The sequence below is a fragment of the Pseudomonas sp. LB3P25 genome (assembly GCF_054897985.1).
Window position 1 is genome coordinate 806785 of record NZ_CM142711.1, and the last position, 57495, is coordinate 864279.

Here is a 57495-nt window from a genome sequence, read left to right on the forward strand (position 1 = left end):
AGGGATTCTCATAAGATTTTTGAACGCCAGAAACGCAAAAACCCGCTTTCGCGGGTTTTTGTGAAATTTCAGATCGACTCTGAAATTTGAATTGGTGCCCAGAAGAAGACTCGAACTTCCACGACCTTGCGGTCACCAGCACCTGAAGCTGGCGTGTCTACCAATTTCACCATCTGGGCATTATCGCAAGCGTTGCCGCTGTTGATGTGGCGCACTATACGGAGAGCTTTTTGATCTGTAAACCCCTGATTTAATTTTAATAAATCAGGGGCTTAGAATGCAAAAAACCCGCTTTCGCGGGTTTTTGTGTGAGCCTTGAAATTGATCTAATCTCAAGCTCGAAATTGGTGCCCAGAAGAAGACTCGAACTTCCACGACCTTGCGGTCACCAGCACCTGAAGCTGGCGTGTCTACCAATTTCACCATCTGGGCATTATCGACAATGCGTCTGCGTCGTCGATGGCGCGCACTATACGGAGCGTCTTTTTAACTGTAAACCCCCGACATCAAAAAAACCTGGAAAATTTTACCAGTGGCATTTAATTCAGCTTCGCGGTGTCGATAAAGGGCTTTAGATGGGCTGTCATAGCCTGAAATTTCCCGTTTCATTACGCCTATGCCAAACTAACCCGCATATAGACAAGGTGAAAACTCTCTAATGGCCGATTGGCAGTCCCTCGATCCCGAGGCCGCTCGTGAAGCGGAAAAATATGAAAACCCTATTCCTAGCCGCGAACTGATCCTTCAGCACCTTGCTGATCGGGGTTCGCCTGCTAACCGCGAGCAACTGGTCGAAGAGTTTGGTCTGACCACAGAAGACCAGGTCGAAGCCCTGCGCCGCCGCCTGCGCGCCATGGAGCGCGACGCTCAACTCATCTATACCCGTCGCGGCACCTACGCGCCGGTGGACAAGCTCGACCTGATCCTGGGTCGCATCAGCGGTCACCGTGACGGCTTCGGCTTCCTGGTCCCGGATGACGGCAGTGACGACCTGTTCATGAGCCCGGCGCAAATGCGTCTGGTGTTCGATGGCGACCGTGCCCTGGCCCGTGTTTCCGGCCTCGACCGCCGCGGTCGCCGCGAAGGCATGATCGTCGAAGTGGTCTCCCGTGCTCATGAGACCATCGTTGGCCGTTACTTCGAAGAGGGCGGTATTGGTTTCGTCGTTGCGGACAATCCGAAGATCCAGCAAGAAGTGCTGGTCACGCCGGGCCGTAACGCCAACGCCCAGATCGGTCAGTTCGTCGAAGTGAAGATCACTCACTGGCCGACACCACGCTTCCAGCCGCAAGGCGATGTGGTTGAAGTCGTGGGTAACTACATGGCGCCGGGCATGGAAATCGACGTTGCCCTGCGCACCTACGATATTCCACACGTCTGGCCTGAGGCTGTGCTGAAAGAAGCCGCCAAGCTCAAGCCAGAAGTCGAAGAGAAAGACAAAGAAAAGCGCATCGACCTGCGTCATCTGCCGTTCGTAACCATCGACGGCGAAGATGCTCGCGACTTCGATGACGCGGTCTACTGCGAAGCGAAGCCGGGCAAGCTGCGCCTGTTCTCCGGCGGCTGGAAGTTGTACGTGGCGATTGCCGACGTTTCCAGCTACGTGAAGATCGGTTCGGCTCTGGACAACGAGTCTCAGGTTCGCGGCAACTCGGTGTATTTCCCCGAGCGCGTCGTGCCGATGCTGCCTGAGCAGCTGTCCAACGGCCTGTGCTCGCTGAATCCTCACGTCGATCGCCTGGCCATGGTTTGCGAGATGACCATCTCCAAATCCGGCGAGATGACCGACTACTGCTTCTACGAAGCGGTGATTCACTCCCATGCTCGCCTGACCTACAACAAAGTCAGCGCCATGCTGGAAACGCCGAAAGTCACTGAAGCCCGTCAGCTTCGTGGTGAATACAACGACGTTCTGCCGCATCTCAAGCAGCTTTACGCACTGTACAAAGTGCTGCTGGCCGCTCGTCACGTGCGTGGCGCGATCGATTTCGAAACGCAGGAAACCCGGATCATCTTCGGGACCGAGCGCAAGATTGCCGAAATCCGTCCGACCGTTCGCAATGATGCCCACAAGCTGATCGAGGAATGCATGCTGGCGGCCAACGTGGCCACTGCTGAATTCCTGAAGAAGCACGAAATCCCTGCGCTGTATCGCGTCCACGATGGCCCGCCACCGGAGCGTCTGGAAAAGCTGCGCGCTTTCCTTGGCGAGCTCGGTCTGTCCCTGCACAAAGGCAAGGACGGCCCGTCGCCGAAGGATTACCAGGCATTGCTGGCCAGCATCAAAGACCGTCCGGATTTCCATCTGATCCAGACCGTCATGCTGCGCTCGTTGAGTCAGGCGGTGTATAGCGCCGATAACCAGGGCCACTTCGGCCTGAATTACGAAGCCTATACCCACTTCACCTCGCCGATCCGCCGCTACCCGGACTTGCTCACGCACCGGGCGATTCGCAGCGTCATCCATTCGAAAATGGACACCCCGCACGTTCGCCGTGCTGGCGCGATGACCATTCCGAAAGCGCGCATCTATCCGTACGACGAAGCGATTCTGGAGCAGCTTGGCGAGCAGTGTTCGATGAGCGAACGCCGTGCCGACGAAGCCACTCGTGACGTGGTGAACTGGCTCAAGTGCGAGTTCATGAAAGACCGTGTGGGCGAATCGTTCCCGGGTGTAATCACTGCCGTGACCGGTTTTGGTCTGTTCGTCGAGCTGACCGATATCTACGTCGAAGGCCTGGTGCACGTCACCGCGCTGCCGGGCGATTACTACCACTTCGATCCTGTGCACCACCGCCTGGCCGGTGAGCGTACCGGTCGCAGCTTCCGTCTTGGCGATACCGTAGAAGTGCGCGTCATGCGCGTCGACCTCGACGAGCGCAAGATCGACTTCGAGATGGCTGAAAAGACCATCAGCGCGCCGATCGGTCGCAAGAAGCGCGGGACTGAAACGGCTGCACCTGCTTCTAAAACCGCTGCAGAGCCGGCCCCGGCGAAAACCGGTCGTCGTCCTGCCAAAGAAAAGGCTGTCGAAGCCTATCGCCCGAGCGATGCGGCGGCGAAAAATGCCGAGCTGCGCAAAAGTCGTGAGATGAAGCAGGCGTTGCTGTCTGAAGCGAAAAGCGGCGGTAAAGCGGCGTCTGGGGGAAAGACCGGACGGTCGGCGCCTGACAAGGCCCCCGGCGGCAAGCCAGCCAAACCGAGCAAACACCGTAAAGGCCCGCCAAAAGCGGGTTCTGCTCCAGCCGCCAAAAGCGGCGGGGCGCGTAAACCGAAGGCCAAGTCATGAGTCAGTTGGAAAAGATCTACGGCGTGCACGCTGTAGAAGCGTTGTTGCGTCACCACCCAAAACGCGTCAAGCAGATCTGGCTGGCCGAAGGCCGCAGTGATCCGCGGGTCCAGACCCTGATCGAGCTGGCGAACGAAAATCGCGTGGCCGTCGGCAACGCCGAGCGTCGCGAGCTGGATGCCTGGGTCGAAGGCGTGCACCAGGGCGTGGTGGCGGAGGTGAGTCCGAGCCAGGTCTGGGGCGAGGCGATGCTCGACGAGCTGCTCGATCGCACCGAAGGTGCACCGCTATTGCTGGTGCTCGACGGCGTGACCGATCCGCACAACCTCGGTGCTTGCCTGCGTTCTGCCGATGCGGCGGGCGCGCTGGCTGTGATCGTTCCGAAGGACAAGTCAGCCACGCTGACCCCGACGGTCCGTAAAGTCGCCTGTGGCGCGGCGGAAGTGATTCCGTTGGTCGCCGTAACCAACCTGGCGCGCACCCTGGAAAAACTCAAGCAGCGTGGCTTGTGGGTCGTCGGTACGGCGGGCGAGGCTGAGCAGAGTCTGTATCAGCATGACATGACCGGCCCGACCATCCTGATCATGGGCGCGGAAGGCAGTGGCATGCGTCGCCTGACCCGTGATCTGTGCGATTACCTGGTGCACCTGCCGATGGCGGGCAGTGTCAGCAGTCTCAATGTTTCCGTGGCTACTGGCGTGTGTCTGTTCGAGGCCTTGCGTCAGCGCGGCGTAAAAGCTGCCGGAACCACCAAAAAGTCCTGATATGCTGCAAACCCCCTGTGGGAGCGAGCTTGCTCGCGATAGCGGCGTAATATTCAGCGTCAATGTTGAATGTTATGTCCCCATCGCGAGCAAGCTCGCTCCCACAGTGGTTTGTGGTGAGGCGAAAATAGGTGATTGAACGAACTGTTCAAATAATCACCAATTGCCTTGCGCCTCTTCTGTCCCTTCTCTACAATTGCGCCCCTTGCTGTGACGGCAGGCACGCATGTGTCTATCGCAAGCAAGTCCATAAGTGTCATTCACTCCTTGTCTGACCGCTTTTGAGCGGCAGGCTACAACCCGTAAGGAGCATTCATGCGTCATTACGAAATCATCTTTTTGGTCCACCCGGATCAAAGCGAGCAAGTCGGCGGCATGGTTGAGCGTTACACCAAGCTGATCGAAGAAGACGGCGGCAAAATCCACCGTCTGGAAGATTGGGGCCGTCGTCAACTGGCCTACGCAATCAACAATGTTCACAAGGCTCACTACGTGATGCTGAACGTTGAGTGCACTGGCAAGGCCCTGGCCGAGCTGGAAGACAACTTCCGCTACAACGATGCAGTGATCCGTAACCTGGTCATCCGTCGCGAAGAAGCCGTTACTGGCCAATCCGAGATGCTCAAGGCTGAAGAAAACCGCAGTGAGCGCCGTGAGCGTCGCGACCGTCCTGAGCACGAAGGCGCTGAAAGCGTTGACAGTGATGACAGCGACAACAGCGATAACGCTGACGAGTAATCCACGGACCTTTTGAGGAGCCTATTACATGGCACGTTTCTTCCGTCGTCGTAAATTCTGCCGCTTCACCGCTGAAGACGTGAAAGAGATCGATTACAAAGATCTCAACACTCTGAAAGCTTATGTATCCGAGACCGGCAAAATCGTTCCAAGCCGCATCACCGGTACCAAAGCACGTTATCAGCGTCAGCTGGCCACCGCTATCAAGCGCGCCCGCTTCCTGGCCCTGCTGGCCTACACCGACAGCCACGGCCGCTGAGACCGGGCAGTCGACACGTAGCAAAGGATTGAATGCATGCGCGCCTTAGCTGAGTTCATCATGCGCGGCCGTATGCAGGCCACTCTGGTAGTGGCCGGATGCGCAACATTGCCGTTGTTGTATTGGTTGGGTGCTGCCGCTGGATGCCTTGTGCTCTTGCGGCGCGGATTGAAGGACGCCGTTGGCGTACTTGCTCTGGGACTGCTGCCGGCGTTGATCTGGTGGTTTTACTCCGACGACCCACGGGCACTTCTGGTGCTGCTGGGGTCTTCGAGCCTTGCGTTGGTTTTGCGCGCAAGCGAGTCCTGGAACCGCGTGCTGCTGGTCAGCATAGCGATGGGAGTGGTGTTTTCAGTGGTGCTGGGGACGGCTTTTGGTCCTCAAATCGAGATGCTGGCGCAGGCTTTGATAAAAGTCATGCCGTCGCTACTCGGTGATGTCTACCAGAAGTTGTCGGTAGACGAGCAAGCGCATTTTGCGTCCCTGATTGCACCGGTCTTGACCGGCCTGATTGCGGCCTTGTTGCAAATCGTCAGTGTGCTGAGCCTGCTTGTCGGGCGCTACTGGCAGGCGTTGTTGTACAACCCGGGTGGTTTTGGTCGCGAGTTTCGCGCCGTCCGATTCCCGCTTTTGCCGGCGATGTTGCTGCTGGCGTGCATGCTTCTGGGGCCGAACATCGGTCCGCAGATGGCCATGTTGACGCCGTTGTGCAGCGTACCGCTGGTGTTCGCCGGGCTGGCCCTGATTCACGGGCTGGTGGCGCAAAAGCGACTGGCCAGATTCTGGCTGGTGGGGTTGTACGTCACGCTGTTGCTGTTCATGCAGCTGATCTATCCGTTGCTGGTGGTCTTGGCCATCGTCGACAGCCTGATTGATTTTCGCGGTCGTTCGACGCCGAAAGACGTCGATAGCGCGAACGGTGAAGGTTAAAAGTTAAGAGGATTTTCACATGCAACTGATCCTTCTGGAAAAAGTCACCAACCTGGGCAACCTGGGTGACAAAGTGAACGTTAAGGCTGGTTACGGTCGTAACTACCTGCTGCCTTACGGCAAAGCTACCGCTGCGACCGCTGCCAACCTGGCTGCGTTCGAAGAGCGTCGCGCTGAGCTGGAAAAAGCCGCAGCAGATCGTAAAACTTCGGCTGAAAGCCGCGCTGCCCAACTGGCTGAGCTGGAAGTGACTATCACTGCCACCGCTGGCGACGAAGGCAAGCTGTTCGGTTCGATCGGTACTCACGACATCGCTGATGCACTGACCGCCTCTGGCGTTGAAGTTGCAAAAAGCGAAGTTCGTCTGCCGAACGGCACTATCCGCAACGTAGGCGAATTCGACGTAGCCGTGCACCTGCACGCCGAAGTTGAAGCCACCGTACGCGTTGTCGTGGTAGCAGCTTAAGCAGCACTTGTCGGCTGGCACCCTCGGGTGCTTGCCGGTAACATCGGGCACGATCCTGTTTACAGGTCGTGCCCTTTGTCTTTCTGCAGTTCCTGATTTTCACAACTATTCAAGTGGCCATGAACGATATCTCCGCTCCCGAGCAATACGATCTGCAAACCGCTGCCCTGAAGGTGCCGCCGCATTCCATCGAGGCCGAACAGGCCGTGCTCGGTGGTTTGATGCTGGACAACAACGCCTGGGAACGCGTGCTGGATCAGGTTTCGGACGGCGATTTCTATCGACATGACCACCGCCTGATCTTCCGTGCGATCGCCAAGCTCGCCGACCAGAACTCGCCGATCGACGTCGTGACCCTTGCCGAGCAATTGGACAAGGAAGGTCAGACCTCGCAAGTCGGCGGCCTCGGATACCTTGGCGAACTGGCAAAAAACACGCCGTCCGTCGCCAACATCAAGGCTTATGCCCAGATCGTCCGCGCGCGGGCGACCTTGCGCCAACTGATCGGCATTGCCTCCGAGATTGCTGATAGCGCCTTCAACCCGGAAGGCCGCTCGGCTGAAGAGATTCTCGACGAAGCCGAACGCCAAATCTTCCAGATCGCCGAGGCCCGGCCAAAAACCGGCGGCCCGGTGAGCGTGAATGACCTGTTGACCAAGGCCATCGACCGCATCGACACCTTGTTCAACACCGACAACGCCATTACCGGCCTGTCCACCGGTTACACCGACCTCGACGGAATGACCAGTGGCCTGCAACCGTCTGACCTGATCATCGTCGCCGGCCGTCCATCCATGGGTAAAACCACCTTTGCGATGAACCTGGTGGAAAACGCCGTGCTGCGCAGCGATAAATGCGTATTGGTTTACTCGCTGGAGATGCCAGGCGAATCGCTGATCATGCGTATGTTGTCGTCCCTTGGCCGGATCGACCAGACCAAAGTCCGTGCCGGTCGCCTGGACGACGACGATTGGCCGCGCCTGACCTCGGCGGTCAACTTGCTCAACGATCGCAAGCTGTTCATCGACGATACGGCCGGTATCAGCCCGTCGGAAATGCGCGCGCGGACTCGGCGTCTGGTGCGTGAGCACGGCGATGTCGCCCTGATCATGATCGACTACCTGCAACTGATGCAGATTCCAGGTTCTGGCGGTGACAACCGGACCAACGAGATTTCCGAGATCTCCCGTTCCTTGAAGGCCCTCGCCAAGGAATTCAACTGCCCGGTGGTGGCGCTGTCCCAGCTCAACCGCTCCCTGGAGCAACGGCCGAACAAACGTCCGATCAACTCCGACCTCCGGGAATCCGGAGCGATCGAGCAGGATGCTGACGTGATCATGTTCGTGTACCGGGACGAGGTTTATCACCCGGAAACCGAGCACAAAGGCATCGCCGAAATTATCATCGGCAAGCAGCGGAACGGCCCGATCGGTACGTCACGACTGGCGTTCATCGGTAAGTACACCCGCTTCGAAAACCTGGCGCCGGGCAGCTACAACTTCGACGACGAGTAACCCTGTGGGAGCGAGCCTGCTCGCGAAAGCGGTGTGCCAGACAACATTAATGTCGACTGACACATCGCTTTCGCGAGCAGGCTCGCTCCCACATGGGTTGCGCGCAATTTCCGACCATAGCCGTCGGAATTGGTTATTTTTTGTGCTATATTCCGCGCCCGCGATTTTTCATCTCAACACCGGTCATCGTCATGCAAACAGCCAAGCCGTTATTTGACTATCCCAAGTACTGGGCCGAATGCTTCGGTCCAGCGCCATTCCTGCCGATGAGCAGGGAGGAGATGGATCAGCTTGGCTGGGATTCATGCGACATCATCATCGTCACCGGTGATGCGTACGTTGACCATCCGTCGTTCGGCATGGCAATCATCGGCCGGCTGCTGGAGTCGCAAGGCTTCCGCGTCGGGATCATTGCCCAGCCAAACTGGCAGTCCAAAGACGACTTCATGAAGCTCGGTGAGCCGAACCTGTTCTTCGGCGTCGCGGCCGGCAACATGGACTCGATGATCAACCGCTACACCGCCGACAAGAAAATCCGTTCCGATGACGCCTACACCCCCGGTGGCCTGGCGGGCAAACGTCCGGATCGCGCGAGCCTGGTTTACAGCCAGCGCTGCAAGGAAGCCTACAAGAACGTGCCGATCGTTCTCGGTGGCATCGAAGCTTCCCTGCGCCGCATCGCCCATTACGATTACTGGCAGGACCGGGTGCGCAACTCGATCCTGATCGACGCCTGCGCCGACATCCTGCTCTACGGCAACGCCGAACGTGCGATCGTCGAAGTCGCCCAGCGTCTGTCCTACGGTCACAAGATCGAAGACATCACCGACGTGCGCGGCACCGCGTTTATCCGTCGCGACACGCCGAAAGACTGGTACGAAGTCGATTCCACGCGCATTGACCGTCCGGGCAAGATCGACAAGATCATCAACCCGTACGTCAACACCCAGGACACCCAGGCCTGTGCCATCGAGCAGGAAAAGGGTCCGGCTGAAGACCCGAGCGAAGCCAAGGTCGTGCAGATCTTGGCGAGCCCGAAGATGACCCGCGACAAAACCGTGATTCGTCTGCCATCGGTTGAGAAAGTCCGCGGTGACGCGGTTCTTTATGCTCACGCCAACCGCGTGCTGCACCTGGAAACCAACCCAGGCAACGCCCGTGCACTGGTGCAGAAGCACGGCGAAGTCGATGTCTGGTTCAACCCGCCTCCGATTCCGATGACCACCGAAGAAATGGACTACGTGTTCGGCATGCCGTATGCGCGCATTCCGCACCCGGCGTACGGCAAGGAAAAGATCCCTGCCTACGACATGATCCGCTTCTCGGTGAACATCATGCGTGGCTGCTTCGGCGGCTGCACCTTCTGCTCGATCACCGAGCACGAAGGCCGGATCATTCAGAACCGTTCCGAAGAGTCGATCATTCGCGAAATCGAAGAGATCCGTGACAAGGTGCCAGGTTTCACCGGCGTCATTTCCGACCTCGGCGGCCCGACCGCGAACATGTACCGCATCGCCTGCAAGACCCCGGAAATCGAATCCGCGTGCCGCAAGCCGTCGTGCGTGTTCCCGGGCATTTGCCCGAACCTGAACACCGATCACTCGTCGCTGATTCAGCTGTACCGCAGCGCCCGTGCCTTGCCGGGTGTGAAGAAGATCCTGATTGCTTCCGGTTTGCGCTACGACCTCGCAGTCGAGTCGCCGGAGTACGTCAAAGAGCTGGTGACCCACCACGTCGGTGGTTACCTGAAGATCGCCCCGGAACACACTGAGGAAGGTCCGCTCAATCAGATGATGAAACCGGGCATCGGCAGCTATGACAAGTTCAAGCGCATGTTCGAGAAGTACTCCAAGGAAGCCGGGAAAGAGCAGTACCTGATTCCGTACTTCATCGCCGCTCACCCGGGCACCACCGACGAAGACATGATGAACCTGGCCCTGTGGCTCAAAGGCAACGGCTTCCGTGCCGACCAGGTGCAAGCGTTCTACCCGTCGCCGATGGCCACCGCTACCGCGATGTACCACTCGGGCAAGAACCCGCTGCGCAAAGTCACTTATAAGAGTGACGCCGTGACCATCGTCAAGAGCGAAGAGCAGCGTCGTCTGCACAAGGCGTTCCTGCGTTATCACGACCCGAAAGGCTGGCCGATGCTGCGTGAAGCGCTGACCCGCATGGGCCGCGCCGACCTGATCGGGCCGGGCAAGAACCAGTTGATCCCGCTGCATCAGCCAGCGACCGACAGCTACCAGAGTGCCCGTCGCAAGAACTCGACGCCGGCCGGTAGCCACAAAGTCGCGGGTGAGAAGACCACCAAGATCCTGACCCAACACACCGGCCTGCCACCGCGCGCCAGTGATGGCGGCAACCCGTGGGACAAGCGTGAACAGGCCAAGGCTGCGGCGTTCGCCCGCAACCAGCAGGCGGCCAAAGAGCGCAAGGACGCGGCCAAAGGCAAGGGGCCGAAGCCTGCGCGTAAGCCGGTTGTACCGCGCTAAACGCTGACCGCTGATAACAGAACGCCAACCTTCGGGTTGGCGTTTTTGTGTGCGGGAAGCAAGCGGACGTTTTCAGAGCCAGATAATTGGGTGTGGCTACTGGCCCTTTCGCGAGCAGGCTTGCTCCCACAGTGGAAGTGTGTTTTCCAGGGTGATTGCCATTCGCCGCAGATCCCCTGTGGGAGCGAGCCTGCTCGCGAAGAGGCCGGTACAGCCGATGCAAAATCTGGCAGAAGGCCCCGGCCGCAACATTTCCGTGCAACTCCCCCTAACCAATTTCCCGCATCGCCCGATTTTGGTGCTGTACTGCCTCAAGCAACCGGAGAAAGCGCCAGCGCTGCTGGATGGCATAAGTCTTGCGCGCTTTCGATAACGCTTAAGGCTCGCAGGAGGCACGCCGTGTCGATTCATGTCGCATTGCATCACGTCACGCATTACCGCTACGACCGCGCCGTCGAGCTCGGTCCGCAAATCGTTCGCCTGCGCCCGGCCGCCCACAGTCGCACGCGGATACTCTCCTACGCGCTGAAAGTCTCGCCCGAGCAGCACTTCATCAACTGGCAGCAAGACCCCCAGGGCAATTACCTGGCGCGGTTGGTGTTCCCGGAGAAAACCGATGAGCTACGGATCGAAGTTGATCTGCTGGCGGAGATGGCGGTCTTCAATCCGTTCGACTTCTTCCTTGAACCCTACGCGGAAAAGATTCCGTTCGCCTACGCCGCGGATGAGCGCAAGGAGCTGGCGCCGTACCTGGAAACCTTGCCCCTGACACCGAAGTTCAAGGCGTACCTGGATGGCATCGACCGCACGCCGCTGCCTAGCGTCGATTTCCTCGTCGCACTCAATCAGCGCCTGAGTGAAGACATCGGCTACCTGATCCGCATGGAGCCGGGCGTGCAAACGCCCGAACACACTCTGGAACATGCCTCCGGTTCCTGCCGCGACTCCGCATGGTTGCTGGTGCAACTGTTGCGCAACCTCGGTCTGGCGGCGCGTTTCGTCTCCGGTTACCTGATTCAACTGACTGCCGACGTCAAAAGCCTCGACGGCCCGTCGGGCACTGACGTGGACTTCACCGACCTGCACGCCTGGTGTGAGGTCTATTTGCCCGGTGCCGGCTGGATCGGCCTGGACGCGACGTCAGGGCTGTTTGCCGGTGAAGGACACATTCCGTTGGCCTGTAGCCCCGATCCGGGCTCTGCGGCACCGATCAGTGGCTTGGTTGAACCGTGCGAGTGCGAATTCACCCACGAAATGTCCGTGGAGCGGATTTGGGAAGCGCCACGGGTAACGAAGCCCTACACCGAAGACCAATGGCTGGCGATTCAGGCGTTGGGACGGCAGATCGATGCCGACCTGCTGGAGGGTGACGTACGCCTGACCATGGGCGGCGAACCGACGTTTGTTTCCATCGATGATCCGGACGGTGCCGAGTGGAATACTGCGGCACTGGGGCCAGACAAGCGGCGTCTGTCCGCCGAACTGTTCCAGCGCATGCGTAAGCACTATGCCCCCAAAGGCCTGGTGCATTTCGGTCAGGGCAAGTGGTACCCCGGCGAGCAATTGCCGCGCTGGTCGCTGAACTGCTACTGGCGCCGCGACAATGTGCCGATCTGGCACAACAGCGCGCTGATTGCCGATGAGCAGGAAGACTACGGGGCCAATGGCGAATTGGCCGGGCGTTTTCTGGCGAGTGTCGCCGAGCGCCTGAAAATTCCGACACGTTTTGTGTTTCCAGCCTACGAAGACAATTTCTATTACCTCTGGCGAGAAGGCACTTTGCCGCAGAACGTCAGCGCCGAAGACTCACGTCTTGAAGAACCGTTGGAGCGTGCACGCCTGCGCAAAGCCTTCAGCCAAGGCCTGGATAAGGTCATCGGTCAGATCCTGCCGCTGGCGCGTACCGCCAAGGGCGATCAATGGCAGAGCGGTCGCTGGTATCTGCGCGATGAGCATTGCCGACTGGTGCCGGGGGATTCGCCGTTGGGCTATCGCTTGCCGCTCGGCTCGCAGCCTTGGGTGAAAGCGGCGGAGTACCCGTTCATTCACCCTGTGGACCCGAATCAGGATTTCCCTGCACTGCCCGACACTGCACAACTTCAGAGCCAAGGCGAGCCTGCGGTTGCTGATGAACGCACGCCAAAGATCGACGAATCCGCCGACTGGCTGACCCGCACGGCGTTTTGCGCCGAAGCCCGGGAAGGCCGGCTGTACCTGTTCATGCCGCCGCTGGAGCGGGTCGAGGATTATCTGGAACTGGTCAGCGCCATCGAAGCGACCGCCGAGGAACTGCATTGCCCGGTGTTGCTGGAAGGCTATGAACCGCCGAGCGATCCGCGCCTGAGCAACTTCCGCATCACGCCCGATCCGGGTGTGATCGAGGTCAACGTGCAACCGTCTGCCACGTGGGACGAGCTGGTCGAACGCACCGAGTTTCTTTACGAAGAGGCTCGCCAGACCCGACTGACCACCGAGAAATTCATGATCGACGGCCGACACACCGGCACCGGCGGCGGTAACCATTTCGTACTGGGTGGCGCGACACCGGCTGACTCACCGTTTCTACGCCGTCCGGATTTGCTGCGCAGCCTGATCAGCTACTGGCATAACCACCCGTCCTTGTCCTACCTGTTTTCCGGATTGTTCATCGGCCCGACGTCTCAGGCGCCACGGGTTGATGAAGCGCGCAATGATGCGTTGTATGAACTGGAAATCGCCTTTGCCCAGATGCCTGAGCCGGGCGAGGAGTGCGCGCCGTGGCTGGTGGATCGGCTGCTGCGCAACCTGCTGATCGACGTGACCGGCAACACCCATCGTGCCGAGTTTTGCATCGACAAACTGTATTCACCGGACGGTGCTACCGGTCGCCTTGGATTGCTCGAACTGCGTGCATTTGAAATGCCGCCCCATGCGCGCATGAGCCTGGCTCAGCAGTTGTTGTTGCGAGCGCTGGTGGCTCGCTTCTGGCGCGAGCCTTATGCGACGCCGAAACTGGCTCGCTGGGGCACAGAGCTGCATGATCGGTTCTTGTTGCCGCACTTTATCGAGCAGGACTTCGCCGACGTCATCGTCGACCTTAATGCCGCCGGTTATCCCATGCGCGCCGAGTGGTTCGCGGCGCATCGGGAGTTCCGTTTTCCCAAGGTCGGCGATTACGCCGTCAGCGGGATAGAGCTGGAATTACGTCAAGCGCTGGAGCCCTGGCATGTGCTGGGCGAGGAGGGCGCAGTCGGCGGCACGGTGCGTTATGTGGATTCGTCGCTGGAACGCTTGCAGGTCAAACTCACGGGCCTGTCGCCGCAGCGTTATCTTCTGACCTGCAATGGCATCCCGGTGCCATTGCAACCCACCGGGCGGGTCGGCGAATTTGTGGCCGGCGTGCGTTTCCGCGCCTGGCAACCGGCCAACTGCCTGCAGCCGACCATCCCGGTCCACGCGCCGTTGGTGTTCGACCTGCTCGACACCTGGATGCAGCGCTCGCTGGGTGGTTGTCAGTACCACGTCGCCCATCCGGGCGGGCGCAACTACGACAGCTTGCCGGTGAACGCCAATGAGGCGGAGAGCCGGCGAATGGCGCGTTTCTTCCGCATCGGACACAGCCCTGGGAAACTTCCTATACCGAATGTGGAAGTGAACGACGAGCTGCCGATGACTCTCGATTTGCGACGTTTCTAAACCGTACGCGACGCTCGGATTTTTCGTATATCCGGGCGTCATGAGCCTGCGTTAGTCTGACCGTTCTTTGTTGTCTGCCGAGCTTTCCATGCCTGACCTGCTTGACCGCTACCCGCTGACGGCGGGCACTTATCATGAACTGCTCGACGACAGTGGCGCTGTGCGTCCGCACTGGCGGAGGTTGTTCGACCAATTGCAACGCAGCACGCCAACGCAATTGGTGCAGCGTCAGGCGCTGCTGACCCGGCAGATCCAGGAAAACGGCGTGACTTACAACGTCTACGCCGACCCCAAGGGTGCCGATCGGCCGTGGGAACTCGATCTGCTACCGCACGTGATTGCTGCTGATGAATGGCAGCAGTTATCGGCCGGGATCGCCCAGCGGGCACGCTTGCTCAATGCTGTGCTGGCAGATTTGTACGGCCCGCAACGGCTGATCGCTGAGGGGCTGCTGCCTGCTGAACTGGTTTTCGGCCACAACAACTTCCTCTGGCCCTGTCAGGGCATCACGCCGCCCGACGGGGCTTTTCTGCATCTGTACGCCGTGGATCTGGCCCGTACGCCCGACGGTCGCTGGTGGGTGACGGCGGACCGGACTCAAGCGCCATCAGGTGCTGGTTATGCGCTGGAAAACCGCACCATCGTGTCCCGGGCCTTTCCCGAGCTGTACCGCGATTTGAAAGTGCAGCATCTGGCCGGGTTCTTCCGCACGCTTCAGGAAACCCTGGCCCGTCAGGCGCCGAGTGATGACGAAGCGCCGCTGATCGTGCTGCTCACACCGGGACGTTTCAACGAAAGCTATTTCGAACATCTGTATCTGGCGCGCCAGCTCGGTTATCCGCTGGTGGAGGGCGGCGACCTGACCGTCCGGGATGCCACGGTTTACCTGAAAACCCTGAGCGGACTGCGCCGGGTCCACGCGATCATGCGGCGGCTCGACGATGACTTCTGCGATCCGCTGGAGCTGCGCACTGACTCGGCCCTTGGCGTGCCGGGATTGCTGGAAGCGGTACGCCAAGGGCGAGTGCTGGTGGCCAACGCCCTCGGCAGCGGTGTGCTGGAGTCGCCGGGATTGTTGGGCTTCCTGCCGAGGATCAATCAATTTCTATTCGGCGAAGAACTGATTCTGCCCTCCATCGCGACCTGGTGGTGCGGTGAAGCACCGGTGCTGGCTCAGGCCCTGGAAAAATTGCCGGAGTTGTTGATCAAACCGGCTTTCCCGTCACAGAGCTTCACGCCAGTATTTGGTCGCGATTTGAGTGAAAAACAGCGCCAGGCACTGGCCGAGCGCATGCAGGCCCGGCCTTACGCCTATGTCGCGCAAGAATTGGCTCAGCTCTCTCAAGCCCCGATCTGGCAGGCTGAAGAGGGTCATCTGCAACCTCGGGCTATTGGCATGCGCGTGTATGCAGTGGCCAGTCGTGAGGGCTATCGGGTTCTACCCGGCGGCCTTACCCGGGTTGCCGCCGAGGCTGACGCCGAAGTGGTGTCGATGCAGCGCGGTGGCGCGAGCAAAGACACATGGGTGTTGGGCGATCGCCCGCCGAGCGGTGAGCAATGGAAAACCCAGCGCACAATCGGCGTACACGATCTGGTGCGACGGGATCCGTATCTGCCTTCACGAGTGGTGGAAAATCTGTTCTGGTTCGGGCGTTACTGCGAGCGCTGCGATGACAGCGCGCGGCTGCTGCGGATCATGCTGGCGCGGTATGTCGATGGCGATGACCCGCAAGCCCTGGAGGCGGCGGTCGATCTGGGCGAACGGTTGATGTTGTTACCCGATGAAGGCGAGTTGCCGGAGCGTTTGCTGGCGGCATTGCTCGGCGATGACTGGTCGTTCAGTTTGCGCTCCAACCTGCAACGTTTGCAGTGGGCAGCCTCGCAGGTGCGCGGCAAGCTCTCGCGGGAAAACTGGCAAGCGCTGGTGGAGCTGCAGCGCGAGGCCATGGAGCTGGAAGCCGAAGAGCCTGATTTCGGCGAATTGCTGGATTTCCTCAACCGTCTGGTGATGTCCCTGGCGGCATTATCCGGTTTCGCCCTCGACGACATGACCCGGGACGAAGGCTGGCGCTTCCTGATGATCGGCCGCCGGATCGAACGCCTGCAATTTCTCAGCGCCAGCCTGGCGGCATTTCTGCGCGGTGCGGGTGCTTTCGATCAGGCCGGACTGGAATGGCTGCTGGAGCTGGGCAACAGCAGCATCACTTACCGTTCGCGGTATCTGGCGGTGGCGCAACTGATCCCGGTGCTTGACCTGTTGCTGCTCGACGAGCAGAACCCCCACGCCGTGCTGTTTCAGCTGAAACTGGTGACTCGTACCTTGAAGCGCTTGAATGACGACTTCGGCGTGCCTCGCGAAGCAGGGTTGCCGCAGTTGGTGGAACGCTTGGCGCAGTTCGATCTGGGATGCCTGGAGAACTCGCTGTTCGGCGAAGCCAGCGTTCGGGCGGCTATTGAGGGGCTGGCCGACCTGCTGCAAGAGATCGCCGACGCCAGCGGGCAAGTGTCGGATCGTCTGGCCTTGCGCCATTTCGCTCATGTCGATGACATCAGCCAGCGCACGGTGTCCGTCTGATGAGCGGCCATTACCAGATTCTTCACGACACCCATTATCACTACGACAGTCCAGTCTCTCTGGCCCAGCAGCTCGCGCACCTGTGGCCGCGGGCATGTGCCTGGCAACGCTGCACCGAGCAGCAATTGCAGATCAGTCCCGCCCCGACATCACGCCGGGACGAACTGGATGTGTTCGGCAATCCGCTGACCCGGTTGGCGTTCGAGCGGCCGCACGATGAATTGCTGGTCAATGCCCGGCTCACTGTTGAGGTGCTGCCCCGACCTGCGCTAGATTTCTATCAATCCCCCGCGTGGGAAGAAACCCGTAACGCGCTAACCTACAGCAGTCAGCCGCTTTCCCCCGGATTGCTGGAAGCGTGTCGTTACCGGTTCGAATCGCCTTACGTGCATTTGAAGCGCAACTTCGTCGAGTTTTCCGAAAGCTGCTTTCCACCGGGGCGGCCACTGTTGCTGGGTGTTCAGGCGCTGATGGAGAAGATTTTCAGCGAGTTCACCTTCGATGCCGAGGCGACCCAAGTGGCGACGCCGCTGGTGGAAGTGCTGGAGCGCCGGCGCGGTGTTTGTCAGGACTTCGCGCATCTCATGCTTGCTTGCGTGCGCTCCCGTGGGTTGGCGGCGCGGTACATCAGCGGCTACCTGCTGACCCAGCCACCGCCGGGCCAGCCGCGACTGATCGGCGCCGATGCGTCCCATGCCTGGGTTTCAGTGTTTTGTCCGGTGCTCGGTTGGGTCGATTTTGACCCGACCAACAACGTACAACCGGCACTCGAACACATAACCCTGGCCTGGGGCCGGGATTTCTCCGATGTTTCGCCGTTGCGTGGGGTGATTTTGGGAGGGGGTAATCATGACCCGGAAGTCCGCGTCACTGTGATGCCACTGGAGTGACCAGGATCCACTGTGGGAGCGAGCCTGCTCGCGAAAGCGATCTTTCAGCCACCAAGAAGTTGAATGTGCCAACGCTTGCGCGAGCAGGCTCGCTCCCACAGGGGATGCGCAATTAGTTTCTGGACTGGGGGGATTTTCAGATGGGACTGTGAGGGTCAGCAAAGTGACTGCTGACCCTGGACACAGATCCGGTGGGCCTGATCAGATCATCGGGCCCTGAGGGTCTCAGGCGTCGGGCGCCTGATCTTTCGGTGCTTCAACATCGTTATCGAAGGCCACTTCACCTTCTGCATCCGGGTTCAGTGCGGCGGCTTCTTCTTCAGCTGTAGCTTTCTTGCGCTGAAGCTTTTCCTCTTTCTTCTGCTCCTTGGCCAAGTCTCTCTGACGTTTGGCGAAGGAATAATTGGGTTTAGCCATGGGCGATCCTCTGGGGTCGAAGGTGAGGTTGAGCGGCGCGTATTCTGCCCTGTATCGATGCCCAGCCGTTAGCTGGGTTTTTGCTCGAGCCACTTTGGCACCACTGTCGGCTGCCAGGCGTCCAGTGCATCGAGCAGGGTTTGCGGCGATTCGCTCACTTGCAGCATGTCACGGTGCGGTTCGCGAACGAAGCCTTCGCCGACGATATGATCGAGAAAAGACGTCAATTTGCTGTAGAAACCGTTCACTTCCAGCAGCCCCAGCGGTTTGCCGTGGTAGCCGAGCTGGCCCCAGGTCCAGACTTCGAACAGTTCTTCCAGCGTGCCCAGGCCGCCGGGCAGGGCGATAAAGGCGTCACTGAGCTCGGCCATCCGCGCCTTGCGCGCATGCATGCCGTCGACCACTTCCAGGCGAGTCAGGCCGCTATGGCCGATTTCTTTGTCTTTGAGGCTTTGCGGGATGATCCCGATCACTTCACCGCCGGCCGCCAGCGCAGCATCGGCGACGACTCCCATCAGCCCGACGGCACCGCCGCCATAGACCAGGGTCAGCTTACGCTCGGCCAATGCTCGCCCCAGGGCGACAGCCGCTTCACGATAAGCCGGGTTGGTACCAGTGCTGGCACCGCAAAATACACAAACGGACGCTAAAGACATGCCTTACTCCATGGTCAGGATGGCCACAGAGTAAAGGCAGGCACGCTGCGTTCCAAGGTCTACACTTCGCGTTTAGGTGTTTCATAGGTACCGCTGGCGCCACAAGCGTAGGCGGCGAGCAAACTGCACAACAGGCTGTTGATGGACATGACTGACGCTCCAGATGAGTGATGACGGCTTGATGATAGGGCCGCCCTAGACGTCTGGCTGGTAGATTGTTTCGATAGGTGTCATAGCCCGAAAGTTGTATACAATTTGTGACTCAGGTCATAGGAACTTGCGAAGTTTTCAGGCAGTCTTCTGTCCATTCGCACTTTTGTTAACCCTGCCTTGGAGATTCACCATGTTTGCCAAACTTGTTGCGGTATCCCTGCTGACACTGGCCAGCAGCCAATTGATGGCTGCCGAGTGCAAAGTCACCGTTGACTCCACTGACCAGATGACTTTCGGCACGAAGGCCATTGAAATCGACAAGAGCTGCAAGACGTTCACCGTTGAGCTGACGCACTCCGGCAGCCTGCCGAAAACCGTCATGGGCCATAACTGGGTGCTGAGCAAAGAGGCTGACATGCAGCCGATCGCCACCGATGGTCTGAGTGCAGGTATCGAGAAGAACTACCTGAAAGAAGGTGACGCCCGCATCATTGCTCACACCAAAGTCATCGGCGCCAAGGAAACCGACTCGGTGACCTTCGACGTGTCGAAGCTCGATGCTGCAGAGAAATACGGTTTCTTCTGCTCGTTCCCAGGCCACATCTCGATGATGAAAGGCACTGTTACCCTGAAGTAAAATAGCGCTATGGCAACACTAAAAACGCCGCTGCGAGGCTATCACAGCGGCGTTTTTGCGTCTGGGATATTTATTTTGTGCTGAGGTGTGGGGCTAGCAATCTCACTCTGCACGTTCGGTCCATTGGTCGGGAATTCGCGATACCTGTTATTTCTGTCAGTAGACGCAGATTTTGATCACGAGTCTGATGGCATGGCGCTCACATCGCTTTGCGCATCCATTCTGAAAAAGGAGTTTTCATATGACCGAACAAGTGCACTTACCTGAGCTGCGTTCTTTGGTTCAGTCTCCGAGTAAAAATACTCAGGAGAGTCGGACCGAGATTCTGGCCGTTACTAATGGCGATGGTGAACTGATCGAAAACGGCGGCACCAGCAAAAATGGCGAATTAAGCTTTGTAGGCTCTGCTGAGCCTAATCAAACGGCAGAGGTGCTCGATTGGGGCATTCCCGTACATGATCCTGTTAACGTCGATAGCTTTGGTCACTACAGTGCCTTCTTGCCGAATCAGAGATGGGGTGAGCGCGAGTACAGCGTACGAACATCCGATGGGCAGGAATCAGCTTTGTGGCGCATTTTTTTGGACGTGCCTGTACTTGCAGAAATCCAGTGGGTAACGGGTCCTGACGGCGTTCCCATCGAAAGTGGTGGAAGCACTGTGCATAGCGCTCTGAGTTTTGTCGGCCAAGGGGTGGCTTTCCAGACAGTTGATCTCCTGGACAACGGGGAGTTGCTTCAAACACTCAACGTCGATGGAAACAATCATTGGAACGCCCTCGTTGAGAACGTGAGCGAAGGCGACCATGACTACACTATTCGTGGGAAAGGCGGTGAGGTATCGGCACCTTGGAGGATTCGGGTCACAAAGCCGGCTGAACTCACTGTCCAGTTTGTGATTGGAGCCAGTTTCCAGCTCATCGGGAATCACGAGCCGACGACTGATAAAAAGTTAACGCTTGTAGGCACGGCAAACCCCGGTGAAAGTGGGTTTATCGTTGACTATGAGAGAGAGCTGGTTCCATTCGTGGCTGATCAGAACGGTGTCTATACAGCAACTATTGAAGGCTTGGCAGAAAAGGTACATACCTTCAGAGCGAAATCTAACCAAGGTCGAGTCTCGATGCCATGGGCCATCAGGGTTGTTGCGTCGAAAGCAAGGCGCGCCGGTTCCTGAGTCACTGTCTAGTCCTTAAATAGGTTTACACCTATTTCACCCTAACGCTCGATGCACCGCATCGGGCGTTTGTATTTGGCGCGAGACTTTGAACCGCTACCTCTGGTCAGAAACATCGTTGTGCCTGTTATTTCTGACAGTAGACGGGGGGAGTTTATGGGGTGTCAGATGTGCGTGAAGTCGCACATTGGTGTGTGACAACGGCAGAAAAAAGGAGTTTTCCATGAGCGCAAATCCAACCGGTTTCGAAAATCATGTATCAGATAAACCGGCAATTAGAGAAGTCAGTGGCAATTAGGTAGTTATCGAAAACGGAGATACCACGTCTGCAAGACAACTGTACTTCTTCCTATCAGGGCTGGCCAACAAAGCGCTAAGGCTTCTTGAAGATGAAAAATTAAAGGAGCTAGTTATCCCCAGCGATCAGGGGGACATAGGCGTTTGGACTCGGGTAACGGATGGCGAGCATCTATACAGATTGTTAGCGTTCGATGACCAATCGTCAGATCCGTTTAAAATCATCGTCAATAGTAGGGTCACTATTGAGTCCGTGACTGATTCCACGGGGCCTGTTCAGAACGGCGACATCACTAAAGACAACAATCTAGGCATAAAGGGAAAGGCGCCCAGCGGCACTGGGGAAATTCGCGATGGCGAGGATGTGCTCGCAAAATTCAACTCGAATGGTGTAATTCCATGGAGTGCAGAACTCGTCGATTTACCGGACAAGAAGTATGAATTGATTGCCATGTTGTTCGGTGACACAGAACCGTCAAATAAATTTGTCGTTACGGTGAAGACGCAGGACAAGCTCACTATCAGTTCTGTCAAGGGAGGCGACATCCCCATCGACAACGGGGGGGGAACTACTCACAAGAAGTTAACGCTGAAAGGTCAAGGAAACTCCGGTGAGGACGGGTACATCGTTAATGGCTTGGAGGATGATGCGAAACTTGTCCCTTTCCAGGTTATAGGCGATACGTGGGAAGCCGAGATCCCCAACTTGGAGCCTCGCACATATCAATTCATTGCTGAATCCAGGACGCGAAAGTCAGATCCTTATATCGTCACGGTAATCGGTCCCAAGTAATAACCTTTAGTACCGCAGCAAAGACCAATAAAACTGAAAGCCCACCGAGGATGAATCTTCGGTGGGCTTTCTGCTGTTCTGATATCACTCAAGGCGCAAACGGCATCACCCGCTTGTGATGAGTCTTCTTATACGTGTCACAAATAATCTTGAATGCCTCCTCACGCACCGGCTCGCCATGCAAAAACGCGTCGATCTCGGCGTAGGTCACACCGTGGGACGCTTCGTCCGGCTTGCCGGGCGACAGGTCTTCAAGGTCGGCCGTCGGGATTTTTTCCACCAGCGATTCCGGTGCGCCGAAGCTGCGGGCGATGTTCCGGACCTGGTTTTTCACCAGACCGCTCAGCGGTGCCAGGTCGCAGGCGCCATCACCGAACTTGGTGAAGAAACCCATCACCGCTTCCGCCGCGTGGTCGGTGCCGATCACCAGGCCCTGGGCTGCGCCGGCGATGGTGTACTGGGCGACCATGCGCATCCGCGCCTTGGTGTTGCCGAGCACGAAATCCACCGAGACCGCGTGCTTGCCTTCAAAGGCCGCTACTTCACTGGCCAGGGATTTGACGGCCGGGCCGATGTTCACCGTGTGACGTTCGTCCGGGGCGATGAAGTCCACCGAGGCTTGGGCGTCGTGTTCGTCGAACTGGGTTTCGTACGGCAGGCGCACGGCGATGAACTTGTAGCTGTTGTCGCCAGTGCGGGTGCGCAGTTCGCGCATCGCACGCTGGGCCAGCAGGCCGGCGGTCAGGGAATCGACGCCGCCGCTGATGCCGAGTACCAGGGTCTTGAGCCCGGAATTGACCAGGCAGTCCTGGATGAAGGTAATCCGCCGGGCGACTTCAGCCTCGAGGGCGGCCTGGTCGGCGAACGGCGGCTGGACCTTGAGCTGTTCAGCAATCTCACGCTGTTCGGCTTGCATGAATTCACTCCTTGCTAGATGTGCTTGATGTGCTGGAAAGGGCGGCAGGTACTTTGAAAACGTGTCGCAAATAGGCGACGAAATTCGGGTCTTTGCAGTGAGTTTTGCCTGGCTCATCGGAAATCTTTGCCACGGGCTGGCCGTTGCAGGCGGCCATTTTAAGCACGATGCTCATCGGTTCGACACCCGGAATATCGCACGTCAGGTTGGTGCCGATACCAAAGCTGACATTGATCCGACCGCGCAACGCCCGAAAAATCTCCAGGGACTTGGGCAGCGTCAGGCTGTCGGAGAACACCAGCGTCTTGCTCATCGGGTCGATGCCCAGCTTGTGATAGTGAGCGATGGCCTTTTCCGCCCAGAGCACCGGGTCACCGGAGTCATGGCGTAAACCGTCAAACAGTTTGGCGAAGTACAGGTCGAAATCGCTGAGAAAAGCATCCGTGGTAATGCAGTCGGTGAGGGCGATCCCCAACAGGCCACGGTACTCGCGGACCCAGCAATCGAGGGCGGCAATCTGACTGTCGATCAGCCGTGGGCCGAGTTGTTGGTGGGCCATGATCCATTCGTGGGCCATGGTGCCCAACGGCTTCATGTCCAGCTCCCGTGAAAGGTGCACGTTGCTGGTGCCGACAAAACGGCCGGGGAAATCGTGCTTGAGCACGTTCACCACTTCCTCCTGCACGCGGTACGAGAAGCGACGGCGAGTGCCGAAATCGGCGACCTGCAATTCGGACAATTCGTCTGCGCTGGCGTTGGCGGTGAGCCAGTCGAACTTGCGATAGAGCTGCTCGCGCGCCTGTTCCAGGACGATCTCACGGTAGCGATAGCGGTTGCGCACTTCGCTGACGATCGCCAGCAGCGGCACTTCGAACAGGATCACGTGCAGCCATGGCCCGCGCAGGCGGATGAACAGCTCGCCGTTTTCGATACCGGTGTGGACGTAGCGCAGATTGAAGCGGAACAGCCCGAGAAAGCGCAGGAAATCTGGCTTCATGAAGCTGATGCGCTCCATGAAACTCAACTGGTCGGCGCTCAGGCTCAATTCGGCAAGGCGCTCGATCTGGAAGCGGATTTCCGCCAGGTACGGGCGCAAATCTTCACTGTTACGGCAACGAAACTCCCATTCGACTTCCACGTTCGGGTAGTTGTGCAGCACCGCCTGCATCATCGTCAGTTTGTAGAAGTCGGTGTCGAGCAGGTTCTGCACGATGCGATCGCCAAACACGCTCTCGCTCATAACGGGGTTCTCCAGGCTGGCCGCGGCCTGCGGCGGCGACGTTGCAGCTGTTTCAATGAATGGGGGTAGTGGCGCATATCAGCGGTGAGGATTGCCAGTGATTTTTTAGACCGCAGCAGATTCCTGTGGGAGCGAGCCTGCTCGCGAAGGCGGTGGGTCAGTCAACATTGATGTTGAATGGGCCGGCCTTTCGCGAGCAGGCTCGCTCCCACAGGGATTGTGTGAAGCTTCAAATTTGCGGTGCGTTCGGGCTGTCGATCTGCTCCAGCATCCACTTCACAAAATCCCTTACTTTTGGCACTTCCGCCGAATGCTCCGGGTACGCCAGGTAATAGGCATCGGTGCTCGGCATCGCGTGCTGCCAGGGTATGACCAGTTTTCCGTCGGCCAATTCCTCTTCCACCAGAAACCGCGGCAACAGCGCCACACCGCAGCCGACCTGGGCTGCGCGGATGCACATGTAAAAGGTTTCAAAACGCGGGCCGTGGTAGCTGTGTTCGGTGTGGTAGCCCTGACTGTCGAACCAGTCGTGCCAGGCCTGGGGCCGCGAGGCGTTTTGCAGCAGGACCAGGTCGGTGAGTTGCGTGGGGTCGGTGAACGGCGTGTCCGGCAGACTGCCCGGTGCGCAGACCGGCACCAGCTCTTCGCCGAACAGCTTCAGGCATTCAGTGCCGGGGCGTGAACCCTGGCCGAAGTAGAACGCCAGGTCGCTGCGACCTTGCAGCAGATCGTCGGCTTCCTGCTCGCTGCACAGGTCCAGATGGATCGAGGGGTGGCGCAGGCGCCAGCCTTTCAAGCGTGGCACTAGCCAGCGCGCGCCGAAGGTCGGAGGCGTCGAGACGCGAAGGACTTCAGTTTCACCGCCGTAGGAGCGCAAGTAGTGAGTCGACATCTCGACCTGCGTGAGGATTTTTCGTACCTCCACCAGGTACAAATCACCGGCAGGGGTCATTTGCAGGCGACGGCGTACCCGGCGGAACAACAGGTGCTGCAGCAATTCTTCGAGTTGCGCGACCTGTTTACTGACGGCGCTCTGGGTCAGGTTCAGCTCTTCGGCGGCCCGGGTGAAGCTCAAATGCCGGGTCACAGCCTCAAAACACTGCAGCGCGGTGATCGACGGCAAGTAGCGTTTATTCAGCATGGGTTGTCCTTTTTCTTGTTTCTTTCTTACCAGCAATTCGCAGCATGAATAAACGGAATGATATCTCTCTTAAAGGTCGTTTGTTGGGTAACGTCGGGAGCGCTAAAACTACAGGCCTCACCAGCCGAATTAATCCGGCTGCACGTTTTCTGTTTTTCGCTTGAGGAGTGACCCATGGTTGCCGCATTGCTTGATCGTCTTGGTGTGAACCCGGCCCTGTACCAGAACGGCAAAGTGCCGGTGCATTCGCCGATCGATGGCAGCCAGATCGCCGCCGTGAACTGGGAAGGCGCCGCTGAAGTCGAGCAGCACATCAGTCGTGCAGATCATGCGTTCGAATTGTGGCGCAAGGTCCCGGCCCCGCGCCGTGGCGAACTGGTCCGCCAACTGGGCGATATCCTGCGCGAATACAAGGCCGATCTCGGCGAGCTGGTGTCCTGGGAAGCCGGCAAGATCACTCAGGAAGGTCTGGGTGAAGTTCAGGAAATGATCGACATCTGCGATTTCGCCGTCGGCCTGTCCCGTCAGCTGTACGGTTTGACCATCGCTTCCGAGCGTCCTGGCCACCACATGCGCGAAACCTGGCACCCGCTGGGCGTCGTTGGCGTCATCAGCGCGTTCAACTTCCCGGTCGCGGTCTGGGCCTGGAACACCGCGCTGGCGCTGGTCTGCGGCAACCCGGTGATCTGGAAGCCGTCGGAAAAAACCCCACTGACCGCACTGGCCTGCCAGGCGCTGTTCGACCGCGTACTGAAGAACTTCAGCGACGCGCCGCCGCACCTGAGCCAAGTCATCATCGGCGGTCGCGATGCCGGTGAAGCCTTGGTCGATGACCCACGTGTCGCGCTGATCAGCGCCACCGGCAGCACCCGCATGGGCCGCGAAGTGGCACCGAAAATCGCCGCACGTTTCGCTCGCAGTATTCTGGAACTGGGCGGCAACAACGCAATGATCCTCGGCCCAAGCGCCGACCTGGACATGGCCGTACGGGCCATCCTGTTCAGCGCCGTCGGCACTGCCGGTCAGCGTTGCACCACGCTGCGCCGTCTGATTGCCCATGAATCGGTGAAAGAAGAAATCGTCAGCCGCCTGAAAGCCGCTTACTCCAAAGTGCGCATCGGCAATCCACTGGAAGGCAACCTGATCGGTCCGCTGATCGACAAACACAGCTTCGAAAACATGCAGGATGCGCTTGAGCAGGCCTTGAGCGAAGGCGGCCGGGTGTTCGGCGGCAAGCGCCAATTGGAAGACCAATTCCCTAACGCTTATTACGTCTCGCCGGCCATCGTTGAAATGCCGGAGCAGAGCGATGTGGTCTGCAACGAAACCTTCGCGCCGATTCTGTACGTGATCGGTTACAAAGATTTCGACGAAGCGCTGCGCCTGAACAACGCCGTGCCTCAAGGCCTGTCCTCGTGCATCTTCACCACTGACGTGCGTGAAGCCGAGCAGTTCATGTCGGCGGTGGGCAGCGACTGCGGCATCGCCAACGTCAACATCGGCCCGAGCGGCGCGGAAATCGGCGGGGCGTTTGGCGGTGAGAAAGAAACGGGCGGTGGTCGTGAATCCGGTTCCGATGCATGGCGCGGCTACATGCGTCGTCAGACCAACACCGTGAACTATTCGCTGGAGTTGCCGTTGGCTCAGGGCATTACGTTCGACTAAACCTCAAGTCGAATAGTGATCCCCCTGTGGGAGCGAGCCTGCTCGCGAAGACGGCGGCACATCCAACATTGATGTGACTGACAGACCGCATTCGCGAGCAGGCTCGCTCCCACATATGAATTGTGTATCTGTTAGGTTTCTGTTGGAGTCTGGCAATGCCGTTACGCGAAGAGTGTCTGTGGGAAAAACTGACGCCGCAAAGGCCTGACAACGCGGCGCTCAAAGGCGAAGTGAAGGTTGACGTCTGCGTCATCGGCGCCGGTTTCACCGGTCTGTCGGCAGCGGTGCATCTGCTGGAAAAAGGCAAAACTGTTTGTGTGTTGGAAGCCCATCGCGCCGGTCATGGCGGATCGGGGCGCAACGTCGGGCTGGTCAATGCCGGGATGTGGATTCCACCGGATGAGATCGAAGCCGGGTTTGGCGAGGCGGTCGGCAGTCAGCTCAACCGCATGCTCGGTGCGGCGCCGTCCCTGGTGTTCAGCCTTGTGGATAAGTACAACATCGATTGCCAGTTACGCCGTGAAGGCACGTTGCACATGGCGCACAACGCCCGTGGCGAAGCGGACTTGCGCAGTCGTGAAGAACAATGGAAGCGTCGCGGTGCGCCGGTGGAACTGCTGACCGGTCAAGCCTGCGAACAAGCTACTGGCACCAAAAAGATTGCCGCTGCGCTGCTCGATCGACGTGCGGGCACGATCAACCCAATGGCTTACACGACGGGGCTGGCCAAAGCGGCCATCGGTCTTGGCGGTCAGTTGTTTGATCATTCCCCTGTGACCCGGCTCGAACGTCAGGGCCAACGCTGGTCGGTACAAACCGCTCAGGGTTCGGTGCTTGCCGAGCAAGTCGTGATTGCCTCTAACGCCTATACCGAAGGTGACTGGACGGAATTGCGGCGCAACTTCTTCCCTGGTTATTACTATCAAGTGGCGTCGGTCCCGCTGACCGAAGAGGCTGCGCAGCAAATTCTCCCGGGTGGCCAGGGCTCCTGGGACACCCGCCAGGTCCTCAGCAGTGTTCGTCGCGATAAGGATGGCCGTCTGTTGCTCGGCAGTCTCGGTAATGGCAATCAGAAACCGACCTGGTTCCTCAAAGCCTGGGCCGACCGGGTTCAGCAGCACTATTTTCCTTATCTCAAACCGGTGGAATGGGAATGCACCTGGACCGGTTGCATCGCCTTCACCCCCGATCATTTGATGCGTTTGTTCGAGCCGGCGCCCGGTTTAGTGGCAGTCACCGGTTACAACGGCCGGGGCGTCACTACTGGCACTGTCGTCGGCAAAGCCTTTGCCGATTATCTGTGTAACGGAAATCCTCAAGCGCTGCCGATTCCCTTTGCGCCTATGCAGCCGTTGGCGGGTGTGGGATTGCGCAGCTGTCTGTACGAGGCCGGATTCTCGCTGTATCACGCAGGCCAGTGCCTGCGGATCGTTATTTGATTGTTGAAATTTGTTGCTGAAAGCGGCGCTTTTTCGCGCAGCGACTAGCCTGTAAAAGGTGCGGGTTGTAGCAGTTCCGCACCAGCAGTGTGCACTTCGGTGACGCACGTTGTTACAGGCTGGTTGCACGTCGTTTGGCGCCGCGGTTGCAATGATGGCGCGCTCGGGTTGCGCCTTTAAAAATAAATGGTTTCACCTCCCGCGGTTTAGACGGTTGCACGCCCAATGAAAATGGGATCGAAACAGTCGAAATAACAATAAAGCAGCGACTTTTTTCAGAATAAAAAACCGATGGCACGGCCCTTGCTCTGAGCATTCAGGAAGTCGCAGTGCCAACTAAAAAAAAACCTTGGAGCACCACCTCATGTCCCAGACGTTTTACAAAAAAGGCTTTTTGGCCCTCGCAGTGGCAACTGCGTTGGGTGTTTCTGCGTTTGCACAGGCTGATGTGAAAATCGGTGTGGCGGGGCCGATGACAGGCGCCAACGCGGCATTTGGCGAGCAGTACATGAAGGGTGCACAGGCTGCGGCCGATGCGGTCAACGCGGCAGGCGGCGTCAACGGGGAAAAAATCGTACTGGTGAAGGGCGATGACGCCTGCGAACCGAAACAGGCTGTGACGGTCGCTAAGGACCTGACCGAAAAGAAAGTCGTTGGTGTGGTAGGTCACTTCTGCTCCTCGTCGACCATCCCTGCCTCCGAGATCTACGACGAAGCCGGCATCATCACGATCACCCCAGGTTCCACCAACCCCAAGGTGACCGAGCGCGGCCTGAGTGCCATGTTCCGCATGTGCGGGCGTGACGACCAGCAAGGTATCGTGGCTGGCGACTATGTCGTCGACGTGCTCAAGGGCAAGAAAGTCGCCGTACTGCACGACAAAGACACCTACGGCCAAGGCCTGGCGGACGCCACCAAGGCGCAACTGGTCAAGCGCGGCGTAACGCCGGTGCTGTACGAAGGCCTGACCCGCGGCGAGAAAGACTTCAGCGCCGTGGTGACCAAGATCCGTGCGGCCGGTGCCGACGTGGTCTACTTCGGCGGCTTGCACCCGGAAGCCGGTCCACTGGTTCGCCAACTGCGTGAACAGGGCCTCAAAGACGTCAAGTTCATGTCCGATGACGGCATCGTGACTGACGAACTGGTGACCACCGCCGGTGGCCCACAGAATGTTGATGGCGTACTGATGACCTTCGGCGCCGACCCACGCCTGCTGCCAGACAGCAAGACCGTGGTAGACGCCTTCCGCAAGGCCGGCACCGAACCTGAAGGCTACACCCTGTACGCCTACGCTTCGGTCCAGACCCTGGCCGCTGCGTTCAATGGCGCCAAGTCCAACAAGGGCGAAGACGCTGCCAAATGGCTGAAAGCCAACAAGGTCCAAACCGTCATGGGCGAGAAGACCTGGGACAGCAAGGGCGACCTGAAAGTCTCCGACTACGTGGTTTACCAGTGGGACAAGGACGGCAAATACCACCAGCTGGAAAAACAGAAGTGATATGAACTGCTGATTGCCCGGCGTCTTGTGCATCGGGCAATCAATCAACATGTCCGTGCAGTACCTGTCTTTTCTCGTAGAGCTGCACACAACCGGTTGCGCCGGCGGCTGAACCCCGGTCCGTCGTACCCGGTTTATGTGCAGTCTCTCAAATGCGTGAGATTGCGTTATGGATGGTATTTTCCTGCAGCAACTGGTCAACGGCCTGACCCTCGGGTCGGTCTATGGCCTGATCGCCATCGGCTACACAATGGTCTATGGCATCATCGGCATGATCAACTTCGCCCACGGCGAGGTTTACATGATTTCCGCTTACCTCGCGGCGATCAGTCTGGCTCTGCTGGCTTACTTCGGTATTGAATCCTTCCCTCTGCTGATGCTCGGCACACTGGTCTTCACCATCATCGTCACGGCGGTGTATGGCTGGGTCATCGAGCGCGTCGCCTACAAACCGTTGCGCAACTCCACACGACTGGCACCGCTGATCAGCGCCATCGGTATTTCGCTGATCCTGCAAAACTATGCACAGATCGCCCAAGGCGCCCGTCAACAAGGCGTACCCACACTGCTGACCGGTGCATGGCGAGTTGAAGTCGGGAGCGGCTTCGTTCAGCTCACCTACACCAAGATCTTCATTCTGATCGCCGCATTTGTCGGGATGGCCCTGCTGACCTACGTCATCAAGTACACCAAGCTCGGCCGCATGTGCCGCGCCACCCAGCAAGACCGCAAGATGGCTTCGATCCTGGGGATCAATACCGACCGGGTGATTTCCTATGTGTTCATCATCGGTGCGGCGATGGCGGCCCTGGCCGGCGTGCTGATCACCATGAACTACGGCACGTTCGACTTCTACGCCGGGTTTGTCATCGGGATCAAAGCGTTCACTGCCGCGGTACTCGGCGGGATCGGTTCGCTGCCTGGCGCCATGCTTGGCGGGATTATTCTGGGGATCTCCGAATCACTGTTCTCAGGTTTGGTGAACTCGGACTACAAAGACGTTTTCAGCTTCTCGCTGCTCGTTCTTGTTCTGGTCTTTCGGCCTCAAGGCCTGCTCGGCCGTCCTCTTGTGTCGAAGGTGTAAGCGATGTCTTCAACCACTAAAAAAACAATTGATCTCAAAAGAAGCCTGGTTGACGCGATTCTTGCCGGCCTGGTGGCCCTGATTGTGTTCGGCCCGATTGTCGGCATCGTCCTCGACGGCTACGGCTTCAACCTGGAAACGACCCGGGTGGCGTGGATTGTCGCCATTGTCATGGCCGGCCGCTTTGCCTTGAGCCTGTTCCTGCAAACCTCCAAGGGCCTGAAAATTCTTGAAGGCTTTGAAAGCACCGGCTCCGGGGTTCATGTACTGCCGCCTGATTACAAAACCCGGTTGCGCTGGATCATTCCGGTGTTGATTGTCATTGCCGTGGTGTTCCCGTTTTTCTCCAACTCCTACTTGCTGGGCGTGGTCATCCTCGGGCTGATCTACGTATTGCTGGGCCTGGGGCTGAACATTGTGGTCGGCCTGGCCGGCCTGCTCGACCTGGGTTACGTGGCGTTCTACGCCATCGGTGCCTATGGGTTGGCGCTCGGTTACCAATACCTCGGTCTGGGCTTCTGGACGGTGCTGCCGCTGGCGGCGATCACCGCCGGCCTTGCCGGTTGCATCCTCGGTTTCCCGGTGCTGCGCCTGCACGGTGACTACCTGGCGATCGTGACCCTGGGCTTCGGTGAAATCATCCGGTTGATCCTCAATAACTGGCTGTCCCTGACCGGCGGCCCGAATGGCATGGCCGCCCCATTGCCAACCTTCTTCGGCATCGAGTTCGGCAAGAGGGCAAAAGAGGGCGGGGTGCCGTTCCATGAGTTCTTTGGCATCGCCTACAACCCGGACGTGAAGTATTACTTCATCTACGCGGTGTTGTTCCTGGTGGTATTGGCCGTATTGCACATCAAGCACCGCTTGACCCGCATGCCGGTCGGTCGCGCCTGGGAAGCCTTGCGTGAAGACGAAATCGCTTGCCGCTCCATGGGCCTGAACCACGTACTGGTCAAACTCTCGGCGTTCACCATCGGTGCATCGACGGCCGGTCTGGCCGGCGTGTTCTTCGCCACCTACCAAGGCTTCGTCAACCCGACCTCGTTCACCTTTTTCGAATCGGCATTGATTCTTGCCATCGTGGTACTCGGCGGCATGGGCTCGACCATCGGCGTGGTGATTGCGGCCTTCGTGCTGACCGTCGCCCCGGAACTGCTGCGGGGTTTCGCGGAGTATCGCGTGCTGCTGTTCGGCATTCTGATGGTGTTGATGATGATCTGGCGACCGCGCGGCCTGATTCGGATCAGCCGTACCGGTGTGACCCCGCGTAAAGGAGTAGCGCCATGAGCGAAGTCGTACTCTCGGTCGAGAAGCTGATGATGCACTTCGGCGGCATCAAGGCGTTGAACGATGTCAGCCTGAAGGTCAAACGCAACTCGATCTTCGCCCTGATCGGCCCCAATGGCGCCGGCAAAACCACCGTGTTCAACTGCCTGACCGGGTTCTACAAGGCCTCGGGCGGCAAGATCGAACTCAATGTGCGCGGCGAGCAAACCAACGTTATCAAGCTGCTGGGCGAATCGTTCAAACCCACCGATTTCGTTTCGCCGAAAGCGTTTGCCAGTCGGATGTTCTACAAGATGTTCGGCGGCACCCACCTGGTGAACCGGGCCGGCCTGGCGCGGACATTCCAGAACATTCGCCTGTTCAAGGAAATGTCGGTGCTGGAAAACCTGCTGGTGGCCCAACACATGTGGGTCAACCGCAACATGCTGGCCGGTATCCTCAACACCAAGGGTTATCGCAAAGCCGAAAGCGATGCGCTGGACCACGCGTTCTACTGGCTGGAAGTGGTGGACCTGGTGGACTGCGCCAACCGTCTGGCCGGTGAGCTGTCTTACGGTCAGCAGCGCCGTCTGGAAATCGCCCGGGCCATGTGCACCCGGCCGCAGATCATCTGCCTCGACGAACCGGCCGCCGGCCTCAACCCTCAGGAAACCGAAGCGCTGAGCGCGATGATCCGGCTGCTGCGCGATGAGCACGATCTGACCGTGGTGCTGATCGAACACGACATGGGCATGGTAATGAGCATTTCCGACCACATCGTGGTGCTGGACCACGGCATCGTCATCGCCGAGGGCGGACCTGATGCGATTCGTCACGATCCGAAAGTGATTGCGGCCTACTTGGGCGCCGATGAAGAGGAAGTGGTGCTATGAGTAAACCCATCCTCGAACTCAAGGAGCTGGACGTGTTTTACGGGCCGATTCAGGCCCTGAAGAAAGTCTCGCTGCACATCAATGAAGGTGAAACCGTCAGCCTGATCGGCTCCAACGGCGCCGGTAAATCGACTCTGCTGATGTCGATTTTCGGTCAGCCGCGTGCGGCGGACGGGGAGATCATCTATCAGGGTGTGGATATCACTCACAAATCATCCCACTACATCGCGTCCAACGGCATCGCTCAATCGCCGGAAGGCCGGCGGGTGTTCCCTGACATGACCGTCGAGGAAAACCTGCTGATGGGCACCATTCCTATCGGTGACAAGTACGCCAAGGAAGACATGCAACGCATGTTCGAGTTGTTTCCGCGACTCGAAGAACGGCGCACCCAGCGGGCCATGACCATGTCCGGCGGCGAGCAGCAAATGCTCGCCATCGCCCGTGCACTGATGAGCCGACCGAAACTGCTGTTGCTCGATGAGCCGAGCCTGGGGTTGGCGCCGATCGTGGTGAAACAGATCTTCGCGACCCTGCGGGAACTGGCGAAAACCGGCATGACCATCTTCCTGGTGGAGCAGAACGCCAACCACGCCCTCAAACTGTCGGACCGGGCGTATGTGATGGTCAACGGCGAGATCCGCCTCACGGGCACCGGCAAGGAGCTGCTGGTTAACGAGGAAGTGCGTAACGCCTATCTCGGCGGGCACTGATAAGTCGATGTTATGCAAAAGCCCCGGCGAGCAATCGCCGGGGCTTTTTTACATGTGCGCCAGGCATGGCGCGTTGCGCGCAAGCGCAACCAGCTTGGCTGTGGTGGCCTCGCTGGTGACTTGGAGGTGAAAGTCCTCTACACACCCGGCAAGGGGAAGTGTTAGCCAGAGGCAAGGGTGTCGCGGGTGACCGCGAATCTGAAGGAAGCCCGAGGCAAAATGCTGGCCTGACGAACAGCAAGCGGATAGAGGCGGCGCAGCGGGGTAAAGGGGCGTGTTTCCCTAAAGCCCAATACTTGCACGGGACGCTGCGACGTAGATCCGACAGGCATAAGCAGGAAGGTCGCGCGAATTACCCTGGGAGATCTGCACGTTTGCCACAGTGCTACCGAGCGTCGAGAGGCGACGGGATGAACGTGCAGAAGTCAGCCGAGGCCGTAGTAAATGGCGAATAACCCCGTCACCAAGGGCCGAACAAGTTATGCCGCCAGTAGGCGTCAAAGTCTCGTTGAATACCGAAATGCAGAAATTTCTCCAAGAGAAGACTGTTACTCCGAGTCCCGGACAGTATCCGAGGATGACGGCTGACAGCGCACAGGTATCGGCGGCGTCTGTGACGTGGACGAACGCGGAGCCGGACACGCTGATGGAGCGGGTGCTTGCGCCGGCCAACCTTAGGCGTGCGTATCAACGTGTGGTCAGCAACAAGGGCGCACCAGGTGCCGATGGCATGACGGTCGACGACTTGGCGGACTACGTGAAACAGTATTGGCCGACCCTCAAGGTGAGGTTGCTGGCCGGCGAGTATCACCCGCAGGGTGTACGCGCCGTTGACATCCCCAAACCCAAAGGCGGAACACGGCAACTGGGTATTCCCAGCGTCGTGGATCGCTTGATCCAACAGGCACTGCTGCAACAGCTCACGCCAATCTTCGATCCTCTGTTCTCGGACTACAGCTACGGCTTTCGTCCGGGTAGAAGCGCTCACCAAGCCATCGAAACCGCTCGCGGCCACGTGGCAGCGGGTCACCGCTGGTGCGTGGAACTTGATCTCGAGAAGTTCTTTGATCGGGTCAACCACGATGTCCTGATGGCCTACGTGGCGCGTCAAATCGAAGACAAGCGTGTGCTCACGCTGATCCGTCGTTACCTCGAAGCGGGAACGATGTCGGGCGGACTCGTCAGCCGACGGCAGGAAGGGACGCCGCAAGGCGGCCCGCTCTCGCCGTTGCTGTCGAACATCTTGCTCAACGAACTCGACCGCGAACTGGAACGGCGAGGCCATCGCTTCGTGCGTTATGCCGACGACGCGAACATCTATGTGCGCAGTCAGCGAGCTGGCACGCGGGTGATGACCGGTGTTGAGCGTTTCCTGAATCAGCGCCTGAAACTGACGCTGAACCGGGAAAAGAGCCACGTAGCACGGCCTTGGGTCTGCGACTATCTGGGTTATGGGATGAACTGGCATCAGCAACCGAGGCTGAGAGTGGCGACGATGAGTCTGGGTCGCTTGCACGACCGGTTAAGAGACCTGCTGCGCGGGGCGCGGGGCCACAAGATGGCGAATGTCATCGAACGGATAAACCCTGTGCTGCGCGGGTGGGCAGGCTACTTCAAGCTCAGTCAGAGCAAACGGCCACTTGAGGAAATTGACGGCTGGGTGCGGCGCAAACTTCGCTGCGTCGTCTGGCGTCAATGGAAGCGGCCCTCAACGAGGGCACGTAACTTGATGCGCCTGGGGCTTAGCGAAGCTCGCGCCTGCAAATCAGCCTTCAATGGCCGAGGCCCATGGTGGAGCTCGGGAGCATCTCATATGAATCAGGCGCTGCCGAAGAAGCTATGGGATCAACTTGGGTTGGTCTCGATACTGGATACGATAAACCGGCTTAGCCGCATAGCTTGAACCGCCGTATACGGATCCGTACGTACGGTGGTGTGAGAGGACGGCGGATGTAAATCCGCCTCCTACTCGATCTCCAATTCACATCAGACCCTGTGGGAGCGAGCCGGCTCCGGGCGGCGTTCCGACGAACGCGATCTGTCTGTCACATTAATGTTGGATCTGCCGCCGCTTTCGCGAACAGGCTCGCTCCCACAGGGGCAGTGGTGTGCTTTCGGCAAATTGTGGAAAACAAATTTGCCAAGCTCTTAAAGCGCGACATAAAGCCGCTGCAAATAGTTGTTTTGTCACGGTTTTGACTTGTCCCCGTTTGCTGTGGAGCTGGCTGTGAATAACGTGGGAGTAGCTGGCTGAAAGCCTTTTAAACCGTGGCTTGCAGAGTTGTGGTTGTTTTTTGATCAGGCGTTTTTGCCGGACCGCGAGCGGGCTTTGTCAATCTTTTTGTTGGTGACGAAAACGGGCCGAAATGGAGTGGAGCTGCCTGTGGATAAGTCTGTGGTTAAACTCTGGAAAGACTCGGCTGAAGGCCGTAGTTGCTGGCTTGGCGCCATCGTCGGTATGGCCGGTCAATCGTGCAAAATGCCATGGGCTACACAGCCGACGTTCCAGGGTCAAGCAAAAAAATTTCCAATTTGCCCGCAAAGCCTTGTGCACAGCGGCTTACAGCTTTTCCACTTGCCCCCGGAAACTGTGGATCGGCCTGTGGATAAGGTGCGCGCACATGGCTGAAAGCCACGGCGAGCAAGGCGCGGCAATCTTTGATCGTTTTTTGTACAGCTTGTACGGTAGTTGCCGCTGTGGGCAAGGCCGGGCATGCTGCCTGCTGATTTTCTATTCCAGTGGCTGTCGATCAGCCGAAGCAAGGAGAACACGATGTCCAACACCCTGTTTATTACCGGCGCGACCTCCGGTTTTGGTGAAGCCTGCGCCCGTCGTTTTGCCGAAGCCGGTTGGAAACTGGTGCTGACCGGCCGTCGTGAAGAGCGCCTCAATGCGCTGTGCGCCGAGTTGTCGAAGCAGACCGAGGTCCATGGCCTGGTGCTCGACGTGCGTGATCGCAAGGCCATGGAGGAGGCAATCGCCAACCTGCCGCCGTCCTTCGCCAAACTGCGCGGGCTGATCAACAACGCCGGCCTGGCCCTGGGCGTTGACCCGGCGCCCAAGTGCGACCTCGACGATTGGGACACCATGGTCGACACCAACATCAAAGGCCTGATGTACAGCACTCGTCTGTTGTTGCCCCGCCTGATCGCTCACGGTCGCGGCGCCGGCATCGTCAACCTCGGCTCCATCGCCGGCAACTACCCGTACCCGGGCAGCCATGTGTATGGCGCGAGCAAAGCGTTCGTTAAACAGTTTTCCCTGAACCTGCGCTGCGACCTGCAAGGTACGGGCGTGCGGGTGAGCAATATCGAGCCGGGCCTGTGTGAAAGCGAGTTCTCACTGGTGCGTTTCGCCGGTGATCAGGAGCGTTACAACGCGACCTATGCCGGTGCCGAGCCGATCCAGCCGCAAGACATCGCCGACACCATTTTCTGGGTGCTCAATGCCCCGGCGCACATCAACATCAACAGCCTGGAGCTGATGCCGGTGAGCCAGACGTGGAGCGGGTTTGCGATTGAGCGCAATGCTGGCAAGGCTTAATTGTGGCGAGGGAGCTTGCTCCCGCTGGACTGCGCAGCAGTCCCTTTTTTAGGGCCGCTTCGCAGCCCAGCGGGAGCAAGCTCCCTCGCCACAGAGGGTTTAGCCGAGATACTCGGCCAACCCGCGATAGCAGGTTGCCAAGTGATAAGGCGTGGTCGAGGGCATGTCCCGACGGGTCACATCCCCATTCTCGTCCCGGCACTCATACCAGCCACCCGCATGCAGGGAGTGCTGCTGCAACGCCTGCAACTGGTGCAGCACCGCGGCCTCGCTGTCTGGCCGCAAGGTCAGGGCACGCAGGTATTCAGCTTGAGCCCAGATTCGCTGCGTAGCGTCCCGAGGTGGGCCGTTCGGCTCCAGGTCGAGCATGGCTCGCACGGCGCCGGTCCGTTGATCGACGCCCAGTTGTTCGGTGAACGCAAAGGCGCGTTCCAGAGAGGCATGCAGTGCCGAACCGCGCAGCAACGAAGACGACTCCAGCAGGAAATACCACTCGAACTGATGCCCCGGTTCAAACCAGTTATCCACAGCGCCCAGCGGTTTTTCCATCAACACACCGTGTTGCGGATCGATAAAGCGCTTCTGCATGGCTGTGCATAACTCGACGAGCGCGTCTTGCACGGCGACGTCTTTGCGCACCGACAGCGTGGCGAGGAAGGCTTCGGCCAAGTGCATCAGGGGATTTTGCAGCGGCCCGGATTTGAGCGTGGACCAGTCGCGGTCGAGGCTGGCTTCGTACAGGCCGTCGCCTGTCGCAAAGCGCTGCGCGACCACTTCCAGTACGGCGTTGAGCACCGATTCCACCAGCGGCTCGCGGACCTTGTCCCAGTAATGGGCGCAGGCGAACAGGATGAAAGCATGGGTGTAGAGGTCTTTGCGCTGATCCAGCGGCGCGCCCTGTGGGTCGACGCTGTAGAACCAGCCGCCATGCTCGGCGTCGTGGAAATGCTGCTGCAAGGAGCGGAACAGCGCTGCGGCGCGCTCTTCAGCGGCCGGTACCTGGCCGATCAGGCTGGAAAACAGGTAGAGCTGCCGCGCGCAGGCCATGGCCCGGTAGCGCTGGGGCGGCAGCGGTTGATGCCCGGCGTCCAGCGCCTCATAGGGCAGCGCCATGTCGGCATTCCAGCCGGGCCCTTGCCAGAGCGGCACGATCACGTCCAAAAAGTGCTGTTGCACCGAGGCAAACAGAGCGGTCAATTCAGGCTGGGAGGCGGAGCGGGAAACAGGCGGCATTGGCTGGCGTCGTCACGGCAGGGTTGATTGCGCGACATGTTATCAGGCTTGACAGATGCGGTGTCTGTCAGACCGTCTTCGCGAGCAGGCTCGCTCCCACAGTGGATCTGTATACGCAGGACTTATGTGGGAGCGAGCTTGCTCGCGATGAGGCCATCACAGGCGATAAAGAAATCAGCCCGCCAACAACCACACGCCAGTCGCCGCCGACGCTGCACCCGCCAGTCGAACCAACGGCGCCGCCGCTTGCGGCAACACCCGCACCACGGCATAACCCAACCCATGCAATGCAGCCGTCGCCACCACAAAACCCGCCGCATACGCCCAGGGGCTCGACATGTCTGGCAATTCCAAACCATGCGCCACCCCGTGGAACAGCGCAAACAAAGCGGTTGCCGCAACAGCGAGGCTCAACGGCGGACGCACTGCCAACGCCACAGCCAGACCCAGCGCCAGCACCGACGCCGCAATCCCGCTCTCCAGTGCCGGCAGGTTCAGCCCTTCAAACCCCAGCAATCCGCCGATCAGCATGATGCCGACGAACGTGCAGGGTAGCGCCCAGCGTGCAGCACCTTTCTGCTGCGCTGCCCACAAACCGACCGCAACCATTGCCAATAAGTGATCGAGGCCTCCGATCGGGTGGCTGATGCCGGCGATCAAACCGTTGTCGCCATGCCCCGGGTGGGCGAAGGCGATGGCCGGGGTCAGCAGCAGGGCCATTGCGCCCAGAATGCGTTTAAGTGTCATGGATAAGCTTCCTTGTTGATAAAAGTGGATCGTATTCACGCCGCTGTCAGCAGGCCCTGGCGTTCGATAAAGGCGATGATCTCTTCCAGGCCCAGACCGGTTTTCTGGTTGCTGAAAACGAACGGTTTGCCGTTGCGCATGCGCTTGGTGTCGCTGTCCATCAGTTCCAGCGATGCACCCACCAATGGCGCGAGGTCGACTTTGTTGATCACCAGCAGATCCGATTTGCAGATCCCGGGCCCACCCTTGCGCGGCAGTTTGTCGCCGGCCGAGACGTCGATCACGTAAATGGTCAGGTCGGACAGTTCCGGGCTGAAGGTGGCGGACAGGTTGTCACCACCGGATTCCACAAGGATCAGGTCCAGCCCTGGAAAGCGGCGGTTGAGTTGGTCCACGGCTTCGAGGTTGATCGAGGCGTCCTCGCGGATCGCCGTGTGCGGGCAGCCGCCGGTTTCCACACCGATGATCCGCTCCGGCGCCAGGGCTTCGTTGCGCACCAGAAAGTCGGCGTCTTCACGGGTGTAGATGTCGTTGGTGACGACGGCCAGGTTGTAACGGTCGCGCAGGGCCAGGCAAAGAGCCAAAGTCAGGGCGGTTTTGCCGGAGCCGACCGGGCCGCCGATGCCAACGCGCAAAGGTTGTGTGTTCATGTGATTCTCCAAATGAAAAGGCCCTAGGAGCGGAATAGACGGCTGTACTGGCGCTCATGGGCCATGCACGCCAGGGACAGGCCGAAAGCAGCGCTGCCATAGTGTTCGGGGTTGATTCGGGTGGCGTTCTGCTGGGCTTCTTGCAACAACGGGAGCAATTGGCTGGTCAGGCGTTGCGCGGCTTGCTGACCCAGCGGCAGGGTTTTCATCAACACCGCCAGTTGGTTTTCCAGCCAACTCCAGAGCCACGCCGACAGCGCGTCCTGCGGGCTGATGTTCCAGGCGCGAGCGGCCAGTGCCCAGCCGAGGGCCAAGTGCGGCTCGGGACGTTGTTCAAGAAAGGCGCGGGCCGGTGCATCAAGCTCCGGCAAACCGTTGAGCAGTTGTTGCAGGGAATAGCCCATCTGCCGGCTCTCCTGATGCAGCTCGCGGGTTTCCCGGCTGGCGCGATGCTCTTCGCAGCGTTGCAGCAGTTCGGCCCAGTTTTCGTCCGCTGCAGCCAAGCAATGGGCGAGCAGCAATGGCGCTTCGAAGCGCGCCAGGTTCAGCAGCAACTGATCGCTGATCCAGCGACGGGCGCTGTCAGGATCATTCACCCGGCCGTTATCCACCGCCATTTCCAGGCCTTGGGAATAGCTGTAACCGCCAATCGGCAACTGCGGACTGGCCAGGCGCAATAGCGCCCAGGCTGGGTTCATGGCCGCACGCCGAACTGGTGCAGTTTCGGCGGATAGTTGAAGTCTTCATCGCCGTGCCGCGAATGGTGGTGACCTCCGCCATAGGCGCCGTGTTCCGGCTGGAACGGCGCTTCGATGTTCTCCACCTTGGCATCCAGCTGTTCGAGCATGGCCTTGAGCACGTAGTCGTCGAGCAGGCGCAACCAGCCATCGCCAACTTGCAGGGCGACGTGGCGGTTGCCGAGGTGATAGGCGGCGCGAGTCAGTTCGAAAGCATTGGCGCAAGTGACGTGCAGCAGTTGCTCGGCCCGGGCGCAGACGCGGACGATGCGCCCGTCTTCGGCTTGCAGGCACTCGCCGTCATACAGCGGTGGCTGGCCGCGCTCCAAAAACAACCCGACGTCTTCACCCTCGGCACTGAAACAGCGCAAACGGCTTTTGCTCCGGGCTTCGAAGGTCAGGTGCAACTCGGCGGCCCAGAGGGGTTGAGGGTCGATTCTGCGATGAATCACCAGCATCGGAAGGCTTCCAGCAATGGACAATGCTTAGGCTAGAGCAAGGGGCTTGCCAATCGGGTGATACGTAGGAAATGCCTGTCGGAACTCAGCAGGTGCTTCAGGATGTTGCAGAGTTTTGAACTGGAATGGTGCAAGTGTTTTTCAATGGCACCAAATTGATGCTTTGACTGGTTTTTTGTGGGAGCGAGCCTGCTCGCGAAGAGGGAGTGTCAGTCAATAAATATGTTTTCTGAGTCACCGCATTCGCGAGCAGGCTCGCTCCCACAGGGTTACTCGGTACTACCGAGCCCTTGCCAATGCTTTAACCCGATAAAGATAAAGCGCAACTGCTGGGTGATCTTTGCTTGGGGCGTCAGGTGCTCGGGTAATGCTTGCGCCGGCGGATCAATGATGTCCGGCAAAGTCGCGAACACGCTTTTAACAATCAGATCGGCCATGACGCTCAGGCCGGCGATGTCCAGGTGTTGCAATTTCGGCATCAAGGACAAGTCGGCCGCCAAGTCCGAGCTGATGTCTTCGCGCAAACGGGCGATGGCCAGCCGCACCGGCAGCGAACCACCGTACTGCTCGCGGGCCAGAAACAGGAACTGTGAGCGATTGGCCGTGACCACGTCGAGAAAGATCCGCACCGAGGCGTCGATGATGCCGCCCATGACGAACTCGTTGTGGCGCACCAGGCGAATGGTTTCGCGGAAGGTCTGACCGACTTCACTCACCAGCACCAGGCCCAGTTCATCCATATCGGCAAAATGCCGGTAGAAACCGGTGGGCACGATCCCGGCGGTTCTGGCGACTTCGCGCAGGCTCAGGCTGCCGAATCCTCGGCCGCATTCCATCAAGTGGCGGGCAGCATCCATCAGGGCGTTGCGGGTCTGTTGTTTCTGTTCGGCGCGGGGCAGCATCGCAAGGGTGTTTTCTGGATAAGACAGCGGCGCACTCTAGCAAATCGGCTTTGCCGGCGTCGAACGACTATCGGGGGGATCAAGCGGGGAAGTGAGGCATCTATAACGTCAAAAGCCCAATCCGGGGGATTGGGCTTTTTTTCAGGGCCGCCACGGGCTTAGCTCAAAGCGCTGTTGCGTTCGATTACACGGTCACCACCACCTTCAGCCAGGGTTTGGCCTTGTGGAGTGCGGTCGGAACCGTCAGCAGCCAGGGTTTGGCCTTGTGGAGTGCGGTCGGAACCGTCAGCAGCCAGGGTTTGGCCTTGTGGAGTGCGGTCGGAACCGTCAGCAGCCAGGGTTTGGCCTTGTGGAGTGCGGTCGGAACCGTCAGCAGCCAGGGTTTGGCCTTGTGGGGTGCGATCGGAACCATCAGCAGCCAGGGTTTGACCTTGTGGGGTGCGATCGGAACCGTCAGCCGCCAGGGTTTGGCCTTGTGGAGTGCGGTCGGAACCATCAGCAGCCAGGGTTTGACCTTGTGGAGTACGGTCCGAACCATCTTGGGTGATCAGGCCTTTTTCTTTCAGGCGATCATTGCCACCTTCGGCAACGGTTTGGCTGAACACCGAGTGGGTGGATTTCACTTGCGGCGTGGCCTGGTCAGCAGCTGGCAGGGCGAAAGCAGTGCTGGCCAGCATCGAGAGGGTAAGGCTAAACAGTAATTGGCGTTTCATGATTGGGTGCTCCGTAGGAGGGCGATAAAGTGGGTACGAGGGCAATGCTACTCTCGATAAGTCGATATAAAAGTTCATAAACGCAATGGTAATAATCAACGGAATTGATTGTTCCGTGAAAAGGCTCTAGATCGGGCGTTTCCGGCGGAAATTTTTGCACTGGAGTGGGTATTTTCGACTCACTTTTGCCTTGCGAAAGTGCGGGGTCGGTAACGCCGGATGAGGGGGCAGAGTGTCCCCGGCCGATTATTTGAATGTTAAGCGGCATTTCGGTTAAACCTGCGCACCATTTCCCAGTCCTAGATGTCATGGCAGGCCGGTTCTGGCCTAACGTTTCAAACGTGCGTCGCAGTCAGGACGCTCAGTCGTATCAGGAGCCCTGTGCAATGACGCGCACTCGTAAAGTTTTTACCTGGACCCTCGCCAGCCTCGTTGTCCTGCTGGCCGTATTGGTTCTGATCATCGTGTTCTTCGATTGGAACCGGATCAAACCACCGCTTAACGCCAAAGTTTCCGAAGAGCTGCACCGCCCGTTCGCCATCAACGGCAACCTCGCAGTGGTCTGGCAACGTGAACCCGACGAGGGCGGTTGGCGCGCGTGGGTGCCGTGGCCGCATGTGGTGGCGGAGGATCTGAGCCTGGGCAACCCGGACTGGTCGAAGAAGCCGCAGATGGTCACCCTCAAACGCGTCGAGTTGCGCATCTCGCCCTTGGCCTTGTTGGCGCAGCGCGTGGTGATCCCGCGTATTGACCTGACCGAACCGAATGCCGACCTCCAGCGCCTGGCCGACGGTCGGGCCAACTGGACCTTCAAGTTCGACCCCAAAGACCCGAAAGCTGAGCCTTCAAGCTGGGTGGTGGATATCGGCGCGATTGGCTTCGACAAAGGCCACGTCACTCTCGACGACCAGAGCCTGAAGACTCAGCTCGACTTGATCATCGACCCGCTGGGCAAACCGATTCCATTCAGTGACATCGTCGGCGACAAAGCCGCGAAAAATGCGTCGCAGAAGGGCGCCGCGCCGCAGGATTACGCGTTCGCGATGAAGGTCAAAGGCCAATACCACGGCCAGAAACTCGATGGAGAAGGCAAGGTCGGCGGCTTGCTGGCCTTGCAGGACGCGGCCAGACCGTTTCCGCTTCAGGCACAAGTGAAGATCGCCGACACCAGCGTCGAGCTGGCCGGCACCCTCACCGATCCACTGAACCTCGGCGCTCTGGACTTGCGCCTGAAACTGGCCGGCACCAGCCTGGGCAATCTCTACCCGCTGACCGGCGTGACCCTGCCGGACACACCGCCCTACGCGACTGACGGGCATTTGATCGCCAAGCTGCATGAAGTGGGCGGCGCAGTGTTCCGTTACGAAGAATTCAACGGCAAGATCGGTCAGAGCGACATCCATGGCAGCCTGGCCTATGTCGCCAGCCAGCCGCGACCGAAACTCAGCGGCTCATTGCTATCTAATCAACTGCTGTTTGCCGACCTGGCCCCGCTGATCGGTGCCGATTCCAACGCCAAGCAAAAGGCCCGTGGGGGTGAAAGCAAGCAGCCAGCAGACAAGGTGTTGCCGGTTGAAGAGTTCAAAACCGAGCGCTGGCGCGATATGGACGCTGATGTCGAATTCACTGGCAAACGCATCGTCCACAGCGAAAAACTGCCGTTCAACGATCTCTACACCCACCTGATACTGACTGACGGCGTGCTCAGCCTTGAACCCCTGCGCTTTGGCGTGGCTGGCGGCAACCTGGATGCTCAGATTCGCCTCAATGGCCGAACTGAACCGTTGGAAGGCCGGGCGAAGCTCACGGCCCGCGGTTTCAAACTCAAGCAGTTGTTCCCGACCTTTGAGCCGATGAAAACCAGTTTCGGCCAGCTCAATGGCGATGCCGACATCACCGGTCGTGGCAACTCGGTGGCCAAACTGCTGGGCACTGCCGATGGCAATCTGAAGATGCTGATCAATGACGGCGCCATCAGCCGCGAATTGATGGAACTGGCCGGGCTCAACGTCGGCAACTATGTGGTGGGCAAGATCTTTGGCGACAAGGAAGTGAAGATCAACTGCGCTGCCGCCGACTTCGACATCAAGACCGGACTGGCGACCACACGTCTGTTCGTCTTCGATACCGAAAACGCGATCGTCTACATCGATGGCACGGCCAACATGGCGACTGAGCAACTGGACCTGACCATCAGCCCGGAATCGAAGGGCTGGCGTTTGATTTCGCTGCGTTCGCCGCTGTATGTGCGGGGCAAGTTCATCAAACCTGATGCGGGTGTGAAGGCTGTGCCGCTGATGCTGCGCGGGGCGGGGATGGTGGCGTTGGGGGTGATTGCGGCGCCGGCGGCAGGGTTGTTGGCGCTGGTGGCGCCGAGCGGTGGCGAACCGAATCAGTGCGCGCCGTTGCTGGAGCAGATGAAGGCGGGCAAGGCGCCAGTCACCGTCAAACCAACGAAGTAATCGGGTGCCTGTAAGGCACTCTTCGCGAGCAAGCCCGCTCCCACATTAGACCGCGATCTAATGTGGGAGCGGCGGTGCGACGATTCGACTTGCTCGCGAAGGCGCGCTAACAGACGCTACAAAATTTTCAGAATGTCGGCTATGTCATCGGCATGCTCTTCTTCCTGGGCCAGGATGTCTTACCTTGGAATCCGTTCTACCGTAGGAGCTACCAAAGGCTGCGATCTTGGCAATAACCCTGACAACGCTGCTTCCTCCTGCAGCCACGCAAAAAACGCCCGCACCGGCGGATGCCGTTCGCGCCCCGGTACACACAGTGCGGCGTAACCGGCACCATCAACCTGAACTTCACCCTTGTAAGCCACCAGCAAACCACTGGCCACGCTCTCGGACACCAGAATATTGCTCGCCAACACCAGGCCTTGCCCGGCAATCGCCGCTTGCAGGGCGTAATGCTCTTCGTCGTATTCACGGACCGCTGGCTGCCCCGCAAGCCACGTTTCGCCGGACTGTGCGCACCAGGCCTCCCAGCCGTGGGCATACAGTTTTGAGTTATGCCAGCGCACGCTGATCAGCGTCGGTGCCCGAATGGCGGCCAAGGCGACTTGCTCGGGCGAGCCATAGACGCCAAAGGATTCGTCGAACAGACACAGGCCATAAAGGTTCGGATAATCATCGAGGCTGTAGCGCACCACCAGATCGACGCTGGCGTCCTGATGCAAATCGATCACGTCGCAATGGGTATCGAGCCGCAGGCTGATGTTCGGGTGTCGGGCGTAAAACCGTCCCAGCCGGGGCACCAGCCATAACGCAGCGAAAGCGGCGGTGGTGGAGATCGTCAGGTTCGCGCCGCTGCGTTGCGGGCGCAAGGTATCGACACTTTGCGCCACTTCCAGCAAAGCACCGTGCAAGCTGTGAAACAGCCGTTCACCGCAGTCCGTCAGGCGAACTTGCCGAGGCAGTCGCTCGAATAACGGCACACCGAGCCAGGTCTCCAGCGAACGGATCTGATGGGAAACCGCCGTCGGCGTCACCGAGAGTTCTTCGGCAGCTGCCTTAAAGCTCAGCAGGCGCGAGGCGGATTCAAAGGCGCGCAGGGCGGTCAGCGGCAGCGAGGCAAACATTGAAAGCTCCATGGATGAAATAAATTCATCCAGACTGATTTTTGCTCATTTGAAGAGGAGCGGCTACGCGCTTCAAGCTGCAAGCCACAAGCAGTTTGAGTTTAGTCCTTCAGGAGATTCAGATGAGCACAATTCTTGCCGTACACGCCAGCCCCCGTGGCGAGCGTTCTCACTCCCGGGGCTTGGCCGAGGTGTTTCTTTCAGCCTGGCAGGCGGCCAATCCTCAGTCGCACCTGACCCGTCGCGAAGTCGGTCGGGCGTTGATTCCACCGGTCAACGAGGCTTTTGTGGCCGCCGCGTTTTACCCCGAGCCCGATGCGCGACCGCTGTCGATGCAGGCCGACCTGGCGTTCAGCGATGAACTGGTGGGCGAGTTACTCGGTCACGATTTGCTGGTGATTTCCACGCCGATGCACAACTTCAGCGTGCCCAGCGGCCTCAAGGCCTGGATCGATCAAATTGTGCGACTCGGGCTGACCTTCAATCACACCCTGGACAACGGCGTCGCTCAATACGAGCCGCTGGTGCAGGGCAAGAAGGCGTTGATCGTCACCAGTCGCGGCGGATTCGGTTTCGGGCCTGGCGGAGAACTTGAGGCGATGAACCATGCCGATCCATTGTTGCGAACGGCGCTGGGGTTCATCGGCATCACCGACATCACTGTCGTGGCCGCCGAAGGCGAAGAATCCGAGGCGCGCACCTTCCAGATCTCCGCCGCCGAGGCCGAGCAGCGTTTGCTGGCGCTGGCCAGGGAGTTCTAGATGGCCTGGCTGTTTTTGCTGATCGCCGCCGGCTTCGAAGTCACCTTCGCCATGGGCATGAAGTACGCCGAAGGCTTCACCCGGCTCTGGCCGTCGTTGATGACGGTAGTCGCAGCAGTGGGCGGGATCTACTTTCTGACCCTGGCCATGCGCGAGTTGCCGGTGAGCATCGCTTACCCGATCTGGACCGCCATCGGCTCACTGGGCACGGTGTTTCTCGGGTTTGCGTTGCTCGGTGAAAGCCTGACAGCGGTCAAGCTGGTGTCGGTCGGGTTGATCGTGGCGGGGGTGGTGGGGCTGAAGTAGGGCGGGATGTCATAGACTGGTCGTCGAGTTGTCATCTTCGATGTCGATGCTTGGCTGATGTCTTGCTTTCAGCCTTGCGCCACCTCACCGATCACAAGGACGTTCGCCCATGTCGCAAGGTTCCGCCACGCGTTACCCGTTGGTGCTGGTCCCGGGAATGCTCGGGTTTATCCGTCTGCTGATTTATCCGTACTGGTACGGGATCGTCTCGGCGTTGCGCCGGGATGGGGCGACGGTGATAGCGGTGCAGGTATCGCCGCTCAATTCAAACGAGGTACGTGGCGAGCAGTTACTGGCGCGGATCGAAGAGATTCTTCGGGAAACCGGGGCCGAGAAGGTCAACCTGATCGGCCATAGTCAGGGCTCGCTCACCGCCCGTTACGCCGCTGCCAAGCGCCCGGATCGGGTGGCGTCGGTGACGTCGGTGGCAGGCCCCAATCACGGCTCGGAGCTGGCGGATTACCTGCACAAACACTATCCGGGAGACAGCGCCAAGGGGCGTTTGCTCAGCGTTTTGCTACGGTGGATCAGTGCGCTGATGAGCCTGCTGGAAACCGGTTATCGCGGGCCGAAATTGCCGATTGATATCCATGCCTCCCATCATTCACTGACGACTGAAGGCGTGACGCTGTTCAACCAGCGTTATCCACAGGGCTTGCCTGATACCTGGGGCGGGCATGGGCCGGAGGAGGTCAACGGCGTGCGGTATTACTCCTGGTCCGGGACCTTGCAGCCGGGCAAGACCGATCGCGGGCGAAACCTGTTTGATGGGACCAACCGCAGTTGTCGGTTGTTTGCCAGGACCTTCGTTCGGGAGGTCGGGCATTGTGACGGGATGGTCGGGCGTTACAGCTCGCACCTGGGGACGGTGATTGGTGATGAGTATCCGATGGATCACTTCGACATCGTCAATCAGTCGTTGGGTTTGGTGGGGAAGGGGGCGGAGCCGGTCCGGTTGTTTGTCGAGCATGCGGCTCGGCTGAAAGCCGTCGGGGTTTAGACCGCGTTATCGTTCTTCGCGAGCAGGCTCGCTCCCACATTTTAGAATGCATTCCCCCTGTGGGAGCGAGCCTGCTCGCGAAGGCGTCAGATCAGGCAACGCTGACCTTACGGCCCAACACGGTGGTCCAGCGCTCGGAAAGAATCACCCCACCCAGCGTCAACATCCCACCCACCAGGTGATACATCGCCAACTGCTCATGCAGCACCACCGCCGCAATCAGCGCAGTAATCAACGGCAGCAGATTGAAAAACAGCGTGGTCCGGCTCGGCCCCAGGCGGATTACTGCCTGCATCCACGCCAATGGCGCAAGCATCGAGGCCAGCAGGCAGGCGTAAAGCACCAGCGGAATGTTCTGCAGCGTCGGGCCGATCTTCGGTGAAGCGAGGAACAGCGGAAACAGCACCACCACCGCCACCCATACCTGCAAGTACAGCAACACCAGCGGCGGTAAACGCAGCTGCCACTTTTTCAGCAGCGTGCTGTAGATCGCGTAGGCCAGGGTGGCGATCAGCATCATCGCGTCACCCAGGTTCACCCCGTGTTCGAGCAGCGCGCCAAGGCTGCCGGAAGAGACGACCACCAAAACCCCCGCGAACGACAGCACCGCGCCGGCCAGGGCCCCGATGGTCAGGCGCTGGCCTAGGCTAATGATCGCCATGGCCAGCGACATCAGTGGCATCAGCGACAGGATGATGCCCATGTTGGTGGCCGAGGTCAGGCTCGCAGCGAAGTACGCCAGGCTTTGGTAAACAGCCATGCCGAGCACGCCGAGCACAAAGATCTTGCCCAGGTTCGGGCGGATCGCTGGCCAATGGGCGATCACCGGTTTGAGCATGAAGGGTGTGAACAGCAGTCCGGCAAGCAGCCAGCGGTAAAAACCGATCTCGGCGGGGAAGATCGCCCCGGCCGACATTTTGGTGATCACGGTGTTGCCGGCCCAAATGAAAATGGCCAGCAGGGGATAAGCGTATTGCATCAGAGAAAACCAGAACGTTAATGAGGGGGGATTATCGCCTGTCTGGATACAAGCCTATACTTCGATCCAGACAGCCTGCCCCTGATGACGGACAGCATGAACAGTAAACACATCGATCTGCTGGATTTCAGCGAACTGCCTGCCCCGGTGTATTTCCGTTATGCCGATTTTGATGCGCATCGTTATGCCTCGGCGCACCGTCATCCATGGGGCACGCTGGAGTATTCGGCCCACGGCGTATTGCACATGGAAATCGGCGGCAGCCGCTTCATGTCACCGCCGCAATATGCGGTGTGGGTGCCGCCGCAGACCGAGCACAGTTTCTACAGCCATCAGCCGATCAACTATCGCGCGGTCTGCCTGGCTCCGCCTATGTGCCACGACCTGCCGCAACAGGCCTGCACCCTGGCCATCAGCGACATTCTCAAAGCGATCCTCAAAGACTTTGCCGCCCGCGATGTGAAGATTCCCGAGCACGAAGCCGACAAACGTCTCGCTCAGGTGTTGGTGGATCAACTGCAACAGGCACCGGTGCATGAGTGTTACTTGCCCTACGCCAGCAGCCCCGGCTTGCTCGGGATTCTGGAAGCTTTGCAGGCCGAGCCCGGTGATAACCGGCCCTTGGCGGAGTGGGCCGCGCAGATCCATGTCAGCGAACGCACGCTGGCGCGGCAGTTTGTCCGGGAATTGGGCATGAGTTTCGGTGAGTGGCGTCAGCGGTTGAAGTTTCTGGCAGCCATCGAAGCGCTGGACAGCCATCGCAGCATTCAGGAAATCGCCTTCGACATGGGTTACAGCACCGGCTCAGCGTTTATCGCGATGTTTCAACGCCAGGCGGGGTGCACGCCGGAGCAGTATCGACGCAGCCACCTTGAGAGCAGGAAGGTGTAACAGGTGTTGTCTACACTCCAGATCGAGGCCGCGCCGCTCGGCGCGGCAACAAGGAGAAAACTCCATGAAGATGTTGCGTGTCCCTTTGTTGATGATCGGTCTACTGCTTTGCGCCCAGGGCTTTGCCGCCACTGAGCAACAGAACAAGATGACCACCTGCAACGCTGACGCTACCGCGAAAACCCTCAAGGGAGACGAACGCAAAGCCTTCATGAGCAATTGCCTCAAAGCTGCGCCGGCCGCCGAGGCTGCCAAACCCATGACCCCTCAGCAAGAGAAGATGAAAACCTGCAACGCCACCGCCACCACCCAGGCCCTCAAGGGTGATGCGCGTAAAGCCTTTATGAGCGATTGCCTGAAGAAAAAATAAACATTGGAGCGGGATATGTGGGGGCTGTGAGGACCTCTTCGCGAGCAGGCTCGCTCCCACAATGGATCTGTGTACGCAGGGCAAATGTGGGAGCGAGCCTGCTCGCGAAGGGGGCGGCAAGGACGCTGAAAAAAGTCGCCAGCGCCCCCACTAAGGTCGACCTACACAATCCCTAGTGCTGGCATCGGAACGCTGGCAGACTGCCAATCCTTTTACGCCGTTCGTTTTGAGGCTGTATGCCAACGTTTTCTCAACGTCACGTCTTGCTACTCATCAGTTGGGTCATCATTTTCGGCGGTTTGTTGCTGGTGATCCCGCTGCGACTGCTGCCCAGCCTGCTGGCCGGGTTGCTAGTGTTCGAACTGGTCAACATGCTCACCCCGCAATTGCAGCGGCTGATCGAAGGTCGGCGCGCGCGCTGGCTGGCGGTGGCGTTGTTGGGAACGCTAGTGGTCAGTGTGTTGACGCTGATCTTTGCCGGCGCCTTCAGCTTTCTGCTGCATGAAGCGGAAAACCCCGGCGCTTCTCTCGACAAATTCATGGGTGTGGTTGATCGGGCACGCGGACAACTGCCGCCGTTCATTGACGCCTATCTGCCCGCCAGCGCTGCCGAGTTCCGTGTGGCGATTGGCGAGTGGGTGAGCAAGCACCTCAGCGACTTGCAGCTGGTGGGCAAGGACGTGGCGCACATGTTTGTGACGCTGCTGATCGGCATGGTGCTGGGGGCGATCATTGCTTTGCAGCGCGTACCGGACGTGACCAAGCGCAGGCCATTGGCCGCGGCGCTGTTTGACCGCTTGCACCTGCTGGTCCAGGCGTTTCGCAATATCGTGTTCGCCCAGATCAAGATCTCCCTACTCAACACCTTCTTCACCGGGATTTTCCTGGCGGTGGTCCTGCCGATGTTCGGGATCAAGCTGCCGCTGACCAAAACCCTGATCGTGCTGACCTTCCTGCTCGGCCTGCTGCCGGTTATCGGCAACCTGATGTCGAACACCCTGATCACCATCGTCGGTCTGTCGCTGTCGATCTGGGTGGCCGTGGCGGCGCTGGGTTACCTGATTTTTATCCACAAGCTCGAATACTTTCTCAACGCGCGCATTGTCGGCGGGCAGATCAGTGCCAAGTCGTGGGAGTTGCTGCTGGCGATGCTGGTGTTCGAGGCCGCGTTCGGCCTGCCGGGGGTGGTGGCGGGGCCGATTTATTATGCGTATTTGAAGAGTGAGTTGAAGCAGGTGGGGATGGTCTAAACACCACCCCATCTCATTGTGGTGAGAAGATTTATTGTGGCGAGGGGATTTATCCCCGTTGGGCTGCGAAGCAGCCCTGAAGCCTGTCATCACAGTACTTCAGGAACACTGCATTCACCGGTGGGGCTGTTTCACAGCCCAACGGGGATAAATCCCCTCGCCACAGGGTTTTTTACGGATCAGTCCATGTTGCCGTAGCGCTTCATCGCTTCAATCGCCAAGCCGCTGCCGATACTGCCGAAGATGTTCCCTTCCACATGCTGCGCGTTCGGCAACATCGCCGAGACGCTGTTGCGCAGTGCCGGAATTCCGCTCGAACCCCCTGTGAAAAACACCGTGTCCACCTGATCAACCCGCACGTTGGCGTCGTTCAGCAACTGGGTCACGCTGTTGCGCACGCGCTCCAGCAGGTTGTCGATGGCCGATTCGAACAGTGCCCGGCTCAACTCCACGCTCAAACCCGGTTCGATGCGGTCCAGCGGCACATGGCGGCTGTCGGCGTGGGTCAGCTGGATCTTGGTTTCTTCCACTTCCATGGCCAGCCAGTGGCCGGCGCGCTGGTCGATCAGCTTGAACAGGCGATCGATGCCGCCGGTGTCTTCGATGTCGTAACGCATGCTGCCCAGCGCCAGGGTCGACTTCTGCGAGTACACCGAGTTGATGGTGTGCCAGGTCGCCAGGTTCATGTGGTGGCTGGTCGGCATGTAAGCGCCGCTCTTCATCCGGCTGCCGTAGCCGAACAGCGGCATCAGGCCTTGCAGGCTCAGCTGTTTGTCGAAATCGGTCCCGCCGATGTGCACGCCGCCGGTGGCGAGGATGTCATCGTGACGGTTGTCGTGGGTACGGCGCTCCGGGGACAGGCGCACCAGCGAGAAGTCGGACGTACCACCACCGATATCGACAATCAGTACCAGCTCTTCTTTTTCGATGGTCGACTCATAGTCGAAGGCCGCCGCAATCGGTTCGTACTGGAACGAAACGTCCTTGAAGCCGATGGCGCGGGCCACGTCCACCAAGGTGTTTTCGGCTTCCTGGTCGGCCATTTCATCGTCATCGACGAAGAACACCGGACGACCCAGCACCACTTCCTCGAACTCGCGACCGGCGGCGGTTTCGGCGCGCTTCTTCAACTGGCCGATAAACAGACCGAGCAAATCCTTGAACGGCATTGCCGTGCCGAGGACGCTGGTGTCGTGCTTGATCAGCTTGGAGCCCAGCAGGCTCTTGAGCGAGCGCATCAACCGGCCTTCGTAGCCTTCCAGGTACTCGTGCAGCGCCAGCCGGCCGTACACCGGGCGGCGTTCTTCCATATTGAAGAAGACCACCGAAGGCAGGGTGATCTTGTCGTCCTCCAGCGCGATCAGCGTTTCCATGCCGGGGCGCAGCCAGCCGACGGTGGAGTTGGACGTGCCGAAGTCAATACCACAGGCACGGGCTGGAGATGCGTTTTTCATGTCTTTCGAGTTCCGGTTAAAAAACGGCCGCGCAGTGTATGCCAGTGCGGCGCAGATTCGAAGGCCGACTATCCGCTAAATCTCAGCTATTAGCGCCTTGAAAGACTATCCTTCGCCCCAAACTTGTCTGCATTGGGCCTGGCAGCCACAGGACGGTCGAAAGAACCGCCGACCGCTGCCGATAAACTTCTGATGCGCTGCCCGGTCACAACCTTGAGATCGGTCAACCCTGCAACTGCCAATGCGAGCAGACTGCCGGTGGCGGCGCGATATCGATAACGGATGGTGATTCCCTCGATGGACTTCAAAGACTATTACAAGATTCTCGGTGTGGAACCGACCGCGGACGATAAGACGATCAAGGCCGCCTATCGTAAGCTGGCGCGTAAATACCACCCGGACGTCAGCAAGGAAAAGGACGCCGAGTCCAAATTCAAAGACGCCTCGGAAGCCTACGAAGCGCTGAAAAGCGCCGACAAGCGCGCCGAATATGACGACTTGCGCAAATACGGCCAGCACGGCCAACCGTTCCAGGGCCCGCCGGGTTGGCAGGGGCGTGGTGCAGGCGGTTTCGGTGGAGGTCAGGACACGGGCGATTTTTCGGACTTCTTCAGTTCGATTTTCGGCAACCGTGGCCCTGGTTTTGGTGGTGGACAGTCGGGCCGCAGCGCCGGACGTCGAGGGCAAGACGTGGAAATGGAACTCGGGATTTTGCTGGAAGAAACCCTCTCGAACGAATCGAAGAAGGTCACGTTCCAGGTGCCGCAGTACAACGCTGCCGGCCAACACGTCAGCAATACCAGCAAAAGCCTGAACGTGAAGATCCCGGCCGGCGTGGCCGACGGCGAGCGCATCCGCCTCAAGGGCCAGGGTGCGCCGGGCGTTGGTGGCGGGGCCAATGGCGACCTGTTCCTGATCATTCGTTTTGCGCCGCACCCCAAGTTCGACGTCGAAGGCGAGAACCTGATCATTACCTTGCCGCTGGCTCCGTGGGAGTTGGCATTGGGTACTGAAGTGGCAGTGCCTACACTGACAGGCAAGATCAACCTCAAGGTTCCGGCCGGCAGCCAGAACGGCCAGCGCATGCGCGCCAAGGGCCATGGTTTGCTGAACAAGGCCGGTCATCGCGGTTATTTGTTTGTACAACTCAAGGCTGTCATGCCTAAAGCCGCGGACGACGAGGTCAAGGCGTTGTGGCAGGAGCTGGCGAAAAAAGCGGCTTTCAACCCGAGAGAACACTTCTGATCCCAGAGACGGAGTAGCCCATCATGAGCAACCCCCTGATCGTTCAACTGGACATGGCAGAATTCTGTGAGGCGACCGACCTGTCGGACGTCTACGTGATCGAAATCGTCGAACACGGCATCCTCGAACCTCAGGGCAAGCACCCCAAGGATTGGCGTTTCAACGATTATGAGTTGGCGCTGGCCAAACGTGCCGCCAAGCTGCGGCACGATCTGGAGCTGGAGTGGGAAGGCGTCGCCCTGGCGCTGGACCTGCTAGAAGAGGTCCAGCAACTGCGGGCCGAGAACCGCATGCTCAAGCAGCGCTTGGCTCGGTTGGTGGTTGAGTAATCGCTTCTACAGTTTTGTGGTGCCTGTAAGGGCCCTTCGCGAGCAGGCTCGCTCCCACATTCGACCGCATTCCATCTGAAGGAACTCGGTTTAATGTGGGAGCGAGCCTGCTCGCGATGAACGATAACGCGGTCTCCCGCCGTCAAACTTTCCTGGGCAACACCACCGTAAACAGCGTCCCATCGGTCTCGTTCGAGCTGACCTCGATCGTCCCCTGATGGGCGTCGACCACTTCCTTGACGATAAACAGGCCCAAACCAAGGCTGGTGGATGGCTGACCGAGTTCTTCGTCGGCGCTGCGAACCAGTGGATCGAAGATCGTGCCGATAGCATCCTCGGGAATCGGCGTTCCGTCGTTATGCACCGTGAGGCGAACCGCGTCGGGTTCGCCGCTGAGGGTGACGGTCACGTCACGCTTGTTCGAACCGTGCTGCAATGCATTGCCGATCAGGTTCTGCAGCAGTTGATCAAGCCGCCCGGCATCCCACACACCTCGGGTGTCACCCAGTACTTTCAGCGTCGGATCGCACTCCGGGTTACCGGCGCAGGCTTGAGCAATCGCCGCCTGTGCGGCGTCGGCCAGGTCCATGGGCGACGGTTCGATCGGCAGGCTCTTGCCCAAGCGGCTGCGCACCAGTTCCAGCAAATCGCTGACCATCACTGCCATGTGCCGTGCACCGCGCTTGATGTTAATTGCGAAGGTCAGCGCATCGTCTTCAAGCGTGGTTTTGCGCAGCAGCATTTCAGTGGACATGCTCACCGCTTGCAGTGGCGCGCGCAGGTCGTGGCCAAGAATCGCCAGGAAGATGTCCCGCGAGCGATTGACCTGTTCGGCATAGGCGGCCGTAGATTCGGCGAGCGCTTCGTCGATGGCTTCGTTGAAGCGGATCATGTCCTGAAAGTAGGCCAGGTCCGGCGACTCCAGGTTATTGACCCACAGGCGAATCACGCAGGCGCGCAGGTGACGAAATTCGCTGGTCATCTGCACCAGGTCGAAACCCACGGTATGGCGCAATTCGCCATGGCTGGCGCTGGCTTCGTCCAGGCCCGGGGTTTTTTCCGGGCCTTCACCCTTGGCCTTGGCGACCTGTTCGCTGGCGCTTTGTGCAGTGGTCATGTCTCGCGCCGCGGCCAGCAGAATCGCCTTGGCGTGGTCGCGCAAGGCTGCTCGCTCCATGTTTTCAGCTGCCGGTGTGATGGTTCTGGCGAACTGTTCCCATTCATCGACGATACGGTCCACGTGTTGCGTGATGAACTCGGGGAGGCGCATGTCCGGTTTCCTGCTTGGAATGTCCGGGGATCTTAGCCTCTTTACCGACGGGCAAAAACTACCGCTGAGGATCAGGATCACGTACTGGGGCTCTCGGGTGGTATTTAATTATTTTTCAGGTTCTAAAAATCAATGTTGTTTTGCATATTTTGGGTTGATTCAGCAGATTTTTAATCTTTTGTTTTTGAGGGCGTTCAATAAGCTGGTGGTTCTGCTAATCGCATAGGGATTTGCGAAAATGACTGTAGTGCCAGAAAACGCCACGTCGGAAATTTCTCCGAAAGTCGTGGGTTTAATCGATAACGTTTATTCGGATTATTTCGCGGAAAAAGTTCCAGTCCTGATTAAAGGTGCCCCGGTCTCAAGACTGGAGTCGATAATGGACCTCACGCCTGGTTTTCCGGATTGGTACGTCAACGCACGGCCAATTGATCGTCAATACTTGCAAGAACTCATACAGGAGCGCTGTCGATTACAAGATGCTGTATCCGACAGGCTCGGGGACTTGCAAGCGGATATCAATGAATTCGCGAAGCCATTACTCGCTCAAGCCATCAAAGACGAGCTGAAATTCGAACTGGACGTGAGCACGACTTCATTGCGCCTGTATGCTCCCGCCACGCTGGGTTTTGGCATCGATACCCAGGCCAGTCGAGTCAGGCAATCGTCACTGTTGGACGCCGCCCTGCACAACTTCGAGTTGTCTGAAACCCTTGACGGCGCCTTTCGCGACGGTTCAGGCATCTTCATAAAAGACGCTGAGGGGGAACTTCAGCGCCATGAGTTGACTGTTGAAAAGTTTGCCAAGTTGTGTCGCAAACTGGATATCGGTGCGCAGTATCAGCAACACATCAAGTCCCTGCTGGAACCCACCATCGCCGCTGATCGCACAGAACTTGAACAACGGTTCAAGGCCCATGAAAAGGCGGCGTTCAGTGAGTCCATGCTCATTGCGTTATTGAAGGGAGATATAACCTCGTATACCTACGGCAAACTGAAAGAGGTGCGGGACGACACGAAAGACATACGATACTCAAATCGCCGCTTACACACTCATCGGTTGTCCCTCATGGGCACGAGGCTGACGGGCATCGTGCTATTCAGTGCGGTGGCTGAACCCTCGGAAATAAAAACCGTTATTGAGCAACTGGTTCCGGAGCAACTACAACGTCTGGCAGAGTGGTCTCACCGTCTAGGTATTTTGCCGGGGCAGGAGTTTGAACAGTTCAAGACATTGCAGGCCTTTTTCGCCAACGGCCCGAGCGGCGTAGCTGAAGAAATGGTTCGCCGAAACGACATCTACGAACAGAGCCGGCTGGATGGGACGCTGATCGCCTATGTCCCCGGCGACCCTGATCATCCCCTCAAGCAATATGACTCTTTCACCGATTTCATGAAGGCGCTGACCAGCCAGCTGCGCTCTGCCAAGTACCAACAGTTCTTCAGCCGGTTTGTGCCTCAAAAGGATAAGGGGCGCTTCTTCGCACGCGTCA

49 protein-coding genes and 2 tRNA genes (1 of these 51 only partly in view) are annotated in these 57495 nt (G+C 58.9%); 33 read left to right on the forward strand and 18 right to left on the reverse strand.

What is annotated here, in order from left to right; genetic code table 11:
- Window positions 1-92: 92 nt before the first annotated feature.
- Both ACYZTW_RS03565 and ACYZTW_RS03570 read right to left on the reverse strand, forming a co-directional pair.
- A tRNA-Leu gene (locus tag ACYZTW_RS03565) sits at window positions 93-179 on the reverse strand.
- A 166-nt stretch (window positions 180-345) separates the two neighbouring features.
- Window positions 346-432 (reverse strand) — tRNA-Leu (locus ACYZTW_RS03570).
- Between the two features lie 226 nt (window positions 433-658).
- Here ACYZTW_RS03570 and rnr point away from each other — a divergent pair.
- The 11 genes from rnr to ACYZTW_RS03625 all read left to right on the forward strand — a co-directional run bounded on the left by rnr (window position 659) and on the right by ACYZTW_RS03625 (window position 17595).
- A complete protein-coding gene (rnr, locus tag ACYZTW_RS03575; protein WP_462003757.1) occupies window positions 659-3289 on the forward strand; it encodes a ribonuclease R in 2631 nt (876 codons plus the stop codon).
- Window positions 3286-4053: a 23S rRNA (guanosine(2251)-2'-O)-methyltransferase RlmB gene (gene rlmB, locus ACYZTW_RS03580; protein WP_462003758.1), complete on the forward strand. Its 768-nt coding sequence runs from the start codon at window positions 3286-3288 to the stop codon at window positions 4051-4053. The genes rnr and rlmB overlap by 4 nt, the downstream gene beginning before the upstream one ends.
- Before the next feature lie 315 nt (window positions 4054-4368).
- Window positions 4369-4791, forward strand: coding sequence for a 30S ribosomal protein S6 (gene rpsF, locus ACYZTW_RS03585; protein WP_054595362.1), 423 nt, complete (start codon window positions 4369-4371; stop codon window positions 4789-4791).
- Between the two features lie 28 nt (window positions 4792-4819).
- Complete coding sequence (gene rpsR, locus ACYZTW_RS03590) at window positions 4820-5050, forward strand: 30S ribosomal protein S18 (protein WP_002551829.1); 231 nt, start codon at window positions 4820-4822, stop codon at window positions 5048-5050.
- Between the two features lie 36 nt (window positions 5051-5086).
- Window positions 5087-5980, forward strand: coding sequence for a hypothetical protein (locus tag ACYZTW_RS03595; protein ID WP_462003759.1), 894 nt, complete (start codon window positions 5087-5089; stop codon window positions 5978-5980).
- A 19-nt stretch (window positions 5981-5999) separates the two neighbouring features.
- Window positions 6000-6446: a 50S ribosomal protein L9 gene (rplI, locus tag ACYZTW_RS03600; RefSeq protein ID WP_003197251.1), complete on the forward strand. Its 447-nt coding sequence runs from the start codon at window positions 6000-6002 to the stop codon at window positions 6444-6446.
- A 119-nt stretch (window positions 6447-6565) separates the two neighbouring features.
- Window positions 6566-7960 carry a replicative DNA helicase gene (gene dnaB / locus ACYZTW_RS03605; RefSeq protein ID WP_201115130.1) on the forward strand — a complete coding sequence of 465 codons (1395 nt, stop codon included), beginning with the start codon at window positions 6566-6568 and terminating at the stop codon, window positions 7958-7960.
- Window positions 7961-8151: 191 nt separating this feature from the next.
- Window positions 8152-10455 (forward strand): YgiQ family radical SAM protein, encoded by a 2304-nt coding sequence (locus ACYZTW_RS03610; RefSeq protein ID WP_462003760.1) that lies wholly within the window; start codon window positions 8152-8154, stop codon window positions 10453-10455.
- A 399-nt stretch (window positions 10456-10854) separates the two neighbouring features.
- The gene (locus ACYZTW_RS03615) at window positions 10855-14130 is read left to right on the forward strand and encodes a transglutaminase family protein (RefSeq protein WP_462003761.1); all 3276 of its coding nucleotides are present in this window, start codon (window positions 10855-10857) and stop codon (window positions 14128-14130) included.
- An 88-nt stretch (window positions 14131-14218) separates the two neighbouring features.
- A complete protein-coding gene (locus ACYZTW_RS03620) occupies window positions 14219-16705 on the forward strand; it encodes a circularly permuted type 2 ATP-grasp protein (RefSeq protein WP_462003762.1) in 2487 nt (828 codons plus the stop codon).
- The gene (locus ACYZTW_RS03625; RefSeq protein WP_462003763.1) at window positions 16705-17595 is read left to right on the forward strand and encodes a transglutaminase family protein; all 891 of its coding nucleotides are present in this window, start codon (window positions 16705-16707) and stop codon (window positions 17593-17595) included. The genes ACYZTW_RS03620 and ACYZTW_RS03625 overlap by 1 nt, the downstream gene beginning before the upstream one ends.
- Before the next feature lie 225 nt (window positions 17596-17820).
- Here ACYZTW_RS03625 and ACYZTW_RS03630 read toward each other — a convergent pair whose 3' ends face one another.
- Window positions 17821-18012 (reverse strand): hypothetical protein, encoded by a 192-nt coding sequence (locus ACYZTW_RS03630; protein ID WP_462003764.1) that lies wholly within the window; start codon window positions 18010-18012, stop codon window positions 17821-17823.
- A 68-nt stretch (window positions 18013-18080) separates the two neighbouring features.
- Complete coding sequence (locus ACYZTW_RS03635; protein ID WP_462003765.1) at window positions 18081-18668, reverse strand: LOG family protein; 588 nt, start codon at window positions 18666-18668, stop codon at window positions 18081-18083.
- A 343-nt stretch (window positions 18669-19011) separates the two neighbouring features.
- On the opposite strand from ACYZTW_RS03635, the gene azu reads away from it, so the two are divergent.
- From azu to ACYZTW_RS03650, 3 genes are all read left to right on the forward strand, one after another.
- A complete protein-coding gene (azu, locus tag ACYZTW_RS03640) occupies window positions 19012-19458 on the forward strand; it encodes an azurin (protein WP_462003766.1) in 447 nt (148 codons plus the stop codon).
- A gap of 241 nt (window positions 19459-19699) precedes the next feature.
- Window positions 19700-20632 (forward strand): hypothetical protein, encoded by a 933-nt coding sequence (locus ACYZTW_RS03645; protein WP_462003767.1) that lies wholly within the window; start codon window positions 19700-19702, stop codon window positions 20630-20632.
- Between the two features lie 550 nt (window positions 20633-21182).
- Window positions 21183-21722 carry a hypothetical protein gene (locus ACYZTW_RS03650; RefSeq protein ID WP_462003768.1) on the forward strand — a complete coding sequence of 180 codons (540 nt, stop codon included), beginning with the start codon at window positions 21183-21185 and terminating at the stop codon, window positions 21720-21722.
- Window positions 21723-21810: 88 nt separating this feature from the next.
- Here the strand turns inward: ACYZTW_RS03650 and nadE are convergent, their stop codons facing one another.
- The 3 genes from nadE to ACYZTW_RS03665 form a co-directional block, all read right to left on the reverse strand.
- Window positions 21811-22638 carry an ammonia-dependent NAD(+) synthetase gene (gene nadE, locus ACYZTW_RS03655; RefSeq protein ID WP_462003769.1) on the reverse strand — a complete coding sequence of 276 codons (828 nt, stop codon included), beginning with the start codon at window positions 22636-22638 and terminating at the stop codon, window positions 21811-21813.
- Window positions 22639-22642: 4 nt separating this feature from the next.
- A complete protein-coding gene (gene pncB / locus ACYZTW_RS03660; protein WP_462003770.1) occupies window positions 22643-23878 on the reverse strand; it encodes a nicotinate phosphoribosyltransferase in 1236 nt (411 codons plus the stop codon).
- 229 nt (window positions 23879-24107) lie between these two features.
- Entirely contained in the window at window positions 24108-25019 is a 912-nt protein-coding gene (locus ACYZTW_RS03665; RefSeq protein WP_462003771.1) for a LysR family transcriptional regulator, read from the reverse strand.
- 174 nt (window positions 25020-25193) lie between these two features.
- Here ACYZTW_RS03665 and amaB point away from each other — a divergent pair, with 174 nt between their 5' ends.
- The 9 genes from amaB (at window position 25194) to ACYZTW_RS03710 (ending at window position 37121) form a co-directional block, all read left to right on the forward strand.
- A complete protein-coding gene (gene amaB / locus ACYZTW_RS03670) occupies window positions 25194-26684 on the forward strand; it encodes an L-piperidine-6-carboxylate dehydrogenase (RefSeq protein WP_462003772.1) in 1491 nt (496 codons plus the stop codon).
- Window positions 26685-26839: 155 nt separating this feature from the next.
- A complete protein-coding gene (gene amaA / locus ACYZTW_RS03675; RefSeq protein WP_462003773.1) occupies window positions 26840-28123 on the forward strand; it encodes an L-pipecolate oxidase in 1284 nt (427 codons plus the stop codon).
- Window positions 28124-28487: 364 nt separating this feature from the next.
- Entirely contained in the window at window positions 28488-29621 is a 1134-nt protein-coding gene (locus tag ACYZTW_RS03680; RefSeq protein ID WP_462003774.1) for a branched-chain amino acid ABC transporter substrate-binding protein, read from the forward strand.
- A 169-nt stretch (window positions 29622-29790) separates the two neighbouring features.
- A complete protein-coding gene (locus ACYZTW_RS03685) occupies window positions 29791-30705 on the forward strand; it encodes an ABC transporter permease subunit (RefSeq protein ID WP_149631977.1) in 915 nt (304 codons plus the stop codon).
- Between the two features lie 3 nt (window positions 30706-30708).
- The gene (gene livM, locus ACYZTW_RS03690) at window positions 30709-31992 is read left to right on the forward strand and encodes a high-affinity branched-chain amino acid ABC transporter permease LivM (RefSeq protein WP_462003775.1); all 1284 of its coding nucleotides are present in this window, start codon (window positions 30709-30711) and stop codon (window positions 31990-31992) included.
- Complete coding sequence (locus tag ACYZTW_RS03695) at window positions 31989-32864, forward strand: ATP-binding cassette domain-containing protein (RefSeq protein ID WP_129438930.1); 876 nt, start codon at window positions 31989-31991, stop codon at window positions 32862-32864. Before livM ends, ACYZTW_RS03695 begins: the two co-directional genes overlap by 4 nt.
- Window positions 32861-33577 carry an ABC transporter ATP-binding protein gene (locus ACYZTW_RS03700; protein ID WP_462003776.1) on the forward strand — a complete coding sequence of 239 codons (717 nt, stop codon included), beginning with the start codon at window positions 32861-32863 and terminating at the stop codon, window positions 33575-33577. The genes ACYZTW_RS03695 and ACYZTW_RS03700 overlap by 4 nt, the downstream gene beginning before the upstream one ends.
- 481 nt (window positions 33578-34058) lie before the next feature.
- Window positions 34059-35480 carry a group II intron reverse transcriptase/maturase gene (gene ltrA / locus ACYZTW_RS03705; protein ID WP_462001834.1) on the forward strand — a complete coding sequence of 474 codons (1422 nt, stop codon included), beginning with the start codon at window positions 34059-34061 and terminating at the stop codon, window positions 35478-35480.
- An 870-nt stretch (window positions 35481-36350) separates the two neighbouring features.
- Window positions 36351-37121, forward strand: a complete 771-nt coding sequence (locus tag ACYZTW_RS03710; protein WP_046044806.1) for an SDR family oxidoreductase — start codon at window positions 36351-36353, stop codon at window positions 37119-37121.
- A 99-nt stretch (window positions 37122-37220) separates the two neighbouring features.
- Here the strand turns inward: ACYZTW_RS03710 and ACYZTW_RS03715 are convergent, their stop codons facing one another.
- From ACYZTW_RS03715 to ACYZTW_RS03745, 7 genes are all read right to left on the reverse strand, one after another.
- On the reverse strand, window positions 37221-38354 hold the full coding sequence (locus tag ACYZTW_RS03715) for an AGE family epimerase/isomerase (RefSeq protein WP_462003777.1): 1134 nt from the start codon (window positions 38352-38354) through the stop codon (window positions 37221-37223).
- 174 nt (window positions 38355-38528) lie between these two features.
- Window positions 38529-39101, reverse strand: coding sequence for a HupE/UreJ family protein (locus ACYZTW_RS03720; protein ID WP_462003778.1), 573 nt, complete (start codon window positions 39099-39101; stop codon window positions 38529-38531).
- 35 nt (window positions 39102-39136) lie between these two features.
- Complete coding sequence (ureG, locus tag ACYZTW_RS03725; protein ID WP_111449236.1) at window positions 39137-39751, reverse strand: urease accessory protein UreG; 615 nt, start codon at window positions 39749-39751, stop codon at window positions 39137-39139.
- A 23-nt stretch (window positions 39752-39774) separates the two neighbouring features.
- Entirely contained in the window at window positions 39775-40449 is a 675-nt protein-coding gene (locus tag ACYZTW_RS03730; protein WP_462003779.1) for an urease accessory protein UreF, read from the reverse strand.
- The gene (ureE, locus tag ACYZTW_RS03735; protein ID WP_462003780.1) at window positions 40446-40946 is read right to left on the reverse strand and encodes an urease accessory protein UreE; all 501 of its coding nucleotides are present in this window, start codon (window positions 40944-40946) and stop codon (window positions 40446-40448) included. The genes ACYZTW_RS03730 and ureE overlap by 4 nt, the downstream gene beginning before the upstream one ends.
- Window positions 40947-41215: 269 nt before the next feature.
- Entirely contained in the window at window positions 41216-41848 is a 633-nt protein-coding gene (locus tag ACYZTW_RS03740) for a TetR family transcriptional regulator (protein ID WP_462003781.1), read from the reverse strand.
- A 158-nt stretch (window positions 41849-42006) separates the two neighbouring features.
- Window positions 42007-42561: a WD40 repeat domain-containing protein gene (locus ACYZTW_RS03745; RefSeq protein ID WP_080932502.1), complete on the reverse strand. Its 555-nt coding sequence runs from the start codon at window positions 42559-42561 to the stop codon at window positions 42007-42009.
- Window positions 42562-42947: 386 nt separating this feature from the next.
- Here ACYZTW_RS03745 and ACYZTW_RS03750 point away from each other — a divergent pair, with 386 nt between their 5' ends.
- Window positions 42948-45023: an AsmA family protein gene (locus ACYZTW_RS03750; RefSeq protein WP_462003782.1), complete on the forward strand. Its 2076-nt coding sequence runs from the start codon at window positions 42948-42950 to the stop codon at window positions 45021-45023.
- A 179-nt stretch (window positions 45024-45202) separates the two neighbouring features.
- Here the strand turns inward: ACYZTW_RS03750 and ACYZTW_RS03755 are convergent, their stop codons facing one another.
- Complete coding sequence (locus tag ACYZTW_RS03755; protein WP_462003783.1) at window positions 45203-46159, reverse strand: LysR substrate-binding domain-containing protein; 957 nt, start codon at window positions 46157-46159, stop codon at window positions 45203-45205.
- 110 nt (window positions 46160-46269) lie between these two features.
- On the opposite strand from ACYZTW_RS03755, the gene ACYZTW_RS03760 reads away from it, so the two are divergent.
- The 3 genes from ACYZTW_RS03760 to ACYZTW_RS03770 all read left to right on the forward strand — a co-directional run bounded on the left by ACYZTW_RS03760 (window position 46270) and on the right by ACYZTW_RS03770 (window position 48214).
- Window positions 46270-46908 carry an FMN-dependent NADH-azoreductase gene (locus ACYZTW_RS03760; protein WP_462003784.1) on the forward strand — a complete coding sequence of 213 codons (639 nt, stop codon included), beginning with the start codon at window positions 46270-46272 and terminating at the stop codon, window positions 46906-46908.
- Window positions 46909-47214, forward strand: a complete 306-nt coding sequence (locus ACYZTW_RS03765; protein ID WP_462003785.1) for a DMT family transporter — start codon at window positions 46909-46911, stop codon at window positions 47212-47214.
- A 109-nt stretch (window positions 47215-47323) separates the two neighbouring features.
- Complete coding sequence (locus ACYZTW_RS03770; protein WP_462003786.1) at window positions 47324-48214, forward strand: alpha/beta fold hydrolase; 891 nt, start codon at window positions 47324-47326, stop codon at window positions 48212-48214.
- 91 nt (window positions 48215-48305) lie between these two features.
- On the opposite strand, the gene ACYZTW_RS03775 is transcribed toward ACYZTW_RS03770, so the two are convergent.
- Window positions 48306-49193, reverse strand: a complete 888-nt coding sequence (locus tag ACYZTW_RS03775; protein WP_462003787.1) for a DMT family transporter — start codon at window positions 49191-49193, stop codon at window positions 48306-48308.
- Between the two features lie 96 nt (window positions 49194-49289).
- Here ACYZTW_RS03775 and ACYZTW_RS03780 point away from each other — a divergent pair, with 96 nt between their 5' ends.
- The 3 genes from ACYZTW_RS03780 (at window position 49290) to ACYZTW_RS03790 (ending at window position 51704) form a co-directional block, all read left to right on the forward strand.
- Complete coding sequence (locus ACYZTW_RS03780) at window positions 49290-50084, forward strand: AraC family transcriptional regulator (RefSeq protein WP_462003788.1); 795 nt, start codon at window positions 49290-49292, stop codon at window positions 50082-50084.
- 64 nt (window positions 50085-50148) lie between these two features.
- Window positions 50149-50454, forward strand: a complete 306-nt coding sequence (locus tag ACYZTW_RS03785; RefSeq protein WP_462003789.1) for a PsiF family protein — start codon at window positions 50149-50151, stop codon at window positions 50452-50454.
- A 236-nt stretch (window positions 50455-50690) separates the two neighbouring features.
- Window positions 50691-51704 (forward strand): AI-2E family transporter, encoded by a 1014-nt coding sequence (locus ACYZTW_RS03790; protein WP_462003790.1) that lies wholly within the window; start codon window positions 50691-50693, stop codon window positions 51702-51704.
- 179 nt (window positions 51705-51883) lie between these two features.
- Here the strand turns inward: ACYZTW_RS03790 and ACYZTW_RS03795 are convergent, their stop codons facing one another.
- On the reverse strand, window positions 51884-53158 hold the full coding sequence (locus ACYZTW_RS03795) for an Hsp70 family protein (RefSeq protein WP_462003791.1): 1275 nt from the start codon (window positions 53156-53158) through the stop codon (window positions 51884-51886).
- A 297-nt stretch (window positions 53159-53455) separates the two neighbouring features.
- Here ACYZTW_RS03795 and ACYZTW_RS03800 point away from each other — a divergent pair, with 297 nt between their 5' ends.
- Together ACYZTW_RS03800 and ACYZTW_RS03805 are read left to right on the forward strand one after the other, a co-directional pair.
- Window positions 53456-54403, forward strand: a complete 948-nt coding sequence (locus ACYZTW_RS03800) for a DnaJ C-terminal domain-containing protein (RefSeq protein ID WP_462003792.1) — start codon at window positions 53456-53458, stop codon at window positions 54401-54403.
- Between the two features lie 23 nt (window positions 54404-54426).
- Window positions 54427-54732 carry a chaperone modulator CbpM gene (locus ACYZTW_RS03805; RefSeq protein ID WP_462003793.1) on the forward strand — a complete coding sequence of 102 codons (306 nt, stop codon included), beginning with the start codon at window positions 54427-54429 and terminating at the stop codon, window positions 54730-54732.
- Between the two features lie 142 nt (window positions 54733-54874).
- Here the strand turns inward: ACYZTW_RS03805 and ACYZTW_RS03810 are convergent, their stop codons facing one another.
- Complete coding sequence (locus ACYZTW_RS03810; protein WP_462003794.1) at window positions 54875-56002, reverse strand: sensor histidine kinase; 1128 nt, start codon at window positions 56000-56002, stop codon at window positions 54875-54877.
- Window positions 56003-56240: 238 nt separating this feature from the next.
- Here ACYZTW_RS03810 and ACYZTW_RS03815 point away from each other — a divergent pair, with 238 nt between their 5' ends.
- Window positions 56241-57495, forward strand: the 5' end (the start) of a protein-coding gene (locus ACYZTW_RS03815; protein WP_462003795.1) for a dermonecrotic toxin domain-containing protein. 4016 nt of this gene lie beyond the right edge of the window; only the first 1255 of its 5271 coding nucleotides appear in the window; its start codon is at window positions 56241-56243; the stop codon falls past the right edge of the window.

Bases quoted from the DNA above. Each gene is read 5' to 3' on its own strand.
- ACYZTW_RS03730 (WP_462003779.1), bottom strand. From the start codon at position 40,449: ATGAACCCAGCCTGGGCGCTATTGCGCCTGGCCAGTCCGCAGTTGCCG.
- nadE (WP_462003769.1), bottom strand. From the start codon at position 22,638: ATGCAAGCCGAACAGCGTGAGATTGCTGAACAGCTCAAGGTCCAGCCG.
- ACYZTW_RS03805 (WP_462003793.1), top strand. From the start codon at position 54,427: ATGAGCAACCCCCTGATCGTTCAACTGGACATGGCAGAATTCTGTGAG.
- ureE (WP_462003780.1), bottom strand. From the start codon at position 40,946: ATGCTGGTGATTCATCGCAGAATCGACCCTCAACCCCTCTGGGCCGCC.
- dnaB (WP_201115130.1), top strand. From the start codon at position 6,566: ATGAACGATATCTCCGCTCCCGAGCAATACGATCTGCAAACCGCTGCC.
- pncB (WP_462003770.1), bottom strand. From the start codon at position 23,878: ATGAGCGAGAGCGTGTTTGGCGATCGCATCGTGCAGAACCTGCTCGAC.
- ACYZTW_RS03740 (WP_462003781.1), bottom strand. From the start codon at position 41,848: ATGCTGCCCCGCGCCGAACAGAAACAACAGACCCGCAACGCCCTGATG.
- ACYZTW_RS03620 (WP_462003762.1), top strand. From the start codon at position 14,219: ATGCCTGACCTGCTTGACCGCTACCCGCTGACGGCGGGCACTTATCAT.
- ureG (WP_111449236.1), bottom strand. From the start codon at position 39,751: ATGAACACACAACCTTTGCGCGTTGGCATCGGCGGCCCGGTCGGCTCC.
- ACYZTW_RS03810 (WP_462003794.1), bottom strand. From the start codon at position 56,002: ATGCGCCTCCCCGAGTTCATCACGCAACACGTGGACCGTATCGTCGAT.
- ACYZTW_RS03610 (WP_462003760.1), top strand. From the start codon at position 8,152: ATGCAAACAGCCAAGCCGTTATTTGACTATCCCAAGTACTGGGCCGAA.
- ACYZTW_RS03795 (WP_462003791.1), bottom strand. From the start codon at position 53,158: ATGAAAAACGCATCTCCAGCCCGTGCCTGTGGTATTGACTTCGGCACG.
- ACYZTW_RS03760 (WP_462003784.1), top strand. From the start codon at position 46,270: ATGAGCACAATTCTTGCCGTACACGCCAGCCCCCGTGGCGAGCGTTCT.
- ACYZTW_RS03680 (WP_462003774.1), top strand. From the start codon at position 28,488: ATGTCCCAGACGTTTTACAAAAAAGGCTTTTTGGCCCTCGCAGTGGCA.
- ACYZTW_RS03695 (WP_129438930.1), top strand. From the start codon at position 31,989: ATGAGCGAAGTCGTACTCTCGGTCGAGAAGCTGATGATGCACTTCGGC.
- ACYZTW_RS03775 (WP_462003787.1), bottom strand. From the start codon at position 49,193: ATGCAATACGCTTATCCCCTGCTGGCCATTTTCATTTGGGCCGGCAAC.
- azu (WP_462003766.1), top strand. From the start codon at position 19,012: ATGTTTGCCAAACTTGTTGCGGTATCCCTGCTGACACTGGCCAGCAGC.
- livM (WP_462003775.1), top strand. From the start codon at position 30,709: ATGTCTTCAACCACTAAAAAAACAATTGATCTCAAAAGAAGCCTGGTT.
- ACYZTW_RS03745 (WP_080932502.1), bottom strand. From the start codon at position 42,561: ATGAAACGCCAATTACTGTTTAGCCTTACCCTCTCGATGCTGGCCAGC.
- rpsF (WP_054595362.1), top strand. From the start codon at position 4,369: ATGCGTCATTACGAAATCATCTTTTTGGTCCACCCGGATCAAAGCGAG.
- ACYZTW_RS03770 (WP_462003786.1), top strand. From the start codon at position 47,324: ATGTCGCAAGGTTCCGCCACGCGTTACCCGTTGGTGCTGGTCCCGGGA.
- ACYZTW_RS03715 (WP_462003777.1), bottom strand. From the start codon at position 38,354: ATGCCGCCTGTTTCCCGCTCCGCCTCCCAGCCTGAATTGACCGCTCTG.
- ACYZTW_RS03625 (WP_462003763.1), top strand. From the start codon at position 16,705: ATGAGCGGCCATTACCAGATTCTTCACGACACCCATTATCACTACGAC.
- ltrA (WP_462001834.1), top strand. From the start codon at position 34,059: ATGCCGCCAGTAGGCGTCAAAGTCTCGTTGAATACCGAAATGCAGAAA.
- ACYZTW_RS03790 (WP_462003790.1), top strand. From the start codon at position 50,691: ATGCCAACGTTTTCTCAACGTCACGTCTTGCTACTCATCAGTTGGGTC.
- ACYZTW_RS03665 (WP_462003771.1), bottom strand. From the start codon at position 25,019: ATGCTGAATAAACGCTACTTGCCGTCGATCACCGCGCTGCAGTGTTTT.
- ACYZTW_RS03595 (WP_462003759.1), top strand. From the start codon at position 5,087: ATGCGCGCCTTAGCTGAGTTCATCATGCGCGGCCGTATGCAGGCCACT.
- ACYZTW_RS03750 (WP_462003782.1), top strand. From the start codon at position 42,948: ATGACGCGCACTCGTAAAGTTTTTACCTGGACCCTCGCCAGCCTCGTT.
- ACYZTW_RS03635 (WP_462003765.1), bottom strand. From the start codon at position 18,668: ATGTCTTTAGCGTCCGTTTGTGTATTTTGCGGTGCCAGCACTGGTACC.
- ACYZTW_RS03800 (WP_462003792.1), top strand. From the start codon at position 53,456: ATGGACTTCAAAGACTATTACAAGATTCTCGGTGTGGAACCGACCGCG.
- ACYZTW_RS03780 (WP_462003788.1), top strand. From the start codon at position 49,290: ATGAACAGTAAACACATCGATCTGCTGGATTTCAGCGAACTGCCTGCC.
- ACYZTW_RS03700 (WP_462003776.1), top strand. From the start codon at position 32,861: ATGAGTAAACCCATCCTCGAACTCAAGGAGCTGGACGTGTTTTACGGG.
- ACYZTW_RS03630 (WP_462003764.1), bottom strand. From the start codon at position 18,012: ATGGCTAAACCCAATTATTCCTTCGCCAAACGTCAGAGAGACTTGGCC.
- amaB (WP_462003772.1), top strand. From the start codon at position 25,194: ATGGTTGCCGCATTGCTTGATCGTCTTGGTGTGAACCCGGCCCTGTAC.
- rplI (WP_003197251.1), top strand. From the start codon at position 6,000: ATGCAACTGATCCTTCTGGAAAAAGTCACCAACCTGGGCAACCTGGGT.
- ACYZTW_RS03720 (WP_462003778.1), bottom strand. From the start codon at position 39,101: ATGACACTTAAACGCATTCTGGGCGCAATGGCCCTGCTGCTGACCCCG.
- ACYZTW_RS03785 (WP_462003789.1), top strand. From the start codon at position 50,149: ATGAAGATGTTGCGTGTCCCTTTGTTGATGATCGGTCTACTGCTTTGC.
- rlmB (WP_462003758.1), top strand. From the start codon at position 3,286: ATGAGTCAGTTGGAAAAGATCTACGGCGTGCACGCTGTAGAAGCGTTG.
- ACYZTW_RS03645 (WP_462003767.1), top strand. From the start codon at position 19,700: ATGACCGAACAAGTGCACTTACCTGAGCTGCGTTCTTTGGTTCAGTCT.
- rnr (WP_462003757.1), top strand. From the start codon at position 659: ATGGCCGATTGGCAGTCCCTCGATCCCGAGGCCGCTCGTGAAGCGGAA.
- ACYZTW_RS03755 (WP_462003783.1), bottom strand. From the start codon at position 46,159: ATGGAGCTTTCAATGTTTGCCTCGCTGCCGCTGACCGCCCTGCGCGCC.
- rpsR (WP_002551829.1), top strand. From the start codon at position 4,820: ATGGCACGTTTCTTCCGTCGTCGTAAATTCTGCCGCTTCACCGCTGAA.
- amaA (WP_462003773.1), top strand. From the start codon at position 26,840: ATGCCGTTACGCGAAGAGTGTCTGTGGGAAAAACTGACGCCGCAAAGG.
- ACYZTW_RS03765 (WP_462003785.1), top strand. From the start codon at position 46,909: ATGGCCTGGCTGTTTTTGCTGATCGCCGCCGGCTTCGAAGTCACCTTC.
- ACYZTW_RS03685 (WP_149631977.1), top strand. From the start codon at position 29,791: ATGGATGGTATTTTCCTGCAGCAACTGGTCAACGGCCTGACCCTCGGG.
- ACYZTW_RS03710 (WP_046044806.1), top strand. From the start codon at position 36,351: ATGTCCAACACCCTGTTTATTACCGGCGCGACCTCCGGTTTTGGTGAA.